Consider the following 57,671-nt stretch of genomic DNA (forward strand, 5'->3'; position numbering starts at 1 on the left):
TACGGCAACCGCGTGCCCGGCATGGCGATGGCCATCGTGCAGGGCGGCAAGGTGCTCAGCGCGCGCGGCTATGGCGTCACCGACGTCAATCACCCGCAACCGGTCGATGCGCATACCGTGTTCCGCCTGGCGTCGCTGTCCAAGGCCTTTGCCGGCACCATGGCTGGCCTGCTGGTCAACGATGGCGTGTTGCGTTGGGACAGCAAGGTGGTCGACTACGTGCCCGGCTTCCAGCTGAGCGACAACGTCGCCACCCGGCAGCTCACTGTCGCCGAGGTGCTCAGTCATCGCGTCGGCCTGACCCGCAATGCCTACGACCGCGATATCGAATCCAACGTCGACTATTACTCGCTGAGCCACAAGCTGGCCGCCGCGCCGCTGCGGTGCGCGCCAGGCGATTGCTATGCGTATCAGAACGTTGCCTTCAGCCTGGTCGGCGATGTGGTCTTCGCCGCCTCCGGCAGTTTTTACGAGCAATCGGTGGAGCGCCGCATCTTCAAGCCGCTCGGCATGAACGATGCCAGCATGGGTCTGGCCGGCATCCAGGCCAGTCCGCATTGGGCACGCCCGCACGTGCGCAGCCGCAACGGCTGGGTGTCGCTCACGCCCAAGCCCACTTACTACCGTCTTGCTCCTGCTGCCGGCGTCAATGCCAGCGCCAGCGACATGGCGCAATGGCTGCTCGCACATACCGGCCATCGCACCGACGTGTTGCCTGCGCCGCTGCTGGCGACATTGCACGCGCCACTGATTTCCACGCCGGGTGAAATGCGTTCGGGCTGGCGCCATGAGCGCGTGGACGCGGCCAGCTACGCGCTGGGCTGGCGCGTGTTCGACTATGCGGGCCACCAGGTGGTCTTCCATGCCGGTGCGGTGCAGGGCTACCGCGGCCTGGTCGCGTTGCTGCCCGAGCGCGACGTCGGTATCGCCATCATGTGGAATGGCGAAAGCGGCCTGCCCTCCGGCATGCTGCCGACCATTCTGGACCGCGCCCTCGGTTTGCCGGCCAAGCGTTGGCTGGATATCGATGTGGACGGCGACTTCGGCAGCGAGAACATGCTGGCAGAGAAGGCCGACCCGGCTGGCAAGGGTGCGTCGTCGGGCAAGTCGGTGGCATCGCCGCGCTAAGGCGAAGCGCAGGCACCGTAGCGGTGCATGCTGAAACACAGGCGGCCTTGGCCGCCTGTGTTGTTTCTGATCGCTGGAGTCTGCGGGTGGTTTGAACGCCCTGGCGCCAGGCGTGTGCTGGCAGCGTGCATGGCGTGCTTGGGGGGGGCGTGCTTGCCGTGCTCGGCGTGCATGAGACCAACGCTGCAACGCGATACTGCATCTGCGGCGCACCGCTGGGCTTGGTTCGTCGCCGCTGCACGTCGTCTTTGCATGTAGAGAGTGGATGCGGTTGCTGGGCAGCGGATCGACGCGAGAGGTGCAGGCGCCTTGATCACGCCTTCTTCGTGCGAAGACGCCGGCTCGCAGGCGCCGTCAGGCTGCCGCACGCGTCATTGCTGGATCCACGACACCCTGCACCACAACGCATCGGACCAAGAGCGCTAACAACACGTCGCGAGCAGTCGTCTGGTGGTGTGGACCGCACACTCAGAACCGGAGTGGACGTGTGGTCCATGCGGCACCGAGCACCGGCCGCGCCCGCCTGGCGGTGAGCACAGTCGTGTTGTTAGCTGCTCTAAAGCATCTGGCTGTCGCGTGGTCGGGAGACGGGCGTCGGGCAGTGCGACGGCGGCAAACTGTCATTGCATCCAGCTGACCAATGGCCCAGGGAATCGGACTGGACAAGTGGTGGCCGAACAATCCCTCCGGAACGCCGATACCGATGCCGATATCGATACGGGTTGGAAGCATCGCCGCCTCAACGCAAGTGCAGCCTTGGGTGATGCATCGGACGCGTCAATGCGTCGCGCAGAACTCTCTTTTTGAGAAGCTCTCGGCGTTGGCGTTGGCGTTGGCGTTGCCGTTGCCGTTGGCGGTTGCCGTTGGCGGTTGGCGGTTGGCGGTTGGCTACAGCTCCAGACCGTGCCACCTCGCGAACCACGTCGCCTCGATGACGGTCGGCATTCGCGCACTGCATCGGACGTGGTCACGGAGCCGCGCAATAAAAAAGCTCCCTCCCCGCTGGGCGTCGGGGAGAGAGCTCGATGTTTACGGCGATCGGGTGTTGCAGATCAGATCAGCGGTGCCGGAGTTGCGGGCAGCGCGACCGGAGCGGCCTTCTTCTTGCGAGCGGCCGGCTTCTTCTTGGCGACCTTCTTCACAGCAGGCTTCTTGGTAGCAGCCTTCTTGGTGGCGGACTTCTTGGTCGCCTTCTTCGCGACTGCCTTTTTGGCAGTTTTCTTCACTGCTTTCTTGGCGGCCTTCTTGACGGCCTTTTTGGCGGCAGTCTTCTTGGTCGCCTTCTTTGCGGTCTTCTTCACTGCCTTCTTGGCGGCAGTCTTTTTGGTTGCCTTCTTGGCAGTCTTCTTCACTGCTTTCTTGGCGGTTGCCTTCTTGGCAGTCTTCTTGACGGCCTTCTTGGCAGCAGTCTTCTTCACTGCTTTCTTGGCAGTTGCCTTCTTAGCGACCTTCTTGGTCGCCTTCTTGGCGGCGGTCTTCTTCACTGCCTTTTTGGCGGTGGGTTTCTTTTTCGCAGCTTTTTTAGTGGCCATGTAATTGGCTCCTCGTCAGTGAACTATGGAGGTGAAACGCCCAGTTGAACCAAACCCCGCGTCGGCATGCCGTCGTCGGGTACCGTCCGCAGGTAATGCGCGACGGGACGGATACAGAAACACCCGCATCGAACGGCGACACGGGTGCGTAGTCGAAACGACAACTGCTTTTTTGGAGAGAAGCGGACCCGACTCCACCATTGAGTGTGCTTCGGTGGACGTCTTGAACAAGCGTGTCGGCTCGATGTCGATTCTGCTCACTCTCTTTCGCAGCAATGTCTGCTGGGCGAAACCTAATCACGCTTTTTTTTACTGTCAACACTCTTTTGCATTTTTTTTTCAGCCGACCATCGCCATGTTCGCCATCGAAGTCGGGCAAACGCACCGCGCGCGGCAAGCTGGATGGGTTGGAAGCGCGCGCCCACGCAACAGTGTTAGCGAAAAAGCACTTCTTTTCCGCTGTTTTCTTCAAGCGCTCTAAATCCGCACGATGCAGGGCGCGGTAACGCTGCGACGATGCGCTACGCGTTGCGGCATCGCTTGCCGCCTGTCCGCCAGCTGAAAATTTTTTATCCGACAACTCCGCTTCCGACGTCGTACGAGCAGAAATGCGCAAACTTATTGCGCCGTTCGATCGCCATGCAGGTGCGCTTGCGCATCGCCGACAGCGTGTTGCGCAACGTCGATCGGTCATCGATGCATGTTGCGAGCGTCGAATTTTTTTCACCGAGCACACCCCAGACCCTCACGAGCGACTCACGTCAGAAATCCGGCGCACCGGGATGCAGGCGGTTGTGCGGCGACAGGTCGCGCATGGATGCCTCCACGCGCATCGCCAACAGCCTTTCCAGCCTGCGAGTGTCAGCACGTGCAGGTGGCTGCCCAACCGCCCCCTCGATCTCGATCTCGAACGCACACCGCACAGCGGCGACGCGCCAAAAAAAATGGCCGCTCTGAGAGCGGCCATCGGTGCGCAGCAGGGAAGACGGACTCAGTGATCGTCGTCTTCGAGCAGCTCGGCGTAGTCGTCGGGCGACAGTAGATCGTTGAGCTGCTCCTTGTCGTCGAGTTCGACAACGAAGATCCAGCCCTCGCCATAGGCGTCTTCGTTGATGGTTTCCGGCTTGTCGCTCAGCGCGCCGTTGACCTCGACCACGGTGCCGCTGACCGGGCTATAGACATCGGATGCGGCCTTGACCGACTCGACCACCGCCGCGCCGTTGCCGACCTGCACGGTGTCGCCGACGCTCGGCAGCTCGACGTAGACCAGGTCGCCCAGCAAGCCTTGCGCGTGGTCGGAAATACCGACGGTCACGCGGCCGCTGCTTTCGACACGGGCCCACTCGTGGGATTTGAGGAACTTGAGGTCGCCAGGAATCTCGCTCATGGGTGTGCTCCGGGGAAACTGGGGTTGGGGACAGGTGGTTAGTTTAGACCGCGCGACAAGACAGGTGCACGCATGTCGGTATGGCTGGGTTGCATGCGGTGACAGGAGGCCGGCCGAGGGCGACCGGCGTCATGCGACTCAGTCACCAAGAACGCCGGGCTGCGCCTGACCGTCGCGCACGAACGGAAACTTCACCGCGCGCAACGGGACCTGCTTGCCGCGAATGTCCACGCGCAGGTCGTCGATGCTGCCGGCCGGCACGCGTGCGAATGCGATCGCCTTGCCGAGCGTCGGCGAGAAGGTGCCGGACAGGATCTCGCCTTCGCCGCTGGCGGTGAACACGCTCTGGCCGTGGCGCAGCACGCCCTTCTCATCCATCACCACGCCGATCAGTTGACGCGGCGCGCCCTGTGCCTTTTGCGTTTCGAGCACGGCGCGACCGATGAAGTCGCGGCCTTCGTCCAGGGTGATCGTCCACGCCAACGCAGCCTCATAAGGAGTGACCGCGTCGTCCATGTCCTGCCCATAGAGATTCATGCCCGCTTCCAGACGCAAGGTATCGCGCGCACCCAGACCGGCCGGCTTGACGCCCTGCGCGAGCAGCGCATTCCAGAACGCGACCGCCGCGTCCTGCGGCAACACGATTTCGAAACCGTCTTCGCCGGTGTAGCCGGTGCGCGCAACAAACAGGTCGATGCCATCGCGCGAGCGCGTCTGCAGTGCGGCGAAACGGCCGAGCTTGCTCGCTGCCGTGGCGTCGGCTGGATCGACCAGTTCGATGACCTTGGCGCGTGCGTTGGGGCCCTGCACGGCGATCATCGCGAAGTCGCCGCGCTCTTCCACGCGTACCTCGAAGCGTGCGGCCTGTTCGCCGATCCACTGCAGATCCTTTTCGCGGGTGGCGGCGTTGACCACCAGACGGAAAAAATCTTCGGTCATGAAATAGACGATAAGGTCGTCGATCACCCCGCCCTGCGGATTGAGCATGCAGGTGTACAGCGCCTTGCCGGACACCTTGAGCTTGTCCACCGAGTTGGCGAGCAGGTAGCGCAGGAACTCGCGCACGCGTGCGCCGCGCAGATCGACCACGGTCATGTGGCTGACGTCGAACATGCCGGCGTCGCGACGCACCTGATGGTGTTCGTCCAGCTGCGAGCCATAGTGGATCGGCATGTCCCAACCGCCGAAGTCGACCATCTTGGCGCCGAGCGCGCGATGGGTGTCGTTGAGGATGGTCTTCTGGGTCATGGGCGCCGGTCCTATGGAAAGATGCCCATTATCGCTGCCTGGCCATGCTTGCGGGTAACCGCGTCATTGCGCAGACGCAGCACCGGCCCAACCGTGCAATTGGGCACAAGCACGCCGCACTGCAGCAATGTGCGGCCGGGCTGCTCGCCGTGCTCGGCGATCAGCTAGTGGCTTGCACCTGCAAGGTCATGCCATCGACGCCGACGATGCGCACCGGCGCGCCGGCAGGCAGATCCGGACCACTGACCACCCAGAACGCATCGTCGACCTTGGCGCGACCGCGGCCATCGTGGATGGCTTGATCGAGCAGCACACGACGGCCGATCAATTGCTCGGCACGTTTGTTGAGCAAGGGGCGATCGCTCTGCCGCCCCTTGCCGCGGAACCAGGTGCGATAGACCTGTACCGAGACGAAGCTGAGCACGACGAATGCCACGATCTGCACCAGCAGCGACATGCCCGGCAGCGCCAGCACGAGCACGCAGACGGCGGCGGCGGCAATCCCCATCCACAGCAGGAACGCGCCGGGCACCAGCGTCTCTGCGGCGATCAACAGCAGCGCCAGCACCGCCCAGATCACAACGTCCCAGCGCATGGCTCAGCCTCCCGCACGCGGCGGCATCGGCGGCATGCGTACGGCTGGCGCGTCGGGCTTGCCCATTGCTTCCTTGGCCAGTTCGGCGATGCCGGCGAGCGAGCCGATGATGCCGCTGGATTCCATCGGCATCAGCACGAACTTCTGGTTGGGCGCGGTGGCCAGTGCCTTGAACGCCTCCACATACTTTTTGTGCGACGAAATAATTGATTGCCTGCACGCTGCCGTTGGCGATCGCATCGGACACCACCTGGGTGGCGCGGGCTTCGGCCTCGGCCAGACGCTCGCGCGCCTCGGCGTCGCGGAAGGCGGCTTCCTTGCGGCCTTCGGCTTCGAGCACGGCCGCCTGCTTCTCGCCCTCCGCGCGCAGGATCTCCGATTGACGCGAGCCTTCGGCTTCCAGAATCTGCGCGCGCTTTTCGCGCTCGGCCTTCATCTGCCGCGCCATCGAGTCGATCAGATCGCGTGGCGGCTGGATGTCGCGAATTTCGATTCGCGTGACCTTGATGCCCCATGGGTTGGTGGCCTGGTCCACCACGCTCAGCAACTGCGCATTGATGGTTTCGCGCTGGCTCAGCGATTCGTCCAGATCCATCGAACCGATCACGGTACGGATATTGGTTTGCACCAGCGCGATGCTGGCGATCTCCAGATTGGAGACTTCATAGGCGGCCTTGGCTGCATCCAGCACCTGGAAGAACACCACACCGTCCACGCGTACCACCGCGTTGTCCTTGGTGATGACATCCTGGCTGGGCACGTCCAGCACCTGTTCCATCATGTTGATCTTGCGGCCCACGCCATAGACCACCGGCACCAGAAAGTGCAGCCCCGGACTCAGGGTGTGGGTGTAGCGGCCGAAGCGCTCCACTGTCCACTGAAATCCCTGCGGCACCATACGCACGGTCTTGAACAACACGATGACGCCAGCGACCAGAACGGCCATGGCCAAAAACGAAGTCGGAAACATGTGCATCCCCCTTGCATGTGACGAGTCAATCCTTGCAGCAGTATGCACCCGCGCTGCCCGTCACCGGCTTGGGGATGCTGTGCAGGAATGCGCTCGCGACCATTACCGCGTCGCGCAGCAAGCGCCTCGGCGTGCGCGGATCACACGACCGACGCCAAGCTCAGACGTTGCGCGGCGCGAACATGATGACGGCCATGCCGAGCAGACAGCAGGCGGCGCCGAGCAGATCCCATCGCGTCGGAGTGATGCGGTCCACCCACCACAACCACAGCAAGGCACTGGCGATATAGACCCCGCCATAGGCGGCATACACGCGTCCGCTGGCAGCCGGATGCAGACTCAACAGCCACACGAAGATCGCAAGGCTCAGCGCGCTGGGCAGCAGCAGCCACGCGCTGCCGCCTTTGCGTAGCCATAGATAAGGAAGGTAGCAGCCGACCAGTTCGGCCACGGCGGTGGCGACAAACAGCAACAGTGTGGTCAGCGCGGCGCTCATGCGCTGGACACGGCGCCGGCATCCGGCACCGCGGCGGCGGATTCGTCGCGCTTGACCTGTTGCCACAGCGCTTCCTGCGCGCCCAGCGACAACGCATCCAGCGTAGTGCCCTGCGCGTGCGCCTGCGCTTCCATCGCACGGAAGCGCCGTTCGAATTTCAGATTGGCATGCCGGAGCGCGGCGCCCACATCGACCTTGGCGTGTCGCGCGAGATTGGCGCAGACGAACAGCACATCGCCCAGTTCGTCTTCGAGGCGCGCCTGATTGTCGGCCATCGGGCCGCGGGCGAATTCCACCCGCAGCTCTTCGATTTCTTCCTGCAGTTTTTCCAGCACCGGCGTCGGGCCAGGCCAGTCGAAGCCCACCCGCGCCGCACGCGACTGCAACTTGGTGGAACGCTGCCACTCGGGCAGTCCGCGCGCGATGCCGGCCAGCGCAGAGTCGTCCTGGTGTCCTGCGGCGCGGCGTTCTTCGCGTTTGATCTGGTCCCAGTTGGCGCTCACCGCCTGCGCATCGTCCGCCGTTTGCGCCGCGAACACGTGCGGGTGCCGGCGCACCAGCTTGTCGCTGAGTGTGGCGACTACATCGGCAAAGTCGAACGCGCCCTGTTCGGACGCCATCTGCGCATGGAAGACCACCTGCAGCAGCAGGTCGCCCAACTCGTCGCGCAGCCCGGGCAGGTCGTTGCGATCGATCGCGTCGGCGACCTCGTAGGCTTCTTCGATGGTGTACGGCGCGATGGTGGCAAAGCTCTGCTGCACATCCCAGGGGCAACCGTGCTCACGGTCGCGCAGGCGCGCCATCAACTGCAGCAGGCGGTGGATATCGCCGGTGGGCGGAGTCTGGAGCATGGTGTGTTCCTGGAGCGATGTTGGAAGGCGCATTCGCGGCGAGAGCGCTGACGCAGTGCGGCATTGCGCGTGGCAGCAACTCCGACGCGCGATGCCGCCGCAGTGTACCGGTCAGCCAATCAGGACCTTGCGCATCCGCGTTGCCTGGCGTGCGACATGCGCACGGCAGGCGGGCATGCTCAGGCCAGCCAATCGCGCCAAGGCAGATTGGGATCGCCCAGCGCGATGAAGTCGCCATTGAGCAAGGTGTCGCGGCGGTTGTAGCGGAACGGCTTGCCGGAACCGCCGGCCAGCAGCACACCGCCGGCGGCGTGCAACACGCATTGGCCGGCCGCGGTGTCCCATTCGGAGGTGGGGCCGAAGCGCGGATAGACATCCAGGTCGCCTTCGGCGATGCGGCAGAACTTCAACGACGAGCCTTGCGCCACCACGTCGATCTCCCCCATGCGCTCCAGCGCGGCCGCAGTGCGCGCGTCGCGATGCGAGCGGCTGGCAGCGACCCGCAAGGGTGTGGCGGCCGGTGTGCGGGTGTGCAGCATCTCGTCGCGGTCGCCGTCGCGGCGGAACGCGTTCTCGCCGCGTGCGGCGTACCAGACCCGGCCATCGACCGGCGCCTGCACCACGCCCAGCACCGGCGCGCCCATGTGGATGAGGGCGATGTTGACGCTGAACTCGCCGTTGCGTTTGACGAACTCGCGGGTGCCATCCAGCGGATCGACCAGCCAGTAGCTGGTCCAGTACTGCCGCTCTTCCCAGGCTACGTGCGCGGATTCTTCCGACAGCACCGGCACGTCGGGCGTGACCCGACGCAGGCCATCGACGATGACGCGATTGGCAGCCAGGTCGGCCTGGGTCAACGGACTGGCATCGTCCTTGATCTCGACCGCGAAGTCCTGCGCGTACACCTGCATGATGGCCTCACCCGCTTCGCGAGCAATAGCGATCACGGTTTCGCGCAGTTCCATCGGGATACGGATCATGGGTTGCGCTCCAGCCACTCGCGCGCGATGAACAAGGCGGCCAGCGAGCGGCCTTCGGAGAAATCGTCGCGCAGCATCAATTCGTCCAGACGAGCGATCGGCCAGGGCACCACTTCCATCTCTTCCGGCTCATCGCCGACCAGGCGCTCGGGATACAGGTCGCGCGCCAGCACCAACCAGGATTGGTGACTCATATAAGTAGGAGCGAGCGTCATCGCGCGCAGCACCTGGACCTGCCGCGCGCCGTAGCCGGCTTCTTCCTTGAGCTCGCGGTCGGCCGCCTGCTCCGGGGTCTCGCCGGCATCGATGCGCCCCTTGACCAGACCCAGCTCGTAGCGGTGCACGCCGGCGGCGTACTCGCGCACCAGCAGCACGGTGGTCGCGTCGAGCATCGGCACCACGACCACGGCACCGTGGCCCTGGCTGAGTTGCCGTTCGTAGAGACGGCGCTGCCCGTTGGAAAACTCCAGATCCAGTTGCTGGCGACGGAACGGCCCGTCGCCAAGATCGGTGATCTTGTGGATGGTCGGCAGACGCGGGCTCATGCGTGGCACGCAGCCGCGGAGCGGACCGATAGAATAGGCAGATGCATCGACATGTTCATGAGCCCGAAATCCTAGCAGACCCTGCAGCCTCCGAAGCTGCCGAACATTGGCGGCAACGCGATCTTGCGGTGCTGTGGCACCCGTGCACACAGATGCGCGAGCATCCGCACACGCTTCCGCTGGTCCCCATCGCCGGTGGCCAGGGTGCGTGGCTGATCGGTCACGATGGCCGTTGCTATCTGGACGCGGTCAGCAGCTGGTGGACCAACCTGTTCGGCCATGCCGAGCCGCGTATCGGCGCGGCCATCGCGCAGCAGGCCGGCACCCTGGAGCAGGTGATGCTGGCCGGCTTCACCCACGCGCCGGCAGTGCAGCTGGCCGAGCGCCTGCTGGCGATTGCGCCGCGCCAGCCCGACCGCCCACCGCTGTCCAAGGTGTTCTATGCCGACAACGGCTCGGCCGGCGTCGAAGTGGCCTTGAAGATGGCCTTCCATTATTTCCACAACCGTGGCGAGCATCGCCGCACGCGTTTCATCGCGTTGGAAAACGGGTATCACGGCGAAACCATCGGCGCACTGTCGGTCGGCGACATCCCGTTGTATCGGCGCGTGTATGCACCGCTGTTGTTGCAATCGCTGTTTGCACCGTCGCCCGACGCCTACCTGGCCGAGCCGGGCCAGAGCGCGGAAGACTACGCACTGCAGGCGGCCGATGCGCTGCAGGTACTGTTCGAACAGTCGCCGGGCGAAATCTGCGCGCTGATTCTGGAACCACGTGTGCAATGCGCCGGCGGCATGCGCATGTATCACCCGGCGTATTTGCGCCGTGCTCGCGCATTGTGCGATGCGCATGGCGCGTTCCTGATCGCCGACGAGATCGCCACCGGCTTCGGACGCACCGGCACCCTGTTCGCCTGCGAACAGGCCGGCGTGATGCCCGATCTGCTGTGCCTGTCCAAGGGACTGACTGGCGGCTTCCTGCCGCTGTCGGCGGTGCTGGCTACGCAGCAGTTGTACGACGCGTTTCTGGACGATTCGCGCGAGCGCGCGTTTCTGCATTCACACAGCTATACCGGCAACCCACTGGCGTGCGCGGCGGCATTGGCGACGTTGCAGATCTTCGCGGACGACGACGTGATTGCGCGCAACCAGCACACCGCCGCGCGCATGAGCGCCCTCGCTGCGCAGATCGGCGAGCACAGCGCGGTGGCGGACGTGCGCCAGGCCGGCATGATCGTGGCCTTCGAGTTGACCCAGGGCGGCGACAAACGCACTCCCTTCCCCGCCGCGGCACGGGTTGGATTGAAGGCGTATCGCGCGGCGCTGGAGCGCGGCGTGGTGCTGCGCCCGCTGGGCGACGTGCTGTACTGGATGCCGCCGTATTGTGTGGATGAGGCGCAACTGGCCTTGCTTGCCGAGACCACCCGTCACGCCATCGACGAGGCCGTCGCATGCGCCTGACCCGGTCCCATGTTGCGTTGCCGCTGCAGTGCGACCAGGAAGTAACCCTGCCCGAAGAGTCCGCCAATCATCTGCTGCGCGTGTTGCGCCTGCGCGAGGGCGATGCCTGCATCCTGTTCAACGGCGATGGCAGCGACTACCACGCGCGGATCACCCTGGCTGGCAAGCGCGAAGCGCGTGCGCTGGTCGAGCGTGCGGAAGCGCTGTGCAACGAATCGCCCTTACGCATCACGCTGCTCCAGGGCATCGCGCGCGGCGAAAAAATGGACCTGATCCTGCAGAAAGCCACCGAGTTGGGCGTGGCCGCCATCGTGCCGGTCAACGCCGAGCGCACCGAGGTCAAGCTCGATGCAGCACGCACGGAAAAACGCATCGCGCATTGGCGCAGCGTGGTGGTGTCGGCCTGCGAACAATCCGGCCGCGCACGCGTGCCGACCGTCGCCGCGCCGCTTGGCTTGCAAGAGGCCGCGCAGGCCAGCGACCCGCAGGCGCGACGGCTGACCCTGGACCCGCAGGGCGAGCATCGCCTGTCCACCCTGAGTGCCGATGTCGAGCAGGGGCTTATCGTGGCGATCGGGCCGGAAGGCGGCTGGTCGCCACGCGACCGCGCCACGCTCGCCGCTGCCGGTTTCACCGGCCTGCAATTAGGCCCACGCATCCTGCGCACCGAGACCGCCGGCCTGGCCGCCATCGCGGCATTGCAGGCGCGGTTCGGGGACCTGTAGGTTCAAGGACGTGCAGGACATCGCGGCTGCTGACGCGGAGTGCGGGTAGTGTCACGCCTCGTGTGACCGAACGATTGGCGACCCCGCACGGTGGCGGGCAACCCACGTAGGAGCGCACCCGGGCGCGAGAAGCGTTATCGGTAACGCCCTATCGCGCCCAGGTGCGCTCCTACGGGGTGCGGCGATGCAATTGCCGAGAGGCCCGATACAGCACGAGTGGAATTACCGCAAAGACGCACGGCGCCCGGCCAATGCGTAGGAGCGCACCAGGGCGCGAGAAGCGTTATCGGTAACGTCCTATCGCGCCCAGGTGCGCTCCTACGGTGTGCGGCGATGCGATTGCCGATAGGCCCGACACAGCACGAATGGAATTACTGCAAAGATGCACGACGCCCGACCAAGGCGTAGGAGCGCACCCGGGCGCGAGTGCGTTACCGGTAACGCCCTATCGCGCCCGGGTGCGCTCCTACGGCGTGTCGTGCGTCAGCGGCCGTGCTGCAAAAACCAGCTGGCCGCGCCGATGACGCCGAGCTGGCCGTGTTCGACGATGCTGACCGGCACCTGCTCCAGGGCAGGACGCAAGGTGCCCTTGTCGAGCAGGCGGGCGGTGAAGTCGCTGGCGGCAATGAACTCGGCAATCTGCGGCAGGAACCCGCCGGCCAGATAGACGCCGCTGCGGATGCCGTAGAGCAGCATCATGTCGCCGACCACGCTGCCCATGAACCCACAGAACGCCTGCAACGCATCGCGCGCGAGCACGTCGTTACCGGCCAATGCGGCGGCGGTGACATCGGCCGGGCCTTGATGCACGGCAGGCTCGCCACGCAGCGCGGCCAACGCGGTGTAGAGGTTCAACAGGCCAGGGCCGGACAACAAGGTTTCGGTGCCCACATGCGTGCGCGTACGACGCAGTTCCTGCAGCAAGGCCACTTCCAGATCGCTGGCGGCGGCAAGCGCGGCGTGGCCGGCTTCGGTCGGCAGCACCATCGGGTTGGCGCCGTTGGGAATCCACACCGCAGCACCCAGCCCGGTTCCCGGACCGAGGACCAAGGCCGGGCCGGGCGCGCCCTGAGCGGGGCCGGACAGCTGCATGACCTGATTGCCGGTCATGTAATTGGCCGCGTAGGCGACCGCTTCGAAATCGTTGACCAGATGCAGCGCCTGCATGCCGAGCTGGCGGCGAATCTGTTCCGGCGCCAGCACCCACGGCAGGTTCGCGGTGATCACGCTACCGTCTTCCAGCGCATAACCGGCACTGGCGATCACGCCGCGCCGCACTGGCGCGCATCCCATCTCGGCAAAGAACGCGGACATGATCTCGGCCAGGCCCGGATAATCGGCGCAGCGGTACTTGCGATACTCCAGCACGGTGACCGGCTTGCGCATATCGGTGCTTGCGCAGACCAGCGCCAGGCGCACATGCGTCCCTCCCACGTCTGCGGCAACGAAGGTGTCGGGGCGCGGAAAGGCCACCGCTTCCATTGGGCTGCTTGCGCTCACGCATTCTCCTGATAAGTGGCAGCGGGCTGGCGTCATGTCCCGTTGTCCGACGAACGGCAGCGGGTAGACAACGTTGTCAGTAATCGCCCTGTAACGCAACCGTGGCGGCGACGATCAGGGCATTCTCCCGCACCGCCCATCATCCACGAAAAATCCGCATGCATCACGGAGATTTCTGCATAAAAACCGCGTATGTACCAGTGGAATGCCATCCGGCCATAGAAGCCGCCAATTGCGGGTTGGCAACGGAATGCCGCATGTGCGCACGCTCTCAGCGACTTCGACGATCACGTCGCAAAAAATGCTGCATTGCAGCGCAATCGCAAGCGCTTCAGAGATCTGTGACGATGTGTTGACAACGCTGTCAACGCTACGCGAGACTCGATCCAAATCGGGGTTCTGGCAGGAGGGGCCAGCAACTGTTCGGTACTGAAGAACGGCGCTTCCCTCGCCTGCCACGCCAGATTCGTGAGTGGCGCGTCATCCGACGTTCGACTCGCCGATGTCGCATTCGCTCCACCGCTTCACCACACGGGGGACACCTCCTCTACCACGCGCATCGACGCCACCTGCTGCCATTGCGGAGCACGGAGTGCGATCACCGCGATCGGTCAGGGCGTGTTGTTTTGCCGGCCACGCCGAGCGCGTTGTGCCCACTACGGGCCATGCGCACTCACAGCACTAACCAATGAGGTTTAGCCATGCACAGCCGCACCACGACGTTAGCACTCTGTATCACCGCCGCTCTGTACTGCTCCGGCTCTGCAATGGCTGCCGGACAAGAACAACAAGCCCCGGCTGGCGCCACGCCGTCGGCCACCACCGAGTTGGACACCATCACCGTCACCGGCTACCGCGCGTCGCTGGAGAAGAGCCAGGCGGTCAAGCGCTCGGCCAACTCCATCGTCGATGCGATCAGCGCAGAAGACATCGGCAAGTTCCCGGACATCAATGCGGCCGAATCGCTGTCGCACCTGCCGGGCATCAGCGTCGACCGCCAGTTCGGCGAAGGCGAAAAGGTCAGCATCAACGGTACCGACCCGGCGTTGAACCGCGTGCTGCTCAACGGCCAGACCATCGCCTCCGGCGACTGGGGCGGCAACCCGACCGACACCAGCGGCCGTACCTTCAACTACACCCTGCTGTCGCCGGAAATCATCGGCCTGATGGAGGTCTACAAGACTCCTGAAGCGCGCATCGATGAAGGCTCGATCGGCGGCACCGTGATCGTGCACACCCGCAAGCCGCTGGACCTGCCCAAGAACACCATTCGCGGCTCGGTCGGCTACAACTACAACGACCGTTCCGAAGAAGGCAATCCGCGCGGTTCGGCGCTGTGGAGCTGGAAGAACGACGACGAAACCTTCGGCGCGTTGATCTCCGCCACGCACGACAAGCAGGACCTGGCACGTGCCGGTATCGAGTACTTCGGCTATACCACCGGTGCCGGCATTCCGCCGACGGCCACCATCACCGGCGACGGCAGCGATGTGGCCACCGCACGTGTGCCGGCCGGTATCAGCAGCGCGTTCTTCCAGCAGACCCGCGAGCGCAGCGGCCTGCAGGGTGCGTTGCAGTGGAAGCCCAACGAGCAGAACGAGTTCAACCTGACCGGTCTGTACATCAAGGGCAAGTACAACAACTTCAGCCAGGCGCGCTATGTGTGCCCGGCCTGTAACGACGACCGCCAGAAGATCACCCAGGCCAATGTGCAGAACGGCGTGGTGACCTCGGCCACGGTCAGCGATGGCGCAGCGGGTCAGCCGTACGCGCAGCTGGATGCCAACTACCGCGAGAGCACCGTCACCACCAAGAGCCTGAACCTGCGTCACGACTGGTCCGGCGAGAAGTGGGTATTCACCACCCAGGCCGGCTACACCGAGGCCACAGGTGGCAAGAACCCCGAATACCTGATGAAGTACCTGATGCAGGACGGTGGCTACAATTACGCGTTCGACGGCAGCAATACGTCGGTCAACTACGACAACGGCGGCGCCTCCAACTGGGCACTGCCGGGCAACCCCGCCGGCCTGGCGCCGGGCCAGGAAGGCAATATCCCGGGCACCAACACCGGCATCATGCAGGCCGGCGGTATCGCTTACCAGAAGAGCAAGGACGACGAAAAGTACTTCCAGTGGGATGCCGCGCGCGACCTGGAATGGGGCCCGTTCACCAAGCTGCAGTTCGGCTACAAGTACATCAACCACAACAACGGCGTCGACGCGCGCGGTAACCGCATCAACACCACCGACCCGGTGTCGCTGACGCAGTTCAACCCAGGCACTACACCCAGCAGCCTGTACGACGGCCTGGGTGCCAGCGGCGACTTGACCACCTGGCCAACCGCCAACCTGGGCGCCGTGCGCAGCTACTTGCTGTCGCAGCCGCAGGGCCCGTACCGCACCGATTTTGGCGCGTCGTTCGACGTCAAGGAAATCACTCAGAACGTCTACACGCAGTTGAACTACGAGACCGGCAAGTGGCGCGGTAACGTCGGCGTGCGCCTGGTCGACACCACCGACAAGTCGCAGTTCTGGCAGAGCAATGACGGCGGCACCAGCTTCCAGCGCGTGGCCGAAACCAATGACTACCGCAAGGCGTTGCCGAGCTTCAACATCGCCTACGACATCACCGACGACACCGTGCTGCGCTTCTCGGCGGCCAAGGTCATCGCCCGTCCGCGTTACGCCGATCTGGCAGGTACGTTCACTGTCAACAGCGGTAACGGCAACCTGACCGCCAACGGCGGCAACCCGGATCTGAAGCCGTACGAGTCCACCAACTACGATCTGGCTGCCGAATGGTACTTCGCTCCGTCCAGCATGTTGTCCGGTGAAGTGTTCTATCGCGACATCAGCTCCTACATCGTCAACACCACGGTCACCCAGCAGCTGAATCCGGCACCGCCGGCCATCGCTGGCCTGTACCAGGTGACCACACCGGTCAACGTGTCCGATGCCAAGGTCAAGGGTGTGTCGGTCAATTACCAGCAGAGCTTCGGGCTGGGCTTCGGTTTGCAGGCCAACTACACCTTTGCCGAGTCCGACTCCAGCTCTGGTCTGAATCTGCCGTACCTGTCGCGCGATACCTACAACGTGATCCCCTACTGGGAACACGGCGACTGGATGGTGCGTGTGAACTACAGCTACCGCTCGAAGTACTTCACCCAGATCGGTCGTCTGGAGTCGCGTGACTTTGCAGATGCTTACAAGCAGCTGGATCTGAACGCCTCGTACCAGATCACCGACTACATGGGCATCACCGTCGGCGCGACCAATCTGCTGGATTCCACCTACCGGGTCTTCAGCAACACCCGCGATACCCCCACGGCGTTCTACAAGAACGGCCGCGGCTATCAAGCCCAGCTCAACTTCAAGTTCTGATGTAGCACCGGCGCGCCACCGACCCTCCACGGTGGCGCGCTTTTTTGACCTGTGCGTTGCATGCAGCGCACAGGTTGATGTTGTACCAAGGAGTGGTACTGGCCACGCCCCTTCGCGGTTGAGGGAGCATGGCCAGGCCCGCTTTTGCCATCCACGTGCCGGCTGCATGCGACCGACACGTTTCGCTTAGAGGAGCAGTTCCCATGACGACCGATAGCCGCATCCATGCGGCTCCATCCCGCCGCCACGCCGGAGCTGCACCCAGAACGCGAATGCTCGCGCTCGGTCTGCTGCTGGCGTTGCCTGCTGCCACGCTCAGCGCGCAATCGCCCACTGCAGCCACCGCCACCACGCTCAGCCCTGAGGTCATCGACCAGCAGTGGCTCGATGCCACCGCCAAGTACGCGCCCGAACGCGAGCGCCTGGTGCGCGAAGCCGAAGCTGGCGCGCGCAAGGGTCCGTTCCGCCCCGACTGGGCTGCGCTGAAGGCGTACCAATCGCCTGCGTGGTACGACAATGCCAAGTTCGGCATCTTCATCCATTGGGGCGTGTTCTCGGTGCCGGCGTTTGGGAGCGAGTGGTATTCGCGCAACATGTATCTGCAAGGCTCCAAGGAATTCGCCCATCACGTGGCGACCTACGGCCCGCAAGCGACCAGCGGCTACAAGGATCTGATTCCCAAGTTCACCGCGCCCAAGTTCGACCCCACTGGCTGGGCCAAGCTGTTCCGGCAATCCGGCGCGCGCTATGTAGTGCCGGTGGCCGAACACCACGATGGCTTTGCGCTGTACGACTCCAAGTTGTCGGACTGGACCGCAATGAAGATGGGGCCCAAGCGCGATCTGCTGGGCGAGCTGTCCACCGCAATCCGCGCGCAAGGCCTGCACTTCGGTTTGTCGTCACACCGCGCCGAACACAACTGGTTCTTCGATGGCGGGCGTAAGTTCGATTCCGACGTCAACGACCCGCGCTATGCAGCGCTGTACGGCCCGGCGCAGGTGCGCCTGCCGGGCAAGGACGACGGCGATGTGGCCAACGACTGGACGCCGGTGTCGCAGGCCTGGCTGGACGACTGGCTGGCGCGCACCACCGAGTTGATCGATACCTATCAACCGGACCTGATCTATTTCGATTGGTGGATTGCCCACCCGACGTTCCGGCGCAGCCTGCCAACGATGCTGGCGTATTACTACAACCAGGGCGCGGCGCGCACCGAGGCCGATCGTGGCGTGGTGGTCAACTACAAGCTCGGCGCGTTTCCGGAAGGCGCCGGCACGCTGGATATCGAACGCGGCCAGCTCACCGGCATCCATCCCACCCATTGGCAGACCGATACCTCGGTCAGCAATGCCTCGTGGGGCTACATCGAAAACGACACCTACAAATCGCCCACTTTCATCATCCACATGCTGGCCGATGTGGTGGCCAAGAACGGCAACCTGATGCTCAACATCGGCCCGCGTGCCGATGGCTCGATCCCCGACACCGAGCGCGGCATCCTGCTGGCGATCGGCAAGTGGCTCAAGACCAACGGCGGCGCGATCTACGACAGCAAGCCGTGGCGCGTGTATGGCGAAGGCCCGACCGACGTGGTGGGCGGCACCTTCCAGGACGTCAAGACCAAGCCGTATACGTCCGACGATTTCCGCTTCACCACCCGCGATGGCGCGCTGTATGCGATCGAGCTGGGTTGGCCGACCGATGGCGAGACGGTGATCCGCTCGCTCAACGCCACCGATGGCGTGCGCGGGGTCACTTTGCTGGCCAACGGCAAGAAGATCCCGTTCGAACAACGCGCCGATGGCCTGCATCTGCGCCTCCCCGCAAAGCCGGTTGGCGAGAGCGCGTATGTGTTCCGCATCGACCTTTCTACCCCTACTCCCTGACGGATGTTGTCCTCCATGAGCAAACGATTGACCTGGATGTTGCTTGCGCTGGCATTTGCCTGCGTCCCGGCCCTGGCCAAGAACCCCACGGCGTTGTTCTATCTGATGAACACGCAGAAATCGACCAACTCGTTCATTGCCAACGTCGACAAGATCGACGTGGTGGTGCCGACCTGGTATGGCGTGGATCAGAACGGCCTGGTCAACGGCACGCCCAATATGTACCTGTACGACATCGCCAAGCAGAAGAAGCTGCGGGTGATGCCGATCCTGTCGATGACCACCGGCCGCGACGGCTTCCACAAGCTGATGCACGACGAAGCAGCCAAGAAGCGCATGATCGAATCGCTGCTGATCCACGGCAAGCAGCACAAGTACTACGGCTTTCAGTTCGATTTCGAGAACATCGCCTGGACCGATCGCGACGCCTACACCTTGATGGTGAAGCAGACCGCCGATGCGCTGCACAAGGCCGGTTTCAAGATGTCGGTGGCGGTGGTGCCCAATGCACCCGGCCACGCCGAAGGCGGCCAGTTTTCCAAGTGGATGTGGGAATACTGGCGCGGCGCGTATGACCTGAAGGCGCTGGGCCAGGCGGCGGATCTGGTCAGCATCATGACCTACGACCAGCACACCCGCTGGACCACGCCCGGCCCGGTCGATGGCATGGTGTGGATGAAGAAGCATCTGGATTACGCAATCACCCAGGTACCGAAAGAAAAGCTCTCGCTGGGCATCGCCACCTATGGCTACCGCTGGTTCACCGGCAACCCGGTGAAGGAAGACGGCACCGAGGCGTCGAATATTTCCGCAACCTACATCGATGCCGACGAATCCTTCCCGCTGGCGATCGAACAGAACGCTACCGTGCAGTGGGATCCGGTCGAACAGGAATCCTGGTTCTACTTCTACCGCGACGACATGCGCGAGTGGGTGTTCCGCCCGGACGCGCGCAGCTTCAAGGCACGCTACGAGATGGCCAAGCAATACGGTCTGGAAGGTTTCAGCTGCTGGGTGCTGGGCGCCGAAGACCCGAAGGTGTGGGACGAGCTGCCGACCGCGCAGCGCTGATCCCTGTTGCATGCCTGGCGCACGCCGATGAAGCGTGCGCCAGTGCCTGTGTGAGTCGCTGCGGCTTTGCTACTGTGCGTGGCTGCCGCGCATCGCCATCGTCGGCATGACCGAGCAATGGTGTCGATGCGATATGGTGTTGTTCCACTTGGCTGCGCGCATGCAACCGCGCAGCGACACGCTCTCCGCTACTTCGGGATGTGATTGCATGATGTCCAACACCAGCCGTACGCCACGCATGTTGTTGTCGAGGGCGCTGTTGTTGGACATGCCGTTAGGCAAAAAGCCGTTATCGATGCAGTTGCCGTCGCGGTTGCTTGCACTGTCGTTGGCCGCACTGGCGCTCACCGGTTGCGGCAAACGCGATGCAGGCACGGCACCGGCAGCGGTCAGCGCAGGCGCGACGGCGGCGGCACCTTCCGCAACTGCGCCGCTGCCGCTGATTCCCGCACCGGTGGAGGCCAAGCGCAACGCAGGCAGTTTCAGCGTGGGCACCGGCACGGTGATCTCGATCGTGGCAGGCGACGCCGATGCGCGACGCAGTGCCGAGTATCTTGCCGGCCTGCTCAAGCGCACACGTGGGCTTGCACTGGAAGTGCGTGCAGAAGCCACGCCCTCGCCGGCCAGCATCCGCCTGGAACGCAATGCGCAGGCAGCGGTGACGCAGAAAGAAGGCTATCGCCTGGATGTGGACGCCACCGGTATCCGCATTGCCGCGCGCGATGGCGCTGGCCTGTTTTATGGCGCAATCAGCGCCTGGCAATTGATGACCCCGGATGCGCGCAAGGGCGCGGTGGCCGTGCCCGGCGTCAGTATCCGCGACTGGCCGCGCTTTGGCTGGCGTGGTCAGCATCTGGACGTGGCCCGCCACTTCCACGACGTGGATACCGTCAAGCATGTGCTCGATGCGATGGCCGTGCACAAGCTCAATGTGCTGCACTGGCATCTCACCGATGACCAGGGCTGGCGCATCGAAATCAAGCGTTACCCCAAACTCACCGAGGTCGGTGCTTGGCGCACGCCGCCGGGTGCCGGCAGACACGGCACACCAGAGCGCTCCGGCGGCTTTTACACGCAAGAGCAGATCAGCGAAATCGTCGCGTATGCGGCGCGCCTGCACATCACCGTGCTGCCCGAGCTGGACATGCCCGGCCATGCGCAGGCGGCGGTTGCCGCCTACCCGGAAGAGGTGGGCGTCCCCGGCGTGCGCACCCAGGTGGGCGTGGACTGGGGCGTCAACCCGTATCTGTTCAACACCAGCGAACGCAGCCTGAGTTTCATCACCAATGTGCTGGACGAGGTGCTGACGCTGTTCCCGTCCAGCTACATCCACATCGGTGGCGATGAGGCGGTCAAGGATCAATGGGAAGCCTCGCCGGCCGTTCGCGCACAGATGCGCAAGCTGGGCGTCAAGGATGCCCATGCCATGCAAGGCTGGTTCAACGAACAGCTTGCGACCTACCTCACCAAGCACGGCCGGCGCATGATCGGCTGGGACGAGATTCTGGAAGGCGGCGTGCCGGCCAGTGCGTCGGTGATGTCGTGGCGTGGCGTCGAAGGTGCGGTCACCGCCGCCAGACAGGGACACGATGTGGTGCTGGCACCGGGCAACTGGCTGTATCTGGATAACCTGCAGACCACGCGTAGCGACGAGCCCAATGGCCGTCTGACGGTGTTGCCATTGTCGAAGGTGTACGCGTTCGATCCGGTCCCGAGCGACCTCACCGCCGAGCAGGCCAGGCATGTGCTCGGCGCGCAAGGCGCGTTGTGGTCCGAATACATTCCCTCGCGCTGGCATGTGGATCACGCGCTGTTCCCGCGTCTGTCGGCGGTAGCGGAGATGACCTGGTCGCCGCCGAGCGCACGCGAGTGGAAAAACTTTCTGGCGCGGTTGCCGGCGCAATTGCAGCGCTACAAGGCACTGGACATCGCCTACAGCGACGGCGCATTTGCTGCCGATATCGCGCTGGAAAACGGCCCCAACCCGGTGCTCGCCGGCAGCCCGGCCAAGGTGGCGCTGAGCACGCAGACTGGCGCAGGCACACTGCACTACACCGTGGACGGCAGCGACCCTAGCCCTGCATCGCCGCGCTATGAGGCGCCCTTTACGATCAACCTGCCGACCACGGTCAAGGCCACCGCATTCACCGCCGACGGCGCGCCGCTGGCCGCCACGCGCAGCCGCACCTTCGACCGTGCATCGCTGTTGCGCGTGGACACGCAAGGCCTGCGCGATTGCGTGGAGACCGGCGCGCTCGGCCTGCGCCTGCCGTTGCTGCCGGAGATGACCGGCGCCGATACACCGGTTTACAACGTCGATCTGTTTCATGCCTGCCGGCTGTATCCGCAAGCGCGCCTGGATGGCATCGGCGCGATCCGCATCGAGGCCGCGCGCCTGCCCAACAACTTCGGCCTGGCGCACGAGCAATCCAAGGTGGTGCAGTACCCGGCCAAGACCCGCGGCGGCGAACTGGAAGTGCGCCAGGGCTGCGACGGCGAACTGATCGCCAGCGTGCAACTGCCCAAGAGCGACACCCTGGGCGAACAATTCACCCTGGAAACGCCGCTGCCTGCACGCACCGGCACCCACGATCTGTGCCTGCGCTTCACTGCGCCGATTCGCGGCCCGTTGTATGCCATCGGCGCCGTCCAACTGATTGAAACTACCGCGCAGGCGCCCCCCGCCGCCACGCGCTGATCCATCCAAGGAGACTCACCCATGCCCCTGTCGCACCGCACTGCCCCCGCACTGTCCCTGCTCACCCCCGCCCGGCTCGGGCTTGCCCTGACCTTTGCACTCTCGCAGGCCTGGGCGGCACCGCCCACGGCAGTGACCCTGGACAGCGGCTGGCAGGTGCGCCTGGTGCCGGGGCAGGAACAGGCAAAGACCTATCCCAAGGCGGCCAGCTGGATGCCGGCGCAGGTGCCGGGCGTGGTGCAGACCGATCTGATCGCCGCCAAGGTGGTGCCAGACCCGTTCCTGCGCGACAACGAGGGCAAGATCCAGTGGGCGGGCTTAAGCGATTGGCAATACCAGACCCGCTTCAACGTGGATGCGGCCACGCTCAAGCGCGCGCATGTGGAGCTGGTGTTCGATGGCCTGGACACGCTGGCCGAGGTCACCCTCAACGGCAAGAAGCTGCTCAGCGCCGACAACATGTTCCGGCAATGGCGCGTGGACGCCAAATCGCTGCTCAAGCGCGGCGACAACGTGCTGGAAATCACCTTCTTCTCGCCGATCAAGAAGATCCAGCCGTGGCTGGCCAAGCAGCCGTATGCGTTGCCCGGTGCTTACGATTCGGCGTTCGGCGACGAGCCGGATGGACGCCACAGTTCCACCTACGTGCGCAAGGCGCCGTATAGCTACGGCTGGGACTGGGGCCCGCGCATGGTCAATGCCGGCATCTGGAAAGATGTGCGCGTGGAAGCATGGGATGCCGTGCGCGTGGACGGCTTGCATATCGACCAGCAGCGCGTTGACGCTGACAGCGCGCAATTGCAGGCGCAGCTCGAACTGCAGGCCGGCCGCAGCGGGCCGGTGCAGGTAACGCTGGATGTACTGGGTCCGGATGGACAAAAGGTCGGCCAGTTCACGCAAGACGCGGTGATCGACCCGGGCCAGAACCGCATCGATCTGGCGGTGCGGATTGCCAAGCCCAAGCGTTGGTTCCCGGCCGGCTACGGCGCGCAGGACCGCTACACCTTCGTGGCCACCGTGCGCGATGCCGATGGCGACAGCCAGCAGATCAAGCGCGTCACCGGCCTGCGTTCGGTGGAGCTGCGCCGCGAAAAGGACAAGTGGGGCAAGAGCATGGAGATCGTGATCAACGGTATCCCGATCTTCGCCAAGGGCGCCAACCTGATCCCGCTGGATGCGTTCCCCTCGCGCGTCAGCCAGGAGCGCATGCGCAGCACCTTGCAGGATGCGCGCGATGCCAACATGAACATGCTGCGCATGTGGGGCGGCGGGCATTACCAGGACGATCACTTCTACGAGGTGGCCGACGAGCTGGGCATCATGATCTGGCAGGACTTCATGTTCGGTGGCGCGGTGCCGCCGTACGACGTGGAGTTCCGCGAGAACACGCGGCAGGAGGCGATCGAACAGGTCAAGCGCCTGCGCGATCACCCCAGCATCGTGTTGTGGTGCGGCAACAACGAAGTGCAGACCGGCTGGGAAAACTGGGGCGATCGGGTCAAGTTCAAGCAGTCGGTGGACCCGGAAGAACGCACCCGCATCGAGCGCGGCATGACCACGCTGTTCGGCACTGTGTTCCGCGAAGTGGTGGCCACCTACGATAGCGATGTGCCGTATTGGGCCACCTCGCCAGGCACCGACTTCGACGGCGGTGCCGACCAGGCCAACGACGGCGACATGCATTATTGGAAAGTGTGGGGCGGCCCGGCCCTGCCGGTGACCGAATACCTCAACGTCACCCCGCGTTTCATGTCCGAATACGGGCTGCAGTCGTTCCCGGACATGCGCACCGTGCGTGTGTTTGCCGATGCCGCCGACATGGACCCGGAATCGCCGGTGATGCGCGCGCATCAGAAGTTCGACAAGGGCAATGGCAACAAGCGGCTGATGCTGTACATCCGCCGCGAGTTCGGCGAGCCCAAGGACTTCGAAAGCTTCGTGTATTTGAGCCAGTTGATGCAGGCCGAAGGCATCAACCTGGCCGCCTCGCATCTGCGTGCCTCGCGTCCGCAATCGATGGGCTCGCTGTATTGGCAGCTCAACGATGTGTGGCCGGGTGCGTCGTGGTCCAGCGTGGATTACTACGGCCGCTGGAAGGCGCTGCAATACCACGCGCGCCGCTTCTATGCGCCGGAGATGATCGCCGCGCTGCGTAACGACAAGGGCCAGACTCAGGTGTCGCTGGTGTCGGACCGCACCACGCCGCTTGATGCGCGTTGGCGCATGCGGGTGATGAGCATGGACGGCAAGGTGCTGAGCAAGCGTGAGCAAAAAGCCAGCGTCAAACCGCTGAGCAGCCTGCAGGTGGGCAACTTCAGCGATGCGCAATTGCTGGGCAAGGCCGACCCGAAGCGCAGCTATGCGGTCTTTGAACTGCTGGAAGGCGACAAGCAGTTGTCGCGCGAAGTGGTGTTCTTCGCGCCGGCCAAGCAGCTGGCGTTGCCGACCGCCAAGATCGACAGCCAATGGCGCGCCGATGGCGATGGCTACGCGCTGACCTTGCGCAGCGACACGCTGGCGCGCGAGGTGTGGTTGTCGTTCGGCGATCTGGAAGTGAACGTGGCCGACAACGCCTTCGACCTGTTGCCGGGCGAGCCGCTGACGGTGCACGTCTCCAGCAAACTGCCGCTGGCGCAGGTGCAGGCCGCGCTGCAGGTGCGCGACCTGGCCAGCACGCTGGCCGGCGCGCCGCCGGAGCCAGCCGAAGCGAAGTGATGCGGCCCTCATCCGCCCTGCGGGCACCTTCTCCCGCAGGGCGGGAGAAGGAACCTCTGGCGATTGCAGGGCGATCAACTGCAGGACGATCAACAGAACGAGTGGATCGCGTTTCCCATTGGCACCCGAGTACCTTGCCACCCGAACACCGAGAGCATCTCCTTCTCCCGCCTGCGGGAGAAGGTGCCCCGCAGGGGCGGATGAGGGCAACGCTGTCCGTAAAAAAGTGATCCCCCTTGTTGCCCCCGCCTCAATAACAAAAACAAAAGACGCATGGCGGCAGCGCCACTGCGCAGGAGTGCATTGATGTCATCCGTGTTTGTATCGCGCCTTGCCATTGCGCTGGGCCTGACCCTTGGGCTGCCGTGCATCGTGCACGCCGCCACCGCCGACCGCAGCAGCAGCCCCGAACAACGCGCTGCTGCGCTGGTGGCGCAGATGAGCCGCAATGAAAAAGTGGCGCAGGCCATGAACGATGCGCCGGCCATTCCGCGCCTGGGCATCCCCGCCTACGAATGGTGGAGCGAAGGCCTGCACGGCATCGCGCGCAATGGCTATGCCACGGTGTTTCCGCAGGCGATCGGTCTGGCCGCCAGTTGGAACACTGCGCTGATGCAGCAGGTGGGCACCGTGGTGTCCACCGAGGCACGCGCCAAGTTCAATCTGGCCGGAGGCCCCGGCAAGGACCACCCCCGTTACGCGGGGCTGACCATCTGGTCGCCCAACATCAATATCTTCCGCGACCCGCGCTGGGGCCGTGGCATGGAAACCTATGGCGAAGACCCGTTTCTGACCGGGCAGCTGGCAGTGGGCTTCATTCGCGGCCTGCAAGGCGATGATCTGAACCATCCGCGCACCATCGCCACGCCCAAGCACATCGCCGTGCATAGCGGCCCGGAACCGGGCCGGCATGGTTTCGATGTGGACGTGTCGCCGCGCGATGTCGAAGCGACCTATACCCCCGCCTTCCGCGCGGCACTGGTCGATGGACAGGCCTGGTCGGTGATGTGCGCCTACAACTCCCTGCATGGCACACCGGCCTGCGCGGCCGACTGGTTGCTCAATGGCCGCGTGCGTGGCGATTGGGGCTTCAAGGGTTTTGTGGTGTCCGACTGCGATGCGGTGGACGACATGACCCAGTTCCACTACTTCCGTCCGGACAATGCCGGCTCGTCGGCTGCATCGCTCAAGGCCGGCCACGACCTCAATTGCGGGCATGCGTATCGCGCATTGGGCACTGCCATCGAACGTGGCGAAGTCGACGAAGCGCTGCTGGACCAATCGCTGGTGCGCCTGTTTGCCGCGCGCTATCGGCTGGGCGAACTGGAGGCACCGCGCAAGGACCCGTATGCGCGCCTGGGCGCCAAGGACATCGACAACACCGCCAACCGCTCACTGGCCTTGCAGGCCGCTGCCGAATCGATCGTGCTGCTGAAGAACAACGCCAATACCTTGCCGTTGAAAGCAGGCACGCGGCTGGCGGTGATCGGCCCCAATGCCGATGCGTTGGCCGCACTGGAAGCCAACTATCAGGGCACTTCCTCCACACCGATCACCCCGCTGCTCGGCCTGCGCCAGCACTTCGGTGCGCAGCAGGTGCGCTACGCGCAAGGCGCGCCGCTGGCCGCCGGCGTGCCGGGCATGATTCCGGAAACCGCATTGCTCAGCGACGGCAAGCCGGGATTGCGCGGCGAATACTTCGACAATGTCGATCTGGACGGTAGCCCACGCGTGGTGCGGCAAGACCGCACCATTAGCTTCAACTGGGATCAGGTCAGCCCGGCCAAGGGCGTGCCGGCCGATCGTTACGCGGTGCGCTGGAGCGGCGAGCTGTTGCCGCCGGGCATCGGCGATTACACATTGGCGGTGCGCGTGGCGCGCTGCTTCGATTGCACCGGGCATGACCCGGTGCGGCTCTACATCGACGACAAGCTGGTGGTGGCCGGCAACGCCGAAGACAAGCACGTGCCGGCCGGCATGCACAACGCCGATGGCCGCAGTGTGGAAACCGTGCTGCATTTCGACGACACCCGCCCGCGCAAGATCCGTCTGGAAATGGAGCATCGCGGCCAGGACCAGGGCCTGCGCCTGGAGTGGCTGGCACCGGCCGCCGCGCAACTGGCCGAGGCCGAACAAGCGGTGGCGCAGTCCGATGCGGTCGTGGCTTTCGTCGGCCTGTCGCCGGATGTGGAAGGCGAGGAATTGCGCATCGACGTGCCCGGCTTCGACGGTGGCGATCGCAACGACATCGGCCTGCCCGCCCCACAGCAAGCCTTGCTGGAGCGTGCCAAAGCCTCCGGCAAACCGCTGGTGGTGGTGCTGATGAGCGGCAGCGCGGTGGCGCTGAACTGGGCCAAGGCCAACGCCGACGCCATCGTGGCGGCATGGTATCCCGGCCAGTCCGGCGGCACCGCCATCGCGCGCGCACTCGCCGGCGACGACAACCCCGGCGGGCGCCTGCCGGTGACGTTCTACCGCTCCACCAAGGACCTGCCGCCGTACGTCAGCTACGACATGAAGGGTCGCACCTATCGCTACTTCAAGGGCGAGCCGCTGTTTCCGTTCGGCTATGGGCTGAGCTATACGAGTTTTGCCTACGACGCACCGCGCCTGTCCACCAGCACGCTGCAAGCCGGCAGCACGCTGCAGGTGACCACCACGGTGCGCAATACCGGCAGCCGCGCTGGCGATGAAGTGGCGCAGGTATATCTGCAGTATCCGGACCGCCCGCAATCGCCGCTGCGCAGCCTGGTCGGTTTTCAGCGCGTCCACCTCGCGCCCGGCGAACAACGCGAACTCACCTTTTCGCTGGATGCGCGTGCACTGAGCGATGTGGACCGCAGCGGCCAGCGCGCGGTGGAAGCCGGCGATTACCGCGTATTTGTCGGCGGTGGCCAGCCGGGGACCGGCGCAGCGGGTGAAGCGGCGGCATTGTCGATTTCGGGGCGCTCGCCGTTGCCGAAGTAATCACTGCGCGTCTGACACGCAACCGGCGGCAGCTAACCCGATCGCCGGTTGCGTCATGCACACGTGTTGCGCTGCATCGCACGACCGCCATATCGCTGCTGTGCGCGGCCGAATTGGTGCGCAATCGGCAAGCAACGCGATGATGTCCGCACATACTTCACACCTGCTTGACAGACTTAAGCCTGAGGTCTATCACTGGCTGCGGTCGGCAGTCCACGCCATCGGCGATCGGTACGACTCATCGACGGCAACAGCGTTTCCACGCGGCACGCACACTGGGAGAGGATTGTATGCAGCAGCGTCGTATCCACCCGCGTATCCGTGTTGCCGCGATCGCTGCCCCGAGGGTGCAGCGCGCATGACCAAGCACTACAAATTGAGCGCCATGCGCTCGCGTTCCAAATGCATTGCCGGCTACTCGCCGCCACGCCACTGACGCCTGCAACGCTGTTCTAGCTGGCAGACGCTCCGGCGCACTTCCCGTTCGGTCTTTCGCACACGTATCGCGCGTGGCGTTTATTGCCGTGCGCGTGTATCGCCGTGCAGATCGTCTGCCCTGACACAAGGCATCGCAAGGCCGTTACCCCCTGGTAACGCGGCCCAGCATCTGGCGAGGTGGCATGTGCATAAGCATGAGCGTTTGACCCGTAAGCAATTGATCGTGGCGATCCTGGCCGTGACCGGCATGGCCTCGGCCGCAACTGCGTTGGCGGGCACGGTGGAGGGAACCCTCAAGGAACGCAGCAGCGGCAAACCGGCTGCCAATGCGAAGGTACGCATCGCCGGCACCGCATACAGCGCGGTGGCCGATGCGGGCGGGCACTTTGTCATCCACGACGTACCTGCCGGGCAGTACGCACTGAATCTGGACTACCCCGGTTTCAGCGCGGTAGAGACCAGCATCCAGGTCGGCGACAGCGGCACCGCTGCGGTAACCATCGCACTGGACGAGGTCAAGCAATTGAAGGCGATCAGCGTGGTGAGCAACCGCTACGACGCCAGCGATCTGAAGATCAATGCGGCCAACACCGTCGATGTGCTGTCGGCCAACGATCTGCAGCGCACCGCTGTGCACAACGTGGCCGAAGCGCTGGGCCTGATCGCCGGCATCAACATCACCAGTACCGGCTCGGGATACTTCGGCGGCATCGATGGCGCTGCACGCGGCGAAGGCATGTTCGCCTCGGTGCGTGGGTTGCCGTCCGAGTACAACGTCAACATGATCGACGGCGTCACCGTGGCGCAAGGCATGCCGTATAGCCGCAGCGTGCAACTGAGTTTGTTGCCGCCCACCGGCCTGCAGACCATCGTGGCCAACAAGACCTCCACCGCCGACATGGACGGCGATGCGATAGGCGGCACGCTGGATTTCCGCACCCCCACCGCCTACGACTTCAAGGACGTGAGCAGCGGCAGCGTTACCGGTAGCGGCCGGGTGGAAAGCCGTGCGCGCGACTATGGCGGCGATGGATTGGGCGGCGGCTTTGGCGGCGAGTTCCAGCACAAGTTCGGCGACGCGCAGCAGTTCGGCGTGTATGCCAGCGCCTACTATGACTACCGCACCACCACCAACAGCGAAGTGGCCGCCGCCACCAGCGCGCTCAACGATGGCTCGTGGGAGTACTTGAACACCGATGCCAGCGGCGGCAACGCAGCCGGTTTCGATCCGCAACACAACCTCACCAGCACCGGCATGAATGTCGGTATCGCCGCGGGATGGGAGCGCCGTTACGGCGGCAATGCCTCGTTCGACTGGCATGTGGACGACAGCCTGTCGCTGTACGCGCGCATGACTTACGCCTACGCCAAGACCGAGCAAGGCACCACCTTCGTGCAGTTGCTACCGCAGGATGTGCGCTACGTACCGAGCGGCACGCCGGGAGGTTTCACGCCCGACATCGGCCGCATCGCGGCGCGCTTCTGGTACGAAACCAATCCTGAAATCGCCGACCTGGCGACCTTCCAGATCGGCGCAAAAAAAACGGCAGGCGGCTGGACCTTCATGCCCAACCTGTTCTACAGCTTCGGTGACAACGACCGCCCCGATCATGTCGAGATCGACGGGCGGCAAGACAAGTTCACTCAGGACAACTACGCCTATTCCGGCAACACGTTCGTGCGCTACGGCGGCGGTGCGTTCCCATACCCGCAGCTCACGCCCGCACTGCTGGCGCAGGTCAACAACATCCCCTCGTTGTTTGCCAGCAGCTATGGCGAGCAGACCAAGATCTACTCCGGCCAGAAGAAAGGCGGCGCACGTTTCGATACCCGCTACGACTTCGAAGATGGCGCGCTGCGGTCGGTGCAGTTCGGGGTGAAGTACAGCAAGAGCAGCCGCCGCTACACCAATCGCGACTGGTATACCGGCGGCGTGGACGGCACCACCACGCTGGGCGACCTGGGTATTTTCACCGGCACCTATGGGTCGATCTTTCCCGGTAAATACGCCTGGAACACACCGCGCGTGAGCGAAGCGGCGGTGGCCGGCGTGATCGCCCAGCATCTGACCGACGATGACCTGGACACCTGCGGCAGCGCGTTCTACGTCAACAACTTCAACTGCAACACCATGCGCGGCACCGAGGCGGTCAGCGCCGCCTATGCCACCGCCACCTTCACTGTGGGCAACCTGGATATCGTGCCGGGCGTGCGCTTCGAACACACCGGCATCGACAACACGTTCTGGGTGAGCCCGGTGGATGCGGACGGTAACCAGATCGTCGGTTACTTCGACCACAACAGCACCTCCTACAACGAACCGCTGCCCAGCGTGTTCCTGACCTGGCGGCCGAATCTGCGCACCGCGTACCGTGCATCGCTCTGGACCAGCTACACGCGCCCGGCGTTCGTGCAATTGGGCGGGGGCAGCCAGATCGACATCTCCAATGGCGTCACCACCATCACGCAAGGCAATCCGGATCTGAAGCCGATCGAATCGACCAACTTGGATCTATCCGGCGAATGGTCTACCGAACGCGGTGGGTTCTTTTCGCTGGCCGGCTTCTACAAGCAGCTGCGCAACTACATCTACGACGCCGGCTCGGCCCAGGCCAACGGCAGCATCACCGGCAGCGGCACGGTGCTGTACCACATGCCCACCAATGGCGGCGACGGCAAAATCTACGGGGTGGAACTCAGTGCGCGGCAAAAGTTCCAGGACCTGCCGGCACCGTTCGACGGCCTGGGCATCAGTGCCAATGCCACCCGCCAACATGCGCGCGCCGACCTCGGGCTGGACGGCTTCGACAACGAACACATGCAATCGGCGCCGTCGGCGATGGCCAACCTGGAACTGTTCTACGAACACAGCGGTTTTTCGTTGAACCTGAGCTATCACTTCAGCAGCTCGTACCTGCTTGGCTACGACTTCCTGCATGAAGGTGCGCCGTGGAACGACCTGTGGGCACGCCCGACCCGGCGCGTGGATCTGCACACCGGCTACCGCTTCGACAACGGCGTGAGCATGGACATGTCGATCTCCAACCTGACCAAGGAATACAGCTACTGGGCGCATGTGGGCCGCAGGAATCTGGCGATCTCCGACATCGTCGATGCTGGCAGCACAGCGCTGTTGACGGTGAAGTACGCGTTCTAGCGCAGCGGTGCATGACGCCATGTCGCCGGTGGCGGCGTGGCGACGCCTTCCCTTTCGGCTGGAGAGACGATGAAGCGCAGGACCTTGTGCACGTTCGGCCTGTTCGCCCCGTTGGGCTTGGCGGCCACCCCAGCGCTGCGATCGCCGTCGCGCACCGCGCTGCCGGCGCCGCTACCGGATGGGCAGCCGCATGCGTTCGGATTCGCGCACGGCCGCTTCACCCTGGACGGGCAGCCCTGGCAATTGCGCAGCGGCGAAATGCATCCGCTGCGCATCGCGCGCGCCGATTGGCTGCACCGCATCCGCATGGCCAAGGCGATGGGGTTGAACACCATCGCGCTGTACCTGATGTGGAACGCGCTGGAACGCGAACCTGGGCAGTTCGATCTGGACACAGGCGAGCGCGATTTCGCCGCCTTCATCCGGCTATGCCAGCAGGAAGGGATGTGGGTGTATCTACGGCCCGGCCCGTACGTCTGCGCCGAGTGGACGCTGGGCGGGCTGCCGCCGTATCTGCTGCGCGCGCCGGGCATGCGCCTGCGCGATGCCACCGACGCGCGCTACATGGCTGCGGTGCAGCGCTATATCGACGCAGTGGCGCCACGGATCGCACCACTGATGGCCAGCGCGGGCGGCCCGGTGCTGATGCTGCAGATCGAGAACGAATACAGCATGCACGGCGCCGATTTGGGCTATCTGCAGGCCTTGGCCGCGCTCTGGCGCGCGCACGGCATCGCCGGCCCATTCTCCCTGGCCGAGGGTCTGAAGGATCTGCGTCGCCGCAAGGCCTATCTGCCTGGTGCGGCACTGGGCCTGGATGGTGCGGACATGGCAGACCTGCAGGCCGCCACGCAGTTCGCAGGCGACGCGCCGGTCTGGGTGGCCGAAGGCTATCCGGGCTGGTTGACGCATTGGGGCGACGACGACGTTGCACGGCGCGATTACGCGCAGATGCTGCGGCAACTGATGGCCGCCGGTGACTCGTTCAATCTGTACGTAGTGCACGGCGGCAGCAACTTCGGCCTGAGCGCCGGTGCCAACGCCGAAGACGACGGCTCGCAATTCCAGCCGGCGCTGACCAGCTACGACTACAGCGCTCCCATCGACGAAGGTGGACGTGCCACACCCGCCTACATGGTGCTGCGCGGGATCATCGCAACGCATCTCGGCACATCGCTGCCGCCGATACCGGCTGCACCGCCGCGCGCGCGTTTTGCATCAGTCACTGCCCGCCCGGTGGCCGCGCTGTGGGACAACTTGCGTGTCGACCCTGTACACACCGAGCGGCCCACCGACAACCAGACCCTGCTCCGGCAGAATCTGGGGCTGGTGGTGTACCGGCGTCGCATCGCGGCCGGCGCGCAACTGCACCTGGGGCAAGTGCACGACTACGCGGTGGTGCATCTGGACGGTGCCGAACTTGGGCATGTGTCGCGCATGCAGCACGCACGCCTGCACAGCGACCCGCAGCTGGCATTGCCGCCGTCCCCCGCTACCGAACGCACGTTGGAGGTGTTGGTCGACAGCTTCGGGCATATCAATTTCGGCCCGGCCTTGGGCGATGCAAAAGGCTTGCTCGGCCCGGTGCAGCTGGATGGCAAGGAGCTGCACGACTGGCAGGTGCAGGGCCTGCCGCTGGACGGCGACCACGCGCCGACGCTCCGCCCGCTGCAAGCAGCACCCACCCGGCCCGGCCTGTTCTTCGCTGCCGACATCGCGTTGGAGACGGTCGGCGACATCTACCTGGACATGGGTCAGTGGCGCAAAGGCTATCTGTGGATCAACGGCCGCCTGCTCGGGCGTTACTGGAACATCGGCCCGCAGCAGTGTCTGTTCTGCCCTGGCGCGTGGCTGCAGCCGGGCAACAACGCGGTGCTGGTACTGGACCTGCATCAACTGCGACCAGCCGCCATTCACTGCGCCGATGGGCTGACCTCGGCACACAACGCGCCCCCTGTCGCGGCACTCGCACACCCAGAGCGCTGCGCATGTTGACCGCCCCCAGCGTGCAGCCATCGACCACGCCGGCAGCAGCACCGCCGCGCACGCTCGGCGTGTGGAGCGCGCTGTCGGCCAACCTGCTCAACATGATCGGCATCGGCCCGTTTATCACCATTCCGCTGGCGTTGTCGGCGCTGGCCGGGCCGGCGGTGCTACTGGGCTGGGTCGCCGGTGCGCTGCTGTGCCTGTGCGATGGACTGGTGTGGGCCGAACTGGGCGCGGCGATTCCACGCTCGGGCGGGCCGTATCACTATCTGCGCGAGGCCTATGGGCGCGAACACTGGGGGCGGCTGTTCGGCTTTCTGTATCTGTGGCAGACGCTGTTGACCGCCCCGCTGTCGGTGGGCTCGGCGGCGGTGGGCTGCGCGCAGTACCTGGCCTTCCTGATGCCGGGGCTGGGCCATGCCCAGCTCACCGCGATCGCGATGACGCTCTGCGCGTTCAACACGCTGCTGCTGTATCGCAAAGTGCGCTCGGTGCAGGTGCTGTCGCTGCTGGTCAGTGCGGTGGTGATCGGCGCTTGCGTGTGGATCATCGGCAGCGGCGTGCTGCATTTCGATGCCGGCATCGCGGCAGAGTTTCTACACGCACGCCCTGCGTCGCCGCATGGGTTCTGGTTGGGCTTCGGCGCGGTGGCGCTGATCGCGGTCTACGACTACGGCGGCTACAACAACGTGTGCATGCTCGGCGGCGAAATCCGCAAGCCGCGGCGCACGATTCCGCGCGCGGTACTGCTCTCGATCCCGATCGTGGCGCTGCTGTATCTGGGCCTCAACATCACCCTGCTCGGCGTGCTGCCGTGGCAACAGGCCGCGCAGTCGAAAGCGGTGATGGCGGACTTCATGCAGACCATCTACGGCCCCATCGGCGCCACAGTGGCGGTGGCACTGATCGCGCTGGCGGCATGGGGTTCGGCGCTGGTGGTGCTGCTGGGCTATTCGCGGGTGCCGTATGCGGCCGCTGCGGCCGGGCAGTTCTTCGCGGTGTTCGCGCGGCTGCATCCGCGCGGTGGATTTCCTACCGTGTCGCTGCTGTTCGTCGGCGCAACCTCGACCCTGGCCTGCCTGCTGTCGCTGGAAGATTTGATCGCCACCTTGATGATCATCCAGATCCTGTTCCAGTTTCTGGCGCAATGCCTGGCGGTGGTGCTGCTGCGGCGCAAGCGTCGCAGGCGCGCGTTTGCGATGCCGCTGTATCCCTGGCCGCTGCTGATCAGCGTCGTGGGCTGGCTCTACCTGCTGGCCACCAGCCCGGGACGGCGCCTGCTCGCGGCAGTGTTGGCGCTGTGCGTGGGTAGTGCGGTGTATCTGATCCAGGCACGGAGGGAGCGCGCATGGCCGTTCCAGCTGCAATGAGCACTGCGCAGATCGCGGTGGTCGGCGAGGTATATCTCGACCATATCTTCAGCGGCTTCGCACGCTGGCCGGCACCGGGCGAAGAAGCGTTCGCGCAGCACTACCGGCGCGAACTGGGCGGCGGCACCGTCATCACCGCCTGCGCACTGGCGCAACTGGGTTGCAGCGTGCGTGTGATCGGTGCGATCGGCGCGCAGGATCGCGCACTGTTCGTGCAGCGCCTGGGCGACTTTGGCGTTGCTGCCGACGGGCTGATCGACGCGCCCAGCGGTACCGGCGTGACCACCAGCGTGTCGCTGCAGGACGACCGTTCGTTCTTCACCTATGCCGGCGCCAATGCGGAGCTACCCGCGTTGCTGCTGCGCGAAGACACCATCGCCGCCCTGTGCGCGGCCACGCATGTGCATTTCGCGCTGCCGTTGCCGGCCGCAGTGGCGCGCACGTTGCTGCCGCAGCTGACGCGCGCCGGCTGCAGCACCTCGCTGGATGTCGGCTTCAGCCCGCAATGGCTCGCCGACCCGGCCAACCGCGCCACCTGTCGCGCAGTGACCTGGTTCCTGCCCAACCAGAAGGAAGCCGCACTGATGGGCTGCGGCGACGGCGCCGACGCCTGCAGCGCCTGGGCACAGGCGCAAGGCCTGCATCAGACGGTGATCAAGCACGGCGCTGCCGGCGCGATGGTGGTCGATGCCGACGGTGCGCGTCTGATTGCCGCGCCCCAGGTGCAACTGCGCGACAGCACCGGCGCCGGCGATGCCTTCGATGCCGGCTTCATCGCCGCGCGCCTGCAAGGGCTGTCGCTGGATGCAGCTGCCGGGCACGGCTGCCGCAGCGGCGCGGCGTGTTGCAGCGCGCTGGGCGCACTGGACGGTCTGGTTTCCCTCTCTCCCCTTTTCTCCCCCACTGAGGACGTTCCATGAGCAGTTCTGTCGACAATCGCAAGCTGACCCTGATCGGCGGCGGCGGCGTGCGCACACCATTGGTGGTGTACGGCGTCAACGAAGCCGCCGAAGCACTCGGCGCCCGCGAGATCGTGCTGTACGACCCCGACCAGGAGCGTCTGGCCTTGATGGTGGCGATGGGCCGCGCCATCGTGGCCGAGTCCGGCGGCACGCTGCAGGTGCATGCCGCAACGTCGTTGGAAGCGGCCATCGAAGGCGCGCACTTCGTGCTCAACAGCATCCGCATCGGCGGCATCGCCCAGCGCGCCTCCGATGAAAAAACCATCATCGACCATGGTTATTCCGGTCAGGAGACCACCGGACCCGGCGGCGTGGCCAAGGCGCTGCGCACGGTGCCGGTGGCGATCGAGCAGGCGCGCATGATCGAGCGGCTGAGTCCGGACGCATGGCTGGTCAGCTTCACCAACCCGGCCGGGCTGGTCACCCAGGCCATCACCGCGCACACCCGCGCGCGCGTGGTCGGCATCTGCGATACGCCGGTGGAGCTGTTCCACAACATCGCGCGCGCGCTGGGCGAGCCGGCCGCCGATGTGGAGTGCGACTACGTCGGCCTCAATCACCTGGGCTGGATCCGCGCAGTGCGTTTGCGCGGGCAGGACATCATGGATCGCATCCTCGACGACGACGCCATCCTGCGTCAGCTGTATCTAGCCCCGCTGTTCGATGTCGAAATGCTGCGCGCGTTGCGGCTCATCCCCACCGAGTACCTGTACTTCTTCTACGAACGCCGCCGCGCCCTGGACAACCAGCGCGCCAGCGGAGCCAGCCGCGGTGGCGAGATCGAGCGGCTCAACCACAGCCTGATCGCCGACCTGCGCAGCCGCCTGGAGGCTGGCGACAACGCCGGCGCCGTGCAGACCTATGCCGCCTACCTGGCGCAGCGCTCCGGCTCGTACATGAAGCTGGAAGCCGAAGCCGGCTCGGCGTTCGCACCGGATCTGGCGCCGCAGCCGGATCCGTTCCGCGCCAGCACGGGCTATCACCGCATCGCGGTGGACGTGATGAGCGCATTGACCGGCGCACGCCCGGGCCGGCATGTGGTCAACGTGCGCAACCGCGGCGCAATGGCCGAGCTGGCCGACGACGATGTGGTGGAAATCGCCGCAGACATCGACCGCGACCGCATCGTGCCGATTCCCACCGCGCCCCTGCCGGACGCGGTGCATGGCCTGGTGCGTGCGTTCAAGGCCTACGAACACGCCGCGATCGACGCCGCACTCAGCGGCAGCCATCGGGATGCCTGCAAGGCCATGCTGATCCATCCGGCGATCGGCGAGTGGGGCCCATCGCAGCGCCTGCTGGACGCCTTGTTCGGGCACGACCACGACGATGGGCACTGCGCAGGCCCGGCACACTGGCGTGGGCATGCGGCCGGGTGATGGAGCCGGCCTGCGGATATCGGCGTGGCCGGCACCACGCCAACGCTGGACGCCTTGTTCGGGCACGACAACGACAACGACGGCCACTACACCGGCCCGGCGCACTGGCGCGGGCATGCGGCCGGGTGATGGAGCCGGCCTGCGGATATCGGACTGGCCGGCACCACACCGACGCTGGACGCCTTGCACGATCACGACCATGACGACGGCCACTGCGCCGGCCCGGCGCACTGGCGCGGGCATGCCGCCGGGTGATGGAGCCGACCTGCGGATGTCGGCTTGCCGGCACCACATCGACGCTGGACGCCTTGTTCGGGCACGACTACCACGACGGCCACTGCGCCGGACCGGCGCACTGGCGCGGGCATGCGGCTGGGTGATGAAGCCGGCCTGCGGATAGCGGCGTGGCAGGCACCACGCCGCTATCCGCAGGTTTTCCAGCCAGGCCGCGCCGCCACGGTATGGCAGGCATCCGGCAGCGCGCGCACCCCCAAATTGTGCGAACGCACTATGCAGTTTCGACGCACACGTTGTATGGTCATCGGGAATTGGTCATGCATAGGTCTCATCGCCCAGGCTGCCGTCTCGCAGCCGCCAGCGCAGGGAGCACCGTCATGCGGATCGCAGGTCGAATCCATGGAGTCTTGAGGTCATGCATACCCGCCGCGACATCCTTCAGCTACTGGGCGCCAGCGCCGGTGCCGGCCTGCTGGCCAGCGCCCTGCCCGCGTTCGCGGCCGCGCCTGCCGCCGGCGCTTCCACGGCAGGCGGCGCCTTCGTCAGCAAGCGTCCGCCCAAGGCGCAGCGCCGCTTCGTCAGCAAGGCGGTCGAGCAGCAGATCATGCAGATCAAGGCGCAGATCGCCGACCCGGAACTGGCCTGGCTGTTCGAGAACTGCTACCCCAATACGCTCGACACCACGGTGGAAACCGGCACCCGCAACGGCAAGCCCGATACCTTCGTCATCACCGGCGACATCCATGCAATGTGGCTGCGCGATTCGTCCGCACAGGTGCATCCATACGTGCCGCTGGCCAAGCGCGACCCGGCGTTGCGGCGCATGTTCCATGGCCTGATCCAACGCCAGGCCGCGTGCATCCGGCTCGACCCGTATGCCAACGCCTTCCTGCCCGATGGCCAGACCCAGCGCCTGAAGTGGTCGCTCAACGACATCACCGAAATGAAGCCCGGCGTGGGCGAGCGCAAGTGGGAAATCGATTCGCTGTGCTACCCCATCCGTATCGCGCACGAATACTGGCGCGCCACCGGCGACACCGCACCCTTCGACGACGACTGGCGCGAGGCGATGCACGTAGTGGTCAAGACCTTCCGCGAACAACAGCGCAAGGACAACCGCGGCCCGTACGTGTTCCAGCGCCCCTCCCCGCTGGCCACCGAAACCCTGGTGCTGGAAGGCTACGGCCAGCCGACCAAACCCAACGGCATGATCCACTCGATGTTCCGCCCGTCCGACGATGCCTGTGTGTTTCCGTTGTTCGTACCGGCCAACCTGTTTGCGGTGGCCTCGCTGCGGCAGTTGGCGACGATGAGCACCGCGTTGCATCGCGACACCGCCTTCGCCGCCGAGTGCACCGCGCTGGCCGATGAAGTGGAAACCGCAACGCGCCAGTTCGGGCAGCTGCGCGATACCGATGGGCAAGCGTATTGGGCCTTCGAAGTGGACGGCTTCGGCAACCAGCTGTTTATCGACGACGCCAATGCCCCCGGCTTGCTCAGCCTGGCCTACCTGGGCTGCTGCGATCGGCGCGACCCGGTATTCCTGCGTACGCGCCAGCTGGCCTGGAGCGAACGCAACCCGTATTTTTCGCGCGGCACCGCGGCCGAAGGCGTGGGCAGCCCGCACAGCGGCATGAGCACCATCTGGCCGATGTCCATCGTGCAATACGCGCTGGTCAGCGACGACGACGCGCAATTGCGCCAATGCCTGCAGTGGCTCAAGACCACCCACGCCGGCACCGGTTTCATGCACGAAGCGTTCGACAAGGACACCCCGAGCACGTTTACCCGCGACTGGTTCGCCTGGGCCAACACCTTGTTCGGCGAGCTGATCATCGACCTGCACCAACGCAAGCCCCAACTGCTGCGCAGCGCCTGAACACCGCGCGGCGCTTGATTGCTATCCGAAGCGCTTGATTGCTATCCGAAGCGTTTGATTGCCACTCGAAGCGCTTGATTGCTATCCAAAGCGCTGGATTCCTTCCTTCTCCCGCCCGCGGGAGAAGGTGCCCGAAGGGCGGATGAGGGTGCCCCGGCATCGGCCCGCACATTCAGAGACAACACCCCATGGCAACACGACGCGGTTTTCTCCAAGGCGCCATCGCTGCAGCATTGTTCGGCAGCGTGGGCCTGCCCGGCGCAGCCCGCGCACGCGCCGGCAACTACGCGCTGCCCGCCGATGCGCGCGCGCGTGCCGAGCTCACCCGCCATGTCGATGTGTTCATCGGCACCGGTGGTCATGGCCACACCTTCCCCGGCGCCACGCTGCCGTTCGGCATGGTGCAGCTGAGCCCGGACACCTACAACGCGGTGTGGGATTCGTGCTCGGGCTATCACGAATCCGACGGCTCGATCATGGGCTTTTCGCACACGCATCTGTCCGGTACCGGTATCGGCGACATGCTGGATTTTCTACTGGTACCCGCCACCGGCGAGGTCAAGCTGGTGCCTGGCTCGTTGGATAACCCGGATGCTGGTTACCGCTCGCGCTTCGATCACAGCGACGAAGCCGCCTCGCCCGGCTATTACCGCGTGCGGCTCAAGGACAGCGGCGTGCATGCCGAACTCACCGCCACCGCGCGTGCGGGGCTGCACCGTTACCACTTCCCCAAGGGCAAGCCGGCGCACGTGCTGCTCGACCTGTGCCACGGCATGCAGGACAAACCGGGCATTCCCACCCGCGTCAGCGATGCACAGTTACGCGTGGTCGACGCGCAAACCCTCACCGGTGGGCGCCGCGTCTACCAGTGGGCCAAAGGGCGCTACATCTACTTCGCCATGCGGCTGTCGCGGCCGTTCGCACGCGTGCAGCTATACAACGAAGACCAGCCGCTGGCAGCCAACACCCGCAGCCTCGATGGCACCCATCTCAAGGCCGCGCTGCACTTCCCGGATGCCTCCGAGGCGCCGCTGCTGATCAAGGTCGGCATCTCCGCCGTCAGCGCCGACAACGCGCTGGCCAATCTCGACGCTGAGCTACCGGACTTCGACTTCGCACGCGTGCATGCGCAAGCCGTGGCGACCTGGGAAAAAGAACTGGGCCGCGTGCGCATCGACAGCGATGACGATGCGCAACGCCGCATCTTCTACACCGGCCTGTATCACAGCCTGCTTGCACCCACGCTCTTCAGCGACGTGGACAACCGGTACCGCGGCATGGACCTGCAGATCCACACCGCGCCCAAGGGCTACAACAATTACAGCACTTACTCGTTGTGGGACACCTACCGCGCCGCGCATCCGCTGCTCACCCTGGTGCAACCCGAGCGCGTGCCCGACCTGGTGCAATGCCTGGTGCGCGGCGCCAACGAATGCCCGGACGGCGTCGGCATCTGGCCGCTGCAGGGCGTGGAAACCGGCTGCATGATCGGCTACCACTCCGCCGTGGTGCTGGCCGAAGCGCACGCCAAGGGCTTTACCGGCATCGACTACGCCGCCGCGTGGCCGGCCTACCGCAAGCGCGCGATGGACGACACCACCCACGGCCTGGCGTACTACCGCACGCTGGGCTACATCCCCGCCGACAAGGTGGACGAAGCGGTCAGCCGCACCCTCGAATACGCCTATGACGACTGGGCCTGCGCGCACCTGGCGCAGGCCGCCGGCGCGGTGGACGATGCACGCGCGTTGCGCAAACGCTCGCGCAACTACCGCAACGTGTTCAACCGCGACAGCGGCTTTGTGCAGGCGCGCCTGGAAGACGGCAGCTGGGCCAAACCGTTCGACCCGCGCGGCATGGGCCACATCGCCAAGTGGCGTGATTTCACCGAATCCAACGCCTGGCAGGCCACCTTTCTCAATCAGCATGACCTGTACGGTTACATGGATTTGTACGGTGGCCGCGATGGCTTCGTCGCCAAATTGGACGAACTGTTTTCCACCAGCTCCGAACTGCCAGCCGATGCGCCGCCGGATATCGACGGCCTGGTCGGCCAGTACGCGCACGGCAACGAGCCCAGCCACCACGTGGCCTATCTGTTCGCCTATGCAGGCCAACCGTACAAAACCCAGGCGATGGTGCGCCGCTTGCTGCGCGAGCAATACCATGACGCGCGCAATGGCCTGTCCGGCAATGAAGATTGTGGGCAGATGAGCGCGTGGTTTGTGCTGAGCGCGCTGGGCCTGTATGCGGTGGACCCGGTCAGCGGCAACTACATTGTCGGCAGCCCGTTGTTCAAACGCGCAGAACTGGATGTGGGCAAGGGCCGTACGCTGCGCATCGTCGCCAACAACACCAGCGCGCAGAACGTCTATGTGCAATCGCTGACGTGGAATGGCAAGCCGATCAATCGCGCCTGGCTGCGCCACGCCGATCTGGCCGCGGGCGGCACGCTGGAATTCACCATGGGTGCCAAGCCCAATCCAGCCTTCGGTGCGAACAAGGAGGATTTACCGCCCTCGTTCGCATAACGCACTTCCCTGGCATCGCGCTCACCGCAGCGGGAGCATGCCCTTCCCTTCTCCCGTAAGCGGGAGGCTTGCTTCTCCCTTCTCCCGTAAGCGGGAGTCTTGCCTTTCCCTTCTCCCGCATGCGGGAGAAGGTGCCCGAAGGGCGGATGAGGGCCAACACGCAAGCGGCCTCACGCAAAAAAAGCACCGCTGCCGCCATCTCCACTCGTCACTCGTCACCGCCGAGAATCGCCCATGTTGCGCACCACCCTCAGCCCCCTCGTCCTGGCCCTCGCGTTCGCGCTTCCCGTCACCGCCATTGCCGCCGACACCGAGCGCTGGCCCAGCGTCGGCACGCAGGGCACGCAGTTCGTGCGCGACGGCAAGCCGTATCAGATCCTCTCCGGCGCCATCCATTTTCAGCGCATTCCACGCGCGTACTGGAAGGACCGTCTGCAAAAGGCGCGCGCGCTCGGCTTGAACACGGTGGAGACCTACGTGTTCTGGAACCTGGTCGAACCGCAGCAAGGCCGGTTCGATTTTGCTGGCAACAACGATGTGGCCGCCTTCGTCCGCGAAGCCGCCGCACAAGGTCTCAACGTCATCCTGCGCCCCGGCCCTTACGTCTGCGCCGAATGGGAAGCCGGCGGTTATCCAGCGTGGTTGTTCGGCAAGGACAACATCCGCGTGCGCAGCCGCGACCCGCGCTTTCTCGGCGCCAGCCAGGCGTACCTGGATGCAGTGGCAAAACAGGTCCAACCGCTGCTCAACTACAACGGCGGCCCCATCATCGCCGTGCAGGTAGAAAACGAATACGGCTCCTACGACGACGACCATGCCTACATGGCCGACAACCGCGCCATGTTCGTCAAGGCCGGCTTCGACAAGGCGCTACTGTTCACCTCCGACGGTGCCGACATGCTCGCCAACGGCACCCTGCCGGACACCTTGGCGGTGGTGAATTTTGCGCCAGGCGAAGCCAAGAGCGCGTTCGACAAACTGATCAAGTTCCGTCCCGAGCAACCGCGCATGGTCGGCGAATACTGGGCCGGCTGGTTCGACCATTGGGGCACGCCGCACGCCAGCACCGATGCCAAACAACAGACCGAAGAACTGGAGTGGATCCTCCGCCAGGGCCACTCGGCCAACCTCTACATGTTCATCGGCGGCACCAGTTTCGGCTTCATGAATGGCGCCAATTTCCAGGGCAATCCCAGCGACCATTACGCGTCGCAGACCACCAGCTACGACTACGACGCCATCCTCGACGAAGCCGGCCAGCCCACGCCCAAGTTCGCATTGATGCGCGATGCCATCGCACGCGTCACCGGCGTGCAACCGCCCGCGTTGCCGGCACCGATCGCCATGGCCGCACTACCGGACACCCAGTTACGCGAATCTGCGTCGCTGTGGGACAACCTGCCCACACCAATCGCCATCGACACCCCGCAGCCGATGGAACATTTCGGCCAGGATTACGGCTACATCCTCTACCGCACCACCATCACCGGCCCGCGCAAAGGTCCGCTGTATCTGGGCGAGGTACGCGACGTGGCACGGGTATATATCGATCAGAAACCGGTCGGCAGTGTCGAACGTCGGCTGCAGCAGGTCTCCACCGACGTCGACATCCCGGCGGGTGAACACACGCTGGACGTTTTGGTCGAAAACAGCGGCCGCATCAACTACGGCACGCGCATGGCAGATGGCCGCGCCGGCCTGGTCGACCCGGTGCTGCTGGACAACCAGCAGCTCACCGGCTGGCAGGCCTTCCCGCTACCGATGCGCTCTCCCGACAGCATCCGCGGCTGGACGCGCAATCACGTCAACGGCCCGGCATTCCACCGCGGCAGCCTGCGCATCGGCACGCCCACCGACACCTATCTGGACATGCACGGCTTCGGCAAGGGCATCGCCTGGGCCAACGGCGTCAATCTCGGCCGGCATTGGTCCATCGGCCCGCAGACCGCGCTGTATTTCCCCGCCCCGTTCCAGCGCAAGGGCGATAACAGCGTGGTGGTGTTCGACCTGGACAGCACCGCCAACCCCAGCGTGCGCGGCCTGAAACAGCAGGTGTGGATCAAGCCGAAGCACTGATGACGTCACCTTCGTGCAGATCCAGAAGGTGGCAAGCAACTGCAACACTCAAAACCCCTCTCCTGCCGGAGAGGGGTTGGGGTGAGGGTACGGGGCGGGCCGCATGTATCAGATGGAGGGGCGCTGCACGCGTCAAACCCATCAGCGCTTTAAACCCACCAGCGTTCGCGGGCAAGCGTGCCGTTCCACAAAGCGTTTGTTCGACAACCAGACGAAGTTACGCCGCACCCTCATCCGCCCCTGCGGGGCACCTTCTCTTGAGGGGAGAAGGGAAATCAAAGCCCCTCTCCCTTCGGGAGAAAGCGTTGGGGTGAGGGTACGGGGCAAGCCGCACGCACTGCAGGGCAGCCTGCATCGCTCGCCATCCCCTGCGCCACCGCCAAACCCACCGCCAACCAACTCTATGCAAGGCGCCTCAACTGCCGCCCCTTCAGACCGCGCCTTGCGCGCCGTTATCTGGAAGTCCGGTGCACCTGTACCGCCCGTTGCCGTCCTGGTATCGGGCGGACCATATTCCAGGCAAGATCACCGGCTGACACCGTTACGGGGGCGCTTTGGTTGCTACGTAGACGGCCTGATTGCAGGTTCCAGGAGCGTTGCATGTCGTCGTCCACCGTTGTTGCCCAAGATTCCACCTCCGTTGCCCCGGAGCACACCCAGCACGCGTTTGCAGAGCAGGTCCATAGCAAGCCCATGGGCAGCACCGAAGCGGCGCACATGATGACGTTCCTGTGCCAGACCCAGTCGGCCAAGAAACCGCAGACACTGTTGCCGCCACAGGTGCGCGACGAGAACGCCGCCTAAGCACGGCCCGACGCGTGCGCCGCTGCCGAACGCGGTGCACGCTTGCCAACGCCCAGCCCGCAGCATTACTCAAACGCGTTGAGCACCGTTAGCAGGCTGCTCAGGTATCGGACACGCCTGCCTGCGCAACCGTCTCGGTGGCACCGGCTAACGCCGTGGTATCCACACTGTAAATCTGCATCACGCCCTGGTTGGTCGCGGCCTGCGCCAGCGTGTTCTGTTGCTGCTGCGCCGCTACCGCGTTCTGGAACAGGACGCCGGCCGCTTGGGCCATGCTCTGGTAGATCGTGCCCATTGCCATGGCAGGCGCCTCGCCGATGACCTTGACGTTGGACTGGGTGACGGCATCGGTGATCTGATTGTTGACTGCGGTTGAAAAAGCCATGCTGCGCTCCTGAGTGAACGGACGCACGGCGTTACGTGCCCCGGCAGCCAAGCTCGGCGGCTGTCGACCGCATCGCGCTCCACAGACCAGGCAGCAAGACATAACACACCATGCCCTTCCGATAGCGGCGTGCAGCCCTGCGCCTGAACCCTCGCAACGCAGCTTCGCAATGCACGTCGCAGTCACCTCGGCAAAGTCTTGCGCAGTGGCCGAAGGCAGGGGCAGCGCGCTGAGGCCAAGGGCGGCCAGCCAGCGCAACGGGCAGAGCGGGCGTGACGACATCGCGGCTCCTCGCAGTGGTCGGCGACCACGACCGCCTGCGATGACCAGAGCACATGGTATTTAATAGATAATAAATAGGTATTCTTAAAATCCGCACAGGACTGGACCACGATGGCTTCGCCACGCCTGCTGATTGGCCTGATTGCCAGCCTTGCCGCCTTTATCGCCGGGGCACAGGCGCCCGCCTCGCCGCCTTCGCCGATCGTGCTCAGCGAGTTCATTGCCGACCCGGCGCCTACCCCGCAGGCGCATGCCTCCACGTTATTGGAGACCCGCGATGGCCGCCTGCTGGCTGCCTGGTTCGGGGGCGCGCACGAAGGCGCGGCCGACGTCGGCATCTGGCTGACCCAGCGCGACGCACAGCACTGGCAGCCACCGCGTCGCATCGCCGATGGCACGCGTGCCGGCAAACAGGGCGCGACCGTGCCGGCCTGGAACCCGGTGCTGTTTCAATCGACCACTGGTCTGGTGCAGCTGTTTTACAAGCTCGGCCCCAACCCGCGGCAATGGTGGGGGCTGCGCATGACCTCAGCCGACGATGGGACGCATTGGTCTGCGCCGCAGCCGTTGCCCAACGGCATCCTTGGGCCGATCAAGAACAAACCCGTGCAACTGCCGAGCGGGCGCATCCTGGCACCAAGCAGCAGCGAAGATCGCGGTTGGCGCGCGCATCTCGAATGGAGCGACGACGACGGTGAGCACTGGCAGCGCGGCATGCCACTCAACGATCCCAGCGTGATCGGTGCGATCCAGCCCAGTCTGCTGCTGCACAGCGATGGCCGCTTGCAGGCGCTGGGCCGCAGCCAGCAGAACAAACTCTTCAGCACGTTTTCGCACGATGGCGGCCTGCATTGGCAGCCGATGCAGTTGCTCGATGTGGAAAACCCCAACTCCGGCACCGATGCGGTGACGCTGCGCGATGGTCGCTCGCTCCTGGTCTATAACCCCGGTATTGCCGGCAAGGACTGGTGGGACGGGCGCGGCACCCTGGCCGTGGCGGTGTCCGACGATGGCGTGCACTGGCAGCGCGTGTTGACGCTGGAAGACAGCGCAAAAGACGAATTTTCGTATCCGGCGGTGATCCAGACCCGCGACGGGCTGGTGCACATCAGCTACACCTGGAAGCGTCAGCGCATCAAGCATGTGGTGGTCGATCCGGTGCGGCTTGACGGCGAATAACATGTAATAGGCGCGGTGGATGCGGTTGTGTCGGAGTCGCTATCGATAAGCACTGCCGTGGTGTTGCGCGCGGTCTGCTGTGTTCTCAACGTCACTTCAAACACGTTGAATGCACGTCGTGGCGGGCAACCCGAGAACGAGACTACCCTCACTCCAACCTCTCTCCCGAGGGGAGGGGGGCTCTGCCGAGGGTAACGGAGTTCTGATCCCTTCTCGCCTCGGGAGAAGGTGCCCCGCAGGGGCGGATGAGGGTACGGCGTAGCTTGACGTGCCTGGCGAACACGCGCATTGCAACGTTTGGGCGAGTGCCTGCAAGCGCTACCGGCCTCAAAAAGATAATGGGATTAACGCATGCAGCGCGCTGCGATCTGGTACCGGCCGATCGCCTCGTAACCTCATCACCCGGCCCCTTTTCCCAGCGGAAAAGAGAGACATCGGCATTGCCCTTGATGGTCTGTTCCGCGCCAATGTTTCCAACAAAGAAGGCAAAACAATCTACGCCCCCTCCCCCGCTCGCGGCGCTGCTGTCCAACCCGCAGCGTGAGATGTTGTCATCGATAAAGCACATCAGCTGCGCACAACGCACGCGCAACTCACTCGCGCAGCAACGCCACGAGACGCCGCACACGCTCCACATCCGTGCGTTGGTAATCGCCACCCAGGTCGCTGATGTAGGCATGCGGCGCATGCACCTGTGCGGCCACCGGCCCGCGCAAGGAGGCATGAAATTCATGCGCGCCAGTCCGCGCACGCAAGGCTGCAATGGTGTGCTCGGACACGCCGGCTCCGGGCATGATGCCGATGCGGCCGGCGGCCTGCGCCACCAGCGCAGCGATGGTGTCGATTCCCTCCAACGCACTCGCCCGCGCGCCCGAGGTCAGCACGCGCTCGCAGCCCAGCGCGATCGCGTCTTCCAGTGCGCGTGCCGGATCGGCACTCACATCGATCGCACGATGGAAGGTCACGCCCAGCGCTCCAGCCGCTTCGATCAATACACGCATCGTGGCCATATCGACCTGCCCGTGCCGATCCAGTGCGCCCAGCACCACGCCATCGCAACCCAACCGCACGCACTGCTCCACATCGCGCTGCATCGCCTCGACCTCGGCGGCATCGAACACGAAGTCACCCACGCGCGGGCGAATCAAGACATACAACGGAATCTGCAACCGCTCACGCACCACCGCCAGCGTGCCGAACGAGGGCGTCAAGCCACCGCCATCCAGCCCGCCGCAGAGTTCGACACGCATCGCACCGCCCTGCTGCGCGGCCAGCGCCGAGCCCACCGAGTCGGCGGCCACCTCAAGCCCCATCTCCACCGACTTGTCAGCTGCGCTCATGCCGCAGGCTCCTGGGTGTAGTGGCTTTCGCCGGGCACCAGCAGGTCTTGCCGCGTCGCATCGCATACCGCGTAGCTAAAGCCTTTCTGGATCGCAAACGCGCCCACTTCGCCACGCTTGTTCATCGCCAAAAACCCGACCTGCAACGTGCGCGTCAGTTCCGGCTTGCGGTGGATCAACCGCATCACCACCTCGCGGCAGGCGTCGGCCGGCGACTTGCCCTGGCGCATCATTTCCACCACTGCAAAACTGCCCACGTTACGAATCACTTCTTCGCCCACGCCAGTGGAGGTCGCGCCGCCCACCTCGTTATCCACGTACAAGCCAGCACCGATGATCGGGCTGTCGCCAACCCGGCCGTGCATCTTCCACGCCATGCCGCTGGTGGTGCAGGCACCGGACAGATTGCCGTGCGCATCCAGCGCCAACATGCCGATGGTGTCGTGATTGTCTTTACCGCCGGGCAATTTGGCGTCGCGCCACGCACGGTTTTCCACATTGGCTTCGGGCGAATACTTGGATGTCTTCAACCACTGCTTCCACGCCGCTTCAGAGCTGGGCGTGAGCAGCTTGGTCTTCGGAAAGCCCTGTTCCAACGCGAACTGCCGCGCGCCATCGCCGACCAGCATTACATGCGGGGTTTTTTCCATCACCGCGCGCGCCACCGAAATGGCATGCACCACATCTTCCAGCGATGCCACCGCGCCGCAATTGCCCAGGTGATCCATGATGCAGGCATCCAACGTCACCCGACCGTCGCGATCCGGATACCCGCCCAGGCCAACGGTGGGATTGGTCGGGTCCGCTTCTGGCACGCGCACGCCTGCTTCCACTGCATCCAGCGCGATACCGCCGGCACTCAGGATTTGCCACGCAGCCTGATTGGCGGCCACGCCGAAATCCCAGGTCGAGATCACCCGCGCCGCGCCCGCCGGCAAGGCCGCTGGGCGCCCGGCTGCGGTAGATTTCGCGGCGGCCTGCGCACGTGCGCCCCACCCGGCCAGGCCGGAAGCAATGGCGCCCAGCGTGGCGCTCTTGAGGAAATGACGACGTTGAATCATCCAGGCGAACTCCATGACGGAAACAGATGCCGCGCACTGCGCCGCAGCCTCCCATCATGCGACAGCGCTGGCTGCGGATAAACCGCATTGCTGTGCGCAACCGGTGCGGATCCATGCACAACCGCGCCTGGCTTAGCGCGGCGAGCCAAAAGTAGCGAGTGGTCGTCAGGTAGGCGTGGATGGCGCGCTCAGAGCCGGAGAGAACGAGTGGCATGCTGCACCGGGCACCGGTCGTGGCCGCCTGGTGGTGAGCGAAGTGGTTGTGTTGGCCACTCCCTCTCTGGTTGGTATCGATGCAGTTGCTGAGCGTGCTGGCCAATGCACGCGCCAACGTCCATCAGACAGAGCACCGGGTCTGAGGAAGACCTGCGCCCCTCCCGGCAGTCCTGACAAAGGCGTTCTCCTTGCCCACGGGAAAGGGATTGCGGTGGGCGGACGAGACGTCCGCAGGCGGCAGCCACGAAGCAGCACCAGCTATCGCCAAACCCAATCGCAAGCCCATCGCAAAAAATCTTTCTTCAGTTAACCCCATTTCCCGCGCTGGCCCGTTTTACCTACAGAGGCGCAGTGCACGGCGACCTCGGGCTGTCTGGTTGTTACCCACTTCGTCATCGCCACGCAAAGGATTCCCATGCCACGTCACAGCCTTCTCGCGCTCGCCCTGCTGCTGAGCGCCTGCTCGCACGAACCCACCGCACCCGTCGTTGGCGACCCGCCCGCATCGCCCCTTCCCGATGCAATGGCATCGCCACCCAGCACCGCCGAGATCGCGTATACGCCTGTGTACACGCCCGCACTGCCACCCCCACCCGTGCACGCACGGCCCGCACCGATACAACCAAGCCAGGCTGACATGGTCTATGCGCCCAGCCCGCCAGCACCGGCGGCGCCGCAGAGTGCCAATGGCGCACTTGCGCGGCAAGCACCTGCGGCCACGCTGATGGCCAAGCACGCACTGCCGGATCGGTCCATGCCCGCACCACCCATTGCGTCGATAACACCGGCCGAGAATCGCGAAACCTACCAGACCCTCAGCGACAACCCGGTCGTGCAGGCCGCAGACAATCCGGTGTCTACCTTCAGCATCGACGTCGACACCGGCAGCTACAGCAATGTGCGGCGCTATCTCACCAGTGGCAGCCTGCCGCCGGTCGATGCAGTGCGTGTGGAAGAGATGATCAACTACTTCCGCTACGACGACCCCGCCCCCCGCGACGGCCAACCGTTTGCCGTGCGCACCGAACTGGCGCCCACGCCCTGGAACAAGAACAGCGTGCTGTTGCGCATCGGCATTACCGGCCGCGATGTCGCCGCGTCTGCCATGCCGGCAGCCAACCTGGTGTTCCTGGTCGACGTCTCCGGCTCGATGGATGCGCCCGACAAGCTGCTGCTGTTGCAGTCCTCGCTCAAGCTGCTGACACGCCAGCTGCGCGCGCAGGACCGCATCACCTTGGTGACCTACGCCGGCAACACCGCCGTGGTGTTGCCGCCCACGTCAGGTAATCAGCAAGCACGCATCGTCGAAGCCATCGACAGCCTGCAATCGGGCGGCGGCACTGCCGGCGCCAGCGGCATCGAGCTGGCCTACAAGGCAGCGCAGCAGAGTTATCTGCGTGGCGGCATCAACCGCATCCTGCTGGCCACCGATGGCGACTTCAATGTGGGCGTCACCGACTTCGATACGCTCAAGGGCATGGTGGCCGAAAAGCGCCGTTCCGGTGTGGCGTTGTCCACGCTTGGCTTTGGCACCGGCAACTACAACGACACCTTGATGGAACAGCTGGCCGACGCCGGCGACGGTGCCTACGCCTACATCGATTCGCCGCTGGAAGCGCGCAAGGTATTGACCCACGAGCTGGGCGCCACGCTGGAAACCATCGCGCGCGACGTCAAGATCCAGGTCGAGTTCAACCCGGCCACCGTGCAGGAATACCGCCTGATCGGCTATGAAAACCGCGCACTGCGCCGCGAAGATTTCAACAACGACCAGGTCGACGCTGGCGACATCGGCGCAGGCCACAGCGTCACCGCACTGTATGAAATCACCCCCGCACGCGGTGAAGCCTCGGTCGACCCGCTACGTTATGCCACTAAAGCCAAACGCCCGGCCGCAGACAACGGCAACGAGCTTGCCCATCTCAAGCTGCGCTACAAATTGCCGGACGCGCACCGCAGCCGCCTGCTCGACACCGTCATCCGCAGCGACCAGCAGGTTGCGCTGAACGCCTCCAGCGACGCGTTCCGGTTTGCGGCAGCGGTCGCTGGTTTCGGCCAACGCCTGCGCGGCGGCAATCAGTTGCACGGTTGGGATTATCCGCAGCTGCGCGCCTTGGCAGCAGGCAGCATCGGCAAGGACCGCTTCGGCTACCGCGCCGACTTCCTGCGCATGGTGCAGCAGGCCGAAACGCTGAGCAGCCGGCCGGTCGCCACCACCGACTGATGCGCGCAGCGGTTGCCTATACTGCGCGCATGCATCCTGCCGATCTTGCGCATCTTCCCGACGAGGAGCTCATGCTCCTCGTCGCCAATGGCTTTGTCGAACAGCCGGCCACCGAGCTGTTCAAACGGCATAACCGCGCCTTGTTCAATTTTCTGGCGTGGCAGTGCGAGGGCAATGTCGGCGAGGCCGAAGACCTGGCACAGAAGACCTGGCTCAAGCTGATGACCCGCTGCAGCGACTACCGCCCCGAGCAAGCCGCCTTCAGCAGTTTTCTATTCCAGATTGCGCGCAATGCGTGGATCGACACGCGTCGTAGCGCTTACGTCGCCACCTCGGTGCCGTTGGACGACAGCCATCTGCACCTGCCCGACGACGACCTGTCCACCGAGCAGCTGGCAATGCTGGGCCAGCAGCAACATCGGGTGCGCAGCGCGGTGATGGCCTTGCCCAATGCGCAGCGCGAAGTGGTCGTGCTGCGGTTCTTCTCAGGTTTGGCCATCGAAGACATCGCACAGGTGGTCGGCGAAGGCTTCGAGACCGTCAAAAGCCGGCTGCGTTATGCGTTTGCCAAGTTGCGCCTGAGCCTGGACGCCGCGCAGTGAGCACACTATTCGAGCGCTTTATTGCTGGCGAAGATGGCCTGGCCGCGTTGCTACGTGCATTGCCGGCCTACGCGCCGCCCGACCGCATGCAAGCGTGGTTTGCGCAGGCCGCTGCGCAGGCCGACAGCACGCGCAATAGCGCTGCGCCTGGATCGGCGCAGACAACATCGGCAGACGCAGCAGACACCTTGCAGTTCGAACCACCGGCGACGATGGGCGCCATCTTCGCTGCCGCTGCCGCTGCCGCGCAGGCGGAGCAAGCACAGGCCGCACAGCGCGCGGCCATCCACGCACGACTGGCAGACGGCGAAGACGCGGCGCAGGCACTGGGTGCGCCGATACGCGACAGCACGCGTGCGTGGTTGCAGCAGCAGCTTCCCGTTGCATCCACAGCCACGCATGCCGCCACGCCTGCGTTGCGGGAGAACGATGGCGCCGATGCGCCTGTGGGTGATGGCACTGCGCCAGTGGAGGCGACGCAGACGGCGAGTCGCTCGTCCTCCAGCGTTGCACCAGGTGATACGTCGCCAGATCCAGTGCTGGTAGCAGCGACATCACCGATCACCTCGCATGAAGCGCAGACCGGCGATAAAGCGCAAGCAAACGATGCGACGCGTGCGCATCCTCCTACGCGTCGCGCGCGCCGCCAGCGCTGGATGCCAGCATTGGCGCTGGCGGCCTCGGTCACCTTGGCAGTCGGCGTCGGCCTGCAATGGCAAGCAACTGCGCCGCCGACACCATCGATGCAGGCTGCGCCGGCTGCGGCTGTGCCAGCCGATCAAGCCCAGGCCCAGGCCGAAGCAGAAACGCAAACAAGATCGGCCCCGGACAATCAGGCACCGCTGCCTCAGATTCCGCAGCCAGAGCCCGCGCCCGCGCCCGCATCAGCGTCAGCGTCAGCGTCAGCGTCAGCAGATTTTGATAGCACGGTCGAAGAACGCATGCATCAACCCGCTTATGCCCCGCCGCCGCCAGCGTTTGCGCCACCGCCGATGCCCGCGCCCGCGCAACCTGTGGAGTCGTTGGTTGTCGTTCCGACTCCCCCGGCGCCGGCCGCAGCACCTTCCGAACCCGCGCCAATCGCAGCAGCCCCTGCCGCCGACCTCGCGCTGCCGTCGCTAGCTGCACCGGTTGCGCCGTCCGTCAGCGCATCAGTCGCCGAGATGCCGGCTCCGTCCGCAAATCGCAACGCCACTGTGCCGAACACCGCTAATGCCGCGCAGGCACCCGCACGCAACAACGCGAAGCCGGCAGCTGCGCCTGCGTTTGCCGCTGCGACACCGGCAAACGACATGCAGCCATTCGGGCAATTGGACACGGGGAACCCTGCGCACTCCACGCCAGCCGCTGCAGTGGCATACCGGGCGCCTCAGGACGCGCAGCTGTCGCGTGCGCCCTCGATCAAACGCGCACCATTGCAGAAAGACGCTGCCGCGCAACAACGCGTGCAAGAACACACCGCAGCGCAGACTCCAGTGCAGGCATCAACAGTGGCTACTCCGCAAGCCAGCGCCGCAGACGATGCCGCAAGATCCTCCAAGCCGGTGCACTTGCTTACGTTGACGACCTCGCCGGAGTCGTGGCTCGACCACGCGCTGCCTGCCGGACAACAGGGGCCGGTGCAGTTGCGCATCTGGACGGCAGATCCCGCGGCGAACACGTTTCGACAGTGGCTCGATCAACTGCGCAAGGCATACAGCAAGCGCAATGTATCTGCGCAACTGGACATCGCCCGCGACCCACGCCTGCCAACAGACCGCGTGCGCGTCGAAACGGTGAGCCCAACGCAACCGAAGTGAGTGCAAAACGTAGCGAACAGACGTCAGGCGGCTGTGGACGGCGCGCAGGACACGGAGTATCAACGTGGTCCATGTCGACTACGACCACCGGTCGCGCCGGTCGACGCCGCGCTATCGCTATCGCCAGCAGAACGCGGCGCACCTCACTCCGCGCCGAACTCCCCGTCTTCGCGTAGCAGGCTGGTCAGCACATGATCGCGCCAGACGCCGTTCAACTGCAGATAGCGTCGCGCGCGGCCCTCGATCTGGAAGCCCAACCGCGCCAGCACCTGCGCGCTGCGCACATTGTCCGGCACGTATTGCGCCATGACCCGATGCAACCCGAGCGGCCCGAACACGAATGCGATGCCCTGCGTGGCGGCCCACTGCATCAAACCGCGCCCCTGATGGGACGCATCCAGCCCGTAGCCGAGATGACAGCCCTGAAACGCGCCGCGCTGAATCTGGGTGAAGCCCACCGTGCCGATCACGTCTGGCCCGGCACACAGCACCAGTTGCAGTTCGCGCTCACCGGGCACCGACGCGCGGTAGGCGATGCACAACCGGCGCCAGCCTTCGACGGTGTAGAACGCAGGCGGCCGCAGCGGCATCGCCTCGATCAGATGGCTGCGGTTGCGCGCGTGATAGTCGGCCACTGCGGCGGGGTCGGCGTTGGCCAGATCGGACAACACCACACCGTCCGCATGGCACACGGGCTTGAAGGCGGGCAGGCTCATGACGTCACCCTACAATCGCGATATCGCGCATCGTATCGATCAGCGCCAGCTGCGCAGCGCGATGCGAAATCCACAACGCTGACGCCGAACCATCCACCCGCCGCGCTCACGCATGCGCGCGACCGCAGACGCATCGCCTGGATTCCAGTCGTTTCAAGCGTGGCGATCCACACGCTGCGTGCATGTCCCGCCTAGATCTGGAGATCACACAGAGACTGCACTCTGCGCGCACGCCCTGCTGAAGGAGAGCACCGCACACGCCGGTCCGACGGCTGCGGTGTCGCTGTGCCAGCTACTCTAGGCGGCGGCAGCCGAGGCAAGCGCCTGCGCCACCTGCGACTCGATGGCGTCCAGATTCGGCAGCAGCGCGCTCTGCTCACCGAGCAACACGCGCATGTGCACGCCGTCCGGCAGCGCGTCTTCCGAGGCGTCGGCCAGCAAGCCGTCGCGCGGCACCGAGATCAGTTGCGGGAACGAGGCAGTGAGCAATGCGAAGTAAGGCAGCACGGGATTGCCGCCCAGCGCCTTCAGCACGATCACCTTGTTATTGACGGCCGTAGGTTCGTCGCCCAGGCCGCTGAGGCGTGCGAACGACAGCAGCGGCACCTTCCAGCCGTACCAGTCGATGCGCCCAACCACCCAGCGCGGCATGTCCGGCAGCGCCTCGACTGCCACGCGCGACATCACCTCGGCCACCGTGGCGTTCGGCAGCAGCACCCGCTCGGTGCCGGCCTGAATCAGGACGCCGCGGATTTCGTCATTGTTGGCGTAGCTCATCGCACCATTCCGAATCTGAGAGGGAGCGCCCGGCTTACGCCGGCCAACGCTGTGCCAACGCCTGCGCCAACTGCGCGGGATCGCCGGTCAAAATGCCTTGTCGTGCCAGGCGCGCCGCAGCGGCCGGGTCGTAGCAACCGTCGGCGGACTGACCGGCCAACCAGCCACCCTGCTCGGCCAATGCCAGCGATGCATCCACCAGCGTCTCGTTGGCGCCGCTGAGCATCAGCACTGCACTGTCGGTCGCCGGCAGCGCCGCGATCAGCGCAGCAGGATCGCTATGCGCCACGAAGGCCAGTGCACCTGCGTGCTGCTGCAGGCCAATTTCGTCGGACAACACGTAGACCTTGCCCGGCGCGACCACCTGTCCCGGCTCACCCAGCTCGACCGGCAACGCGGAGACGCGCCCCATCTGCCGCACCAGGTTGCCGTACTGGCCGCCATCGAGGGTCATGCGCACCAGTACCGCACGCGGGAAGTTAGGCGGCAGCGCCGCCAGCAGCCGGCGGATCGCATCCGGCCCACCGATGCCGGCCATCACCAGCACCGCGCCGGTCACTTCGCCGCTGTGTTCCAGATCCACCAGCGACAAGCCACCGGTCGACAGCGCTGCCACGTCCACTTCGGTACGCGGGCGCACCACCACGGCAACCTCGTCGACCAGACCCCAGGTACTGGAATCGCCCAGCGTCGTGCTCGGCTTGTCGGCAGCGGCAGGCGTCTGCGCGTGATCGACAGCGCGCGTAAACATGGCATCGCCCGGCATGCTTTCGAAGGCATGCGCGGCCGCTTCCAGATGTTGATCGAGTTGCAGGTCCGAATGCTGGCGCGGGGCGAGCGTCAGGCCCGGCTCGGGTTGCAGCGAGGGTTCGCTTTCGGTGCCCGGCGGCAACACATCGGCATGGCCGTGCAGCTTGGCGGCCAGATGGCGTACCCAACGCTGCGCTTCCCAGCCCTCGCGGCGCACCGTGAGTTCGGCTTCGTCGAAGATTACCGTCACGCCAGGCATGTTGAAGGCCGGCTCCAACGCTTCCAGCGCGTCTTCGATCGACGGTTCCAGCGAGACCAGCACCGCCACCGGCTCGGCATCGCGCAGCATCTGCACGTCTACCGCCGACGGTTCGTCTTCCAGCACGACCTGCGCACCGGCCAGGCCGAGCGCTTCGCGCAGACGCTCGCGCGCCTCACCCGGCCGGCCCAGCAGGGCGACCGGAGTTCCCATTGCGCCATTAGTCTCGGACACGAGCGATCCCCAGCAGGTCATACACGTTGCGCATCAGATCCAACTCTTGGTAAGGCTTGCCCAGGTAGCGCTGCACGCCGATCTCGAAGGCGCGCTGGCGATGCTTCTCGCCACTGCGCGAGGTGATCATCACGATCGGCACCGCCTTGAAGCGTGGGTCGGCACGCATCGCGGTGGCCAGCTCGTAGCCGTCCATGCGCGGCATTTCGATATCCAGCAGCATCAGGTCGGGAACGCGCTCTTCGAGCAGTTCCAGGGCCTCGACGCCGTCGCGGGCGGTGGTGACATCCAGGTTGTGACGTTCCAGCACGCGGCTGGTGACCTTGCGCATGGTCAGCGAGTCGTCGACCACCATCACCAACGGCACCTGGCGCTGCGCCTCGGCCGGGGTTTCCAGCGTCGGACGCGCCGGCTGGCTGAGGTAACGACGTACCAGCGGCGCCACGTCCAGGATCACTACCACGCGGCCATCGCCGGTGATGGTGGCGCCGTAGATACCCGGCACCGAGGCGATCTGCAGGCCCACCGGCTTGACCACGATTTCGCGGTTGCCCAGCACCTGATCGATCGCCACTGCCGCGCGCAGATCGCCCGCACGCACCAGCAGCAACGGCACCTGCGCCTGACCATCGGCACGTGCAACGGGCTGGCCGACCAGCGAGCCCAGATCGTGCAGCACATACTCTTCGCCGGCGTAGTGGTAACCGCCCTCGCCCGACTCGTAACGGGTGCGCGAGATGCGGCCGATACCGCTGACCGAGCCCACCGGCACCGCGAACGTCGTCTCGCCGATGCGCACGAACACCGCCTGGGTGACCGCCAACGTCTGCGGCAGGCGCAGCGTGAAGGTGACGCCCTGCCCGCGTACCGAGTGGATGTCCACCGAGCCGC

At 65.0% G+C, this 57,671-nt stretch carries 37 protein-coding genes, 1 other RNA gene and 4 pseudogenes (2 of these 42 only partly in view); 24 read left to right on the top strand and 18 right to left on the bottom strand.

Annotation, left to right across the window (positions count from 1 at the left end; translation table 11 throughout):
* A protein-coding gene (locus ACZZ0O_RS21500) for a serine hydrolase domain-containing protein (RefSeq protein WP_311238716.1) crosses the window boundary here: on the top strand, positions 1-1,128 show its 3' portion. The gene continues 216 nt to the left of window position 1, outside the view; the window shows 1,128 of its 1,344 coding nt (coding positions 217-1,344); its start codon lies off the left edge, out of view; it ends in the stop codon at positions 1,126-1,128.
* A gap of 420 nt (positions 1,129-1,548) precedes the next feature.
* On the opposite strand, the gene ACZZ0O_RS21505 is transcribed toward ACZZ0O_RS21500, so the two are convergent.
* Together ACZZ0O_RS21505 and ACZZ0O_RS21510 are read right to left on the bottom strand one after the other, a co-directional pair.
* Positions 1,549-1,624, bottom strand: a non-coding RNA gene (locus tag ACZZ0O_RS21505) — sX9 sRNA.
* Between the two features lie 556 nt (positions 1,625-2,180).
* Positions 2,181-2,660 (bottom strand): histidine biosynthesis protein HisIE, encoded by a 480-nt coding sequence (locus tag ACZZ0O_RS21510; RefSeq protein WP_082473483.1) that lies wholly within the window; start codon positions 2,658-2,660, stop codon positions 2,181-2,183.
* 223 nt (positions 2,661-2,883) lie between these two features.
* On the opposite strand from ACZZ0O_RS21510, the gene ACZZ0O_RS21515 reads away from it, so the two are divergent.
* Both ACZZ0O_RS21515 and ACZZ0O_RS21520 read left to right on the top strand, forming a co-directional pair.
* Complete coding sequence (locus tag ACZZ0O_RS21515) at positions 2,884-3,141, top strand: hypothetical protein (RefSeq protein ID WP_463591802.1); 258 nt, start codon at positions 2,884-2,886, stop codon at positions 3,139-3,141.
* 35 nt (positions 3,142-3,176) lie between these two features.
* Complete coding sequence (locus ACZZ0O_RS21520) at positions 3,177-3,617, top strand: hypothetical protein (protein ID WP_463591803.1); 441 nt, start codon at positions 3,177-3,179, stop codon at positions 3,615-3,617.
* Positions 3,618-3,651: 34 nt separating this feature from the next.
* Here the strand turns inward: ACZZ0O_RS21520 and gcvH are convergent, their stop codons facing one another.
* From gcvH to nudE, 8 genes and pseudogenes are all read right to left on the bottom strand, one after another.
* On the bottom strand, positions 3,652-4,047 hold the full coding sequence (gene gcvH / locus ACZZ0O_RS21525; RefSeq protein ID WP_055849316.1) for a glycine cleavage system protein GcvH: 396 nt from the start codon (positions 4,045-4,047) through the stop codon (positions 3,652-3,654).
* A gap of 138 nt (positions 4,048-4,185) precedes the next feature.
* The gene (gene gcvT, locus ACZZ0O_RS21530; protein ID WP_323521366.1) at positions 4,186-5,295 is read right to left on the bottom strand and encodes a glycine cleavage system aminomethyltransferase GcvT; all 1,110 of its coding nucleotides are present in this window, start codon (positions 5,293-5,295) and stop codon (positions 4,186-4,188) included.
* 160 nt (positions 5,296-5,455) lie between these two features.
* Positions 5,456-5,890 (bottom strand): NfeD family protein, encoded by a 435-nt coding sequence (locus tag ACZZ0O_RS21535; protein ID WP_115528625.1) that lies wholly within the window; start codon positions 5,888-5,890, stop codon positions 5,456-5,458.
* A gap of 3 nt (positions 5,891-5,893) precedes the next feature.
* Positions 5,894-6,860: pseudogene (locus ACZZ0O_RS21540) on the bottom strand (SPFH domain-containing protein).
* A 160-nt stretch (positions 6,861-7,020) separates the two neighbouring features.
* Positions 7,021-7,356, bottom strand: coding sequence for a YnfA family protein (locus ACZZ0O_RS21545; protein WP_104616724.1), 336 nt, complete (start codon positions 7,354-7,356; stop codon positions 7,021-7,023).
* Positions 7,356-8,207 (bottom strand): annotated as a pseudogene (gene mazG / locus ACZZ0O_RS21550) (nucleoside triphosphate pyrophosphohydrolase); the annotation flags it as partial. The gene ACZZ0O_RS21545 and the pseudogene mazG, both read right to left, overlap by 1 nt.
* Before the next feature lie 179 nt (positions 8,208-8,386).
* Positions 8,387-9,187 (bottom strand): 3'(2'),5'-bisphosphate nucleotidase CysQ, encoded by an 801-nt coding sequence (gene cysQ, locus ACZZ0O_RS21555; protein WP_115513572.1) that lies wholly within the window; start codon positions 9,185-9,187, stop codon positions 8,387-8,389.
* Complete coding sequence (gene nudE, locus ACZZ0O_RS21560) at positions 9,184-9,732, bottom strand: ADP compounds hydrolase NudE (protein WP_055849296.1); 549 nt, start codon at positions 9,730-9,732, stop codon at positions 9,184-9,186. Before nudE ends, cysQ begins: the two co-directional genes overlap by 4 nt.
* A 41-nt stretch (positions 9,733-9,773) precedes the next feature.
* Between nudE and bioA the strand changes: the two genes are divergently transcribed.
* Positions 9,774-11,192 carry an adenosylmethionine--8-amino-7-oxononanoate transaminase gene (gene bioA / locus ACZZ0O_RS21565; RefSeq protein WP_463591804.1) on the top strand — a complete coding sequence of 473 codons (1,419 nt, stop codon included), beginning with the start codon at positions 9,774-9,776 and terminating at the stop codon, positions 11,190-11,192.
* Positions 11,183-11,917, top strand: coding sequence for a 16S rRNA (uracil(1498)-N(3))-methyltransferase (locus ACZZ0O_RS21570; RefSeq protein ID WP_463591805.1), 735 nt, complete (start codon positions 11,183-11,185; stop codon positions 11,915-11,917). The genes bioA and ACZZ0O_RS21570 overlap by 10 nt, the downstream gene beginning before the upstream one ends.
* A gap of 483 nt (positions 11,918-12,400) precedes the next feature.
* On the opposite strand, the gene ACZZ0O_RS21575 is transcribed toward ACZZ0O_RS21570, so the two are convergent.
* Complete coding sequence (locus ACZZ0O_RS21575; RefSeq protein WP_323518478.1) at positions 12,401-13,399, bottom strand: glucokinase family protein; 999 nt, start codon at positions 13,397-13,399, stop codon at positions 12,401-12,403.
* A gap of 719 nt (positions 13,400-14,118) precedes the next feature.
* On the opposite strand from ACZZ0O_RS21575, the gene ACZZ0O_RS21580 reads away from it, so the two are divergent.
* The 15 genes from ACZZ0O_RS21580 to ACZZ0O_RS21650 all read left to right on the top strand — a co-directional run bounded on the left by ACZZ0O_RS21580 (position 14,119) and on the right by ACZZ0O_RS21650 (position 44,956).
* Positions 14,119-16,800 carry a TonB-dependent receptor gene (locus ACZZ0O_RS21580; protein ID WP_463591806.1) on the top strand — a complete coding sequence of 894 codons (2,682 nt, stop codon included), beginning with the start codon at positions 14,119-14,121 and terminating at the stop codon, positions 16,798-16,800.
* Positions 16,801-17,003: 203 nt separating this feature from the next.
* The gene (locus ACZZ0O_RS21585) at positions 17,004-18,686 is read left to right on the top strand and encodes an alpha-L-fucosidase (protein WP_463591807.1); all 1,683 of its coding nucleotides are present in this window, start codon (positions 17,004-17,006) and stop codon (positions 18,684-18,686) included.
* A 3-nt stretch (positions 18,687-18,689) separates the two neighbouring features.
* Positions 18,690-19,757 (top strand): glycosyl hydrolase family 18 protein, encoded by a 1,068-nt coding sequence (locus tag ACZZ0O_RS21590; RefSeq protein ID WP_161963124.1) that lies wholly within the window; start codon positions 18,690-18,692, stop codon positions 19,755-19,757.
* Positions 19,758-19,965: 208 nt separating this feature from the next.
* Positions 19,966-22,455: a family 20 glycosylhydrolase gene (locus ACZZ0O_RS21595; protein ID WP_463591808.1), complete on the top strand. Its 2,490-nt coding sequence runs from the start codon at positions 19,966-19,968 to the stop codon at positions 22,453-22,455.
* Between the two features lie 21 nt (positions 22,456-22,476).
* The gene (locus ACZZ0O_RS21600; RefSeq protein WP_463591809.1) at positions 22,477-25,170 is read left to right on the top strand and encodes a beta-mannosidase; all 2,694 of its coding nucleotides are present in this window, start codon (positions 22,477-22,479) and stop codon (positions 25,168-25,170) included.
* Positions 25,171-25,476: 306 nt separating this feature from the next.
* On the top strand, positions 25,477-28,137 hold the full coding sequence (locus ACZZ0O_RS21605; RefSeq protein WP_463591810.1) for a glycoside hydrolase family 3 protein: 2,661 nt from the start codon (positions 25,477-25,479) through the stop codon (positions 28,135-28,137).
* A gap of 685 nt (positions 28,138-28,822) precedes the next feature.
* Positions 28,823-31,732, top strand: a complete 2,910-nt coding sequence (locus tag ACZZ0O_RS21610; RefSeq protein ID WP_463592506.1) for a TonB-dependent receptor — start codon at positions 28,823-28,825, stop codon at positions 31,730-31,732.
* Between the two features lie 69 nt (positions 31,733-31,801).
* Positions 31,802-33,727 carry a beta-galactosidase gene (locus ACZZ0O_RS21615; protein WP_463591811.1) on the top strand — a complete coding sequence of 642 codons (1,926 nt, stop codon included), beginning with the start codon at positions 31,802-31,804 and terminating at the stop codon, positions 33,725-33,727.
* A complete protein-coding gene (locus ACZZ0O_RS21620; RefSeq protein WP_463591812.1) occupies positions 33,721-35,088 on the top strand; it encodes an APC family permease in 1,368 nt (455 codons plus the stop codon). Before ACZZ0O_RS21615 ends, ACZZ0O_RS21620 begins: the two co-directional genes overlap by 7 nt.
* Positions 35,067-36,008, top strand: a complete 942-nt coding sequence (locus tag ACZZ0O_RS21625; RefSeq protein ID WP_463591813.1) for a carbohydrate kinase family protein — start codon at positions 35,067-35,069, stop codon at positions 36,006-36,008. The genes ACZZ0O_RS21620 and ACZZ0O_RS21625 overlap by 22 nt, the downstream gene beginning before the upstream one ends.
* On the top strand, positions 36,005-37,429 hold the full coding sequence (locus ACZZ0O_RS21630; protein WP_463591814.1) for a 6-phospho-beta-glucosidase: 1,425 nt from the start codon (positions 36,005-36,007) through the stop codon (positions 37,427-37,429). The genes ACZZ0O_RS21625 and ACZZ0O_RS21630 overlap by 4 nt, the downstream gene beginning before the upstream one ends.
* Positions 37,430-38,081: 652 nt before the next feature.
* Positions 38,082-39,545 carry a glycoside hydrolase family 125 protein gene (locus ACZZ0O_RS21635; protein WP_463591815.1) on the top strand — a complete coding sequence of 488 codons (1,464 nt, stop codon included), beginning with the start codon at positions 38,082-38,084 and terminating at the stop codon, positions 39,543-39,545.
* A gap of 188 nt (positions 39,546-39,733) precedes the next feature.
* On the top strand, positions 39,734-42,076 hold the full coding sequence (locus ACZZ0O_RS21640) for a GH92 family glycosyl hydrolase (RefSeq protein WP_463591816.1): 2,343 nt from the start codon (positions 39,734-39,736) through the stop codon (positions 42,074-42,076).
* Positions 42,077-42,310: 234 nt separating this feature from the next.
* Complete coding sequence (locus ACZZ0O_RS21645; RefSeq protein ID WP_463591817.1) at positions 42,311-44,152, top strand: glycoside hydrolase family 35 protein; 1,842 nt, start codon at positions 42,311-42,313, stop codon at positions 44,150-44,152.
* Positions 44,153-44,752: 600 nt separating this feature from the next.
* The gene (locus ACZZ0O_RS21650) at positions 44,753-44,956 is read left to right on the top strand and encodes a hypothetical protein (RefSeq protein WP_115528640.1); all 204 of its coding nucleotides are present in this window, start codon (positions 44,753-44,755) and stop codon (positions 44,954-44,956) included.
* 65 nt (positions 44,957-45,021) lie between these two features.
* Here ACZZ0O_RS21650 and ACZZ0O_RS21655 read toward each other — a convergent pair.
* Positions 45,022-45,341, bottom strand: a pseudogene (locus tag ACZZ0O_RS21655) (RebB family R body protein).
* Between the two features lie 393 nt (positions 45,342-45,734).
* On the opposite strand from ACZZ0O_RS21655, the gene ACZZ0O_RS21660 reads away from it, so the two are divergent.
* The gene (locus ACZZ0O_RS21660) at positions 45,735-46,802 is read left to right on the top strand and encodes a sialidase family protein (RefSeq protein ID WP_463591818.1); all 1,068 of its coding nucleotides are present in this window, start codon (positions 45,735-45,737) and stop codon (positions 46,800-46,802) included.
* A 593-nt stretch (positions 46,803-47,395) separates the two neighbouring features.
* Here the strand turns inward: ACZZ0O_RS21660 and ACZZ0O_RS21665 are convergent.
* Both ACZZ0O_RS21665 and ACZZ0O_RS21670 read right to left on the bottom strand, forming a co-directional pair.
* A complete protein-coding gene (locus ACZZ0O_RS21665; protein WP_463592507.1) occupies positions 47,396-48,115 on the bottom strand; it encodes a copper homeostasis protein CutC in 720 nt (239 codons plus the stop codon).
* A gap of 23 nt (positions 48,116-48,138) precedes the next feature.
* Complete coding sequence (locus ACZZ0O_RS21670; protein WP_115529136.1) at positions 48,139-49,203, bottom strand: N(4)-(beta-N-acetylglucosaminyl)-L-asparaginase; 1,065 nt, start codon at positions 49,201-49,203, stop codon at positions 48,139-48,141.
* Between the two features lie 940 nt (positions 49,204-50,143).
* On the opposite strand from ACZZ0O_RS21670, the gene ACZZ0O_RS21675 reads away from it, so the two are divergent.
* Genes ACZZ0O_RS21675 through ACZZ0O_RS21685 form a run of 3 tightly spaced genes read left to right on the top strand, consistent with a single transcriptional unit; the run spans position 50,144 to position 54,044 of the window.
* Positions 50,144-51,643, top strand: a complete 1,500-nt coding sequence (locus tag ACZZ0O_RS21675; protein WP_463592508.1) for a vWA domain-containing protein — start codon at positions 50,144-50,146, stop codon at positions 51,641-51,643.
* 29 nt (positions 51,644-51,672) lie between these two features.
* Positions 51,673-52,245: a sigma-70 family RNA polymerase sigma factor gene (locus ACZZ0O_RS21680; protein WP_463592509.1), complete on the top strand. Its 573-nt coding sequence runs from the start codon at positions 51,673-51,675 to the stop codon at positions 52,243-52,245.
* Entirely contained in the window at positions 52,242-54,044 is a 1,803-nt protein-coding gene (locus tag ACZZ0O_RS21685) for a hypothetical protein (RefSeq protein WP_463591819.1), read from the top strand. The genes ACZZ0O_RS21680 and ACZZ0O_RS21685 overlap by 4 nt, the downstream gene beginning before the upstream one ends.
* Before the next feature lie 143 nt (positions 54,045-54,187).
* On the opposite strand, the gene ACZZ0O_RS21690 is transcribed toward ACZZ0O_RS21685, so the two are convergent.
* The 4 genes and pseudogenes from ACZZ0O_RS21690 to ACZZ0O_RS21705 all read right to left on the bottom strand — a co-directional run.
* Positions 54,188-54,760, bottom strand: coding sequence for a GNAT family N-acetyltransferase (locus ACZZ0O_RS21690; protein WP_463591820.1), 573 nt, complete (start codon positions 54,758-54,760; stop codon positions 54,188-54,190).
* 297 nt (positions 54,761-55,057) lie between these two features.
* Positions 55,058-55,537, bottom strand: a complete 480-nt coding sequence (locus ACZZ0O_RS21695; protein WP_055849215.1) for a chemotaxis protein CheW — start codon at positions 55,535-55,537, stop codon at positions 55,058-55,060.
* 34 nt (positions 55,538-55,571) lie between these two features.
* Positions 55,572-56,759 carry a chemotaxis protein CheB gene (locus ACZZ0O_RS21700; RefSeq protein ID WP_115528645.1) on the bottom strand — a complete coding sequence of 396 codons (1,188 nt, stop codon included), beginning with the start codon at positions 56,757-56,759 and terminating at the stop codon, positions 55,572-55,574.
* A 7-nt stretch (positions 56,760-56,766) separates the two neighbouring features.
* Positions 56,767-57,671: pseudogene (locus ACZZ0O_RS21705) on the bottom strand (hybrid sensor histidine kinase/response regulator); its annotated part runs 4,027 nt beyond the window's last position; the annotation flags it as partial.

Source organism: Xanthomonas sp. AC360 (assembly GCF_979258225.1).

What these genes read in the sequence shown, in the direction of transcription:
- ACZZ0O_RS21590 (WP_161963124.1), top strand. Translation starts at nt 18,690, where the DNA reads ATGTTGTCCTCCATGAGCAAACGATTGACCTGGATGTTGCTTGCGCTG.
- ACZZ0O_RS21650 (WP_115528640.1), top strand. Translation starts at nt 44,753, where the DNA reads ATGTCGTCGTCCACCGTTGTTGCCCAAGATTCCACCTCCGTTGCCCCG.
- ACZZ0O_RS21660 (WP_463591818.1), top strand. Translation starts at nt 45,735, where the DNA reads ATGGCTTCGCCACGCCTGCTGATTGGCCTGATTGCCAGCCTTGCCGCC.
- ACZZ0O_RS21610 (WP_463592506.1), top strand. Translation starts at nt 28,823, where the DNA reads ATGGCCTCGGCCGCAACTGCGTTGGCGGGCACGGTGGAGGGAACCCTC.
- ACZZ0O_RS21520 (WP_463591803.1), top strand. Translation starts at nt 3,177, where the DNA reads ATGCGCTACGCGTTGCGGCATCGCTTGCCGCCTGTCCGCCAGCTGAAA.
- ACZZ0O_RS21680 (WP_463592509.1), top strand. Translation starts at nt 51,673, where the DNA reads ATGCATCCTGCCGATCTTGCGCATCTTCCCGACGAGGAGCTCATGCTC.
- gcvH (WP_055849316.1), bottom strand. Translation starts at nt 4,047, where the DNA reads ATGAGCGAGATTCCTGGCGACCTCAAGTTCCTCAAATCCCACGAGTGG.
- ACZZ0O_RS21635 (WP_463591815.1), top strand. Translation starts at nt 38,082, where the DNA reads ATGCATACCCGCCGCGACATCCTTCAGCTACTGGGCGCCAGCGCCGGT.
- ACZZ0O_RS21695 (WP_055849215.1), bottom strand. Translation starts at nt 55,537, where the DNA reads ATGAGCTACGCCAACAATGACGAAATCCGCGGCGTCCTGATTCAGGCC.
- bioA (WP_463591804.1), top strand. Translation starts at nt 9,774, where the DNA reads ATGCATCGACATGTTCATGAGCCCGAAATCCTAGCAGACCCTGCAGCC.
- ACZZ0O_RS21595 (WP_463591808.1), top strand. Translation starts at nt 19,966, where the DNA reads ATGATGTCCAACACCAGCCGTACGCCACGCATGTTGTTGTCGAGGGCG.
- ACZZ0O_RS21585 (WP_463591807.1), top strand. Translation starts at nt 17,004, where the DNA reads ATGACGACCGATAGCCGCATCCATGCGGCTCCATCCCGCCGCCACGCC.
- ACZZ0O_RS21605 (WP_463591810.1), top strand. Translation starts at nt 25,477, where the DNA reads ATGTCATCCGTGTTTGTATCGCGCCTTGCCATTGCGCTGGGCCTGACC.
- ACZZ0O_RS21600 (WP_463591809.1), top strand. Translation starts at nt 22,477, where the DNA reads ATGCCCCTGTCGCACCGCACTGCCCCCGCACTGTCCCTGCTCACCCCC.
- ACZZ0O_RS21570 (WP_463591805.1), top strand. Translation starts at nt 11,183, where the DNA reads ATGCGCCTGACCCGGTCCCATGTTGCGTTGCCGCTGCAGTGCGACCAG.
- ACZZ0O_RS21580 (WP_463591806.1), top strand. Translation starts at nt 14,119, where the DNA reads ATGCACAGCCGCACCACGACGTTAGCACTCTGTATCACCGCCGCTCTG.
- ACZZ0O_RS21670 (WP_115529136.1), bottom strand. Translation starts at nt 49,203, where the DNA reads ATGATTCAACGTCGTCATTTCCTCAAGAGCGCCACGCTGGGCGCCATT.
- ACZZ0O_RS21690 (WP_463591820.1), bottom strand. Translation starts at nt 54,760, where the DNA reads ATGAGCCTGCCCGCCTTCAAGCCCGTGTGCCATGCGGACGGTGTGGTG.
- ACZZ0O_RS21535 (WP_115528625.1), bottom strand. Translation starts at nt 5,890, where the DNA reads ATGCGCTGGGACGTTGTGATCTGGGCGGTGCTGGCGCTGCTGTTGATC.
- ACZZ0O_RS21630 (WP_463591814.1), top strand. Translation starts at nt 36,005, where the DNA reads ATGAGCAGTTCTGTCGACAATCGCAAGCTGACCCTGATCGGCGGCGGC.
- ACZZ0O_RS21640 (WP_463591816.1), top strand. Translation starts at nt 39,734, where the DNA reads ATGGCAACACGACGCGGTTTTCTCCAAGGCGCCATCGCTGCAGCATTG.
- ACZZ0O_RS21675 (WP_463592508.1), top strand. Translation starts at nt 50,144, where the DNA reads ATGGCCAAGCACGCACTGCCGGATCGGTCCATGCCCGCACCACCCATT.
- ACZZ0O_RS21645 (WP_463591817.1), top strand. Translation starts at nt 42,311, where the DNA reads ATGTTGCGCACCACCCTCAGCCCCCTCGTCCTGGCCCTCGCGTTCGCG.
- ACZZ0O_RS21615 (WP_463591811.1), top strand. Translation starts at nt 31,802, where the DNA reads ATGAAGCGCAGGACCTTGTGCACGTTCGGCCTGTTCGCCCCGTTGGGC.
- ACZZ0O_RS21625 (WP_463591813.1), top strand. Translation starts at nt 35,067, where the DNA reads ATGGCCGTTCCAGCTGCAATGAGCACTGCGCAGATCGCGGTGGTCGGC.
- ACZZ0O_RS21510 (WP_082473483.1), bottom strand. Translation starts at nt 2,660, where the DNA reads ATGGCCACTAAAAAAGCTGCGAAAAAGAAACCCACCGCCAAAAAGGCA.
- gcvT (WP_323521366.1), bottom strand. Translation starts at nt 5,295, where the DNA reads ATGACCCAGAAGACCATCCTCAACGACACCCATCGCGCGCTCGGCGCC.
- nudE (WP_055849296.1), bottom strand. Translation starts at nt 9,732, where the DNA reads ATGAGCCCGCGTCTGCCGACCATCCACAAGATCACCGATCTTGGCGAC.
- ACZZ0O_RS21665 (WP_463592507.1), bottom strand. Translation starts at nt 48,115, where the DNA reads ATGGGGCTTGAGGTGGCCGCCGACTCGGTGGGCTCGGCGCTGGCCGCG.
- cysQ (WP_115513572.1), bottom strand. Translation starts at nt 9,187, where the DNA reads ATGATCCGTATCCCGATGGAACTGCGCGAAACCGTGATCGCTATTGCT.
- ACZZ0O_RS21545 (WP_104616724.1), bottom strand. Translation starts at nt 7,356, where the DNA reads ATGAGCGCCGCGCTGACCACACTGTTGCTGTTTGTCGCCACCGCCGTG.
- ACZZ0O_RS21575 (WP_323518478.1), bottom strand. Translation starts at nt 13,399, where the DNA reads ATGGAAGCGGTGGCCTTTCCGCGCCCCGACACCTTCGTTGCCGCAGAC.
- ACZZ0O_RS21700 (WP_115528645.1), bottom strand. Translation starts at nt 56,759, where the DNA reads ATGGGAACTCCGGTCGCCCTGCTGGGCCGGCCGGGTGAGGCGCGCGAG.
- ACZZ0O_RS21620 (WP_463591812.1), top strand. Translation starts at nt 33,721, where the DNA reads ATGTTGACCGCCCCCAGCGTGCAGCCATCGACCACGCCGGCAGCAGCA.